Source organism: Pseudomonas sp. SJZ080 (assembly GCF_007828295.1).
Classification (GTDB): domain Bacteria; phylum Pseudomonadota; class Gammaproteobacteria; order Pseudomonadales; family Pseudomonadaceae; genus Aquipseudomonas; species Aquipseudomonas migulae_A.
In genome coordinates, this window is sequence record NZ_VIUK01000005.1 from 166,855 (window position 1) to 224,525 (window position 57,671).

At 59.2% G+C, this 57,671-nt stretch carries 52 protein-coding genes (2 of these 52 only partly in view); 30 read left to right on the forward strand and 22 right to left on the reverse strand.

What is annotated here, in order from left to right:
- The 3 genes from FBY04_RS09685 to FBY04_RS09695 form a co-directional block, all read left to right on the forward strand.
- Positions 1-2,398: the final stretch of a retention module-containing protein gene (locus FBY04_RS09685; RefSeq protein ID WP_145315094.1), read on the forward strand. 3,464 nt of this gene lie to the left of the window's left edge; 2,398 of the gene's 5,862 nt are visible here — the last part of the coding sequence; the start codon falls outside the window, past its left edge; the stop codon is at positions 2,396-2,398.
- Between the two features lie 267 nt (positions 2,399-2,665).
- A complete protein-coding gene (locus FBY04_RS09690) occupies positions 2,666-4,651 on the forward strand; it encodes a hypothetical protein (protein ID WP_145315095.1) in 1,986 nt (661 codons plus the stop codon).
- A gap of 198 nt (positions 4,652-4,849) precedes the next feature.
- A complete protein-coding gene (locus FBY04_RS09695) occupies positions 4,850-7,129 on the forward strand; it encodes an autotransporter outer membrane beta-barrel domain-containing protein (RefSeq protein WP_145315096.1) in 2,280 nt (759 codons plus the stop codon).
- A 64-nt stretch (positions 7,130-7,193) separates the two neighbouring features.
- Here the strand turns inward: FBY04_RS09695 and FBY04_RS09700 are convergent, their stop codons facing one another.
- The 3 genes from FBY04_RS09700 to FBY04_RS09710 form a co-directional block, all read right to left on the reverse strand.
- Positions 7,194-8,696, reverse strand: a complete 1,503-nt coding sequence (locus FBY04_RS09700) for a hypothetical protein (protein WP_145315097.1) — start codon at positions 8,694-8,696, stop codon at positions 7,194-7,196.
- A 163-nt stretch (positions 8,697-8,859) separates the two neighbouring features.
- Complete coding sequence (locus FBY04_RS09705; protein WP_084320508.1) at positions 8,860-9,255, reverse strand: YbaN family protein; 396 nt, start codon at positions 9,253-9,255, stop codon at positions 8,860-8,862.
- Between the two features lie 10 nt (positions 9,256-9,265).
- Positions 9,266-9,853 (reverse strand): YecA family protein, encoded by a 588-nt coding sequence (locus tag FBY04_RS09710; protein WP_010461974.1) that lies wholly within the window; start codon positions 9,851-9,853, stop codon positions 9,266-9,268.
- Between the two features lie 401 nt (positions 9,854-10,254).
- Between FBY04_RS09710 and recQ the strand changes: the two genes are divergently transcribed.
- From recQ to FBY04_RS09735, 4 genes are all read left to right on the forward strand, one after another.
- Entirely contained in the window at positions 10,255-12,381 is a 2,127-nt protein-coding gene (gene recQ / locus FBY04_RS09720) for a DNA helicase RecQ (RefSeq protein ID WP_084320509.1), read from the forward strand.
- A 131-nt stretch (positions 12,382-12,512) separates the two neighbouring features.
- Complete coding sequence (locus tag FBY04_RS09725; protein ID WP_084320510.1) at positions 12,513-12,947, forward strand: MarR family transcriptional regulator; 435 nt, start codon at positions 12,513-12,515, stop codon at positions 12,945-12,947.
- Positions 12,948-13,075: 128 nt separating this feature from the next.
- Positions 13,076-14,824 (forward strand): FimV/HubP family polar landmark protein, encoded by a 1,749-nt coding sequence (locus tag FBY04_RS09730; protein WP_145315098.1) that lies wholly within the window; start codon positions 13,076-13,078, stop codon positions 14,822-14,824.
- Between the two features lie 44 nt (positions 14,825-14,868).
- Entirely contained in the window at positions 14,869-15,156 is a 288-nt protein-coding gene (locus tag FBY04_RS09735) for a SelT/SelW/SelH family protein (RefSeq protein ID WP_084320512.1), read from the forward strand.
- On the opposite strand, the gene FBY04_RS09740 is transcribed toward FBY04_RS09735, so the two are convergent.
- Together FBY04_RS09740 and FBY04_RS09745 are read right to left on the reverse strand one after the other, a co-directional pair.
- Positions 15,150-16,043: a DMT family transporter gene (locus FBY04_RS09740; protein WP_145315099.1), complete on the reverse strand. Its 894-nt coding sequence runs from the start codon at positions 16,041-16,043 to the stop codon at positions 15,150-15,152. The two genes, FBY04_RS09735 and FBY04_RS09740, sit on opposite strands and share 7 nt — an antisense overlap.
- Positions 16,044-16,199: 156 nt before the next feature.
- Positions 16,200-16,958 carry an AraC family transcriptional regulator gene (locus tag FBY04_RS09745; RefSeq protein WP_145315100.1) on the reverse strand — a complete coding sequence of 253 codons (759 nt, stop codon included), beginning with the start codon at positions 16,956-16,958 and terminating at the stop codon, positions 16,200-16,202.
- A 135-nt stretch (positions 16,959-17,093) separates the two neighbouring features.
- Between FBY04_RS09745 and FBY04_RS09750 the strand changes: the two genes are divergently transcribed.
- Positions 17,094-17,909 carry a UDP-2,3-diacylglucosamine diphosphatase gene (locus FBY04_RS09750; RefSeq protein WP_084320514.1) on the forward strand — a complete coding sequence of 272 codons (816 nt, stop codon included), beginning with the start codon at positions 17,094-17,096 and terminating at the stop codon, positions 17,907-17,909.
- Between the two features lie 135 nt (positions 17,910-18,044).
- On the opposite strand, the gene FBY04_RS09755 is transcribed toward FBY04_RS09750, so the two are convergent.
- Both FBY04_RS09755 and FBY04_RS09760 read right to left on the reverse strand, forming a co-directional pair.
- Positions 18,045-18,635 (reverse strand): HD domain-containing protein, encoded by a 591-nt coding sequence (locus tag FBY04_RS09755; protein ID WP_145315101.1) that lies wholly within the window; start codon positions 18,633-18,635, stop codon positions 18,045-18,047.
- Positions 18,636-18,734: 99 nt separating this feature from the next.
- Positions 18,735-19,046, reverse strand: a complete 312-nt coding sequence (locus FBY04_RS09760) for a DUF962 domain-containing protein (RefSeq protein ID WP_084320516.1) — start codon at positions 19,044-19,046, stop codon at positions 18,735-18,737.
- 160 nt (positions 19,047-19,206) lie between these two features.
- Between FBY04_RS09760 and FBY04_RS09765 the strand changes: the two genes are divergently transcribed.
- Positions 19,207-20,268 (forward strand): AraC family transcriptional regulator, encoded by a 1,062-nt coding sequence (locus FBY04_RS09765; RefSeq protein ID WP_208603343.1) that lies wholly within the window; start codon positions 19,207-19,209, stop codon positions 20,266-20,268.
- Here FBY04_RS09765 and FBY04_RS09770 read toward each other — a convergent pair.
- Positions 20,225-21,679 (reverse strand): TrkH family potassium uptake protein, encoded by a 1,455-nt coding sequence (locus tag FBY04_RS09770; protein WP_145315102.1) that lies wholly within the window; start codon positions 21,677-21,679, stop codon positions 20,225-20,227. The genes FBY04_RS09765 and FBY04_RS09770 overlap by 44 nt on opposite strands.
- A 122-nt stretch (positions 21,680-21,801) precedes the next feature.
- On the opposite strand from FBY04_RS09770, the gene FBY04_RS09775 reads away from it, so the two are divergent.
- Positions 21,802-22,368 carry an NAD(P)H nitroreductase gene (locus FBY04_RS09775; RefSeq protein WP_084320519.1) on the forward strand — a complete coding sequence of 189 codons (567 nt, stop codon included), beginning with the start codon at positions 21,802-21,804 and terminating at the stop codon, positions 22,366-22,368.
- Positions 22,369-22,477: 109 nt separating this feature from the next.
- Here the strand turns inward: FBY04_RS09775 and FBY04_RS09785 are convergent, their stop codons facing one another.
- The 6 genes from FBY04_RS09785 to FBY04_RS09810 all read right to left on the reverse strand — a co-directional run bounded on the left by FBY04_RS09785 (position 22,478) and on the right by FBY04_RS09810 (position 26,896).
- Positions 22,478-23,818, reverse strand: coding sequence for a cell wall metabolism sensor histidine kinase WalK (locus FBY04_RS09785; protein ID WP_145315103.1), 1,341 nt, complete (start codon positions 23,816-23,818; stop codon positions 22,478-22,480).
- A gap of 176 nt (positions 23,819-23,994) precedes the next feature.
- Entirely contained in the window at positions 23,995-24,441 is a 447-nt protein-coding gene (locus tag FBY04_RS09790) for a Spy/CpxP family protein refolding chaperone (RefSeq protein ID WP_084320521.1), read from the reverse strand.
- 263 nt (positions 24,442-24,704) lie between these two features.
- On the reverse strand, positions 24,705-25,382 hold the full coding sequence (locus FBY04_RS09795; protein WP_145315104.1) for a response regulator transcription factor: 678 nt from the start codon (positions 25,380-25,382) through the stop codon (positions 24,705-24,707).
- Between the two features lie 7 nt (positions 25,383-25,389).
- Positions 25,390-25,788, reverse strand: a complete 399-nt coding sequence (locus FBY04_RS09800; protein WP_017337136.1) for a translation initiation factor 2 — start codon at positions 25,786-25,788, stop codon at positions 25,390-25,392.
- A 210-nt stretch (positions 25,789-25,998) separates the two neighbouring features.
- On the reverse strand, positions 25,999-26,298 hold the full coding sequence (locus FBY04_RS09805; protein WP_084320523.1) for a YciI family protein: 300 nt from the start codon (positions 26,296-26,298) through the stop codon (positions 25,999-26,001).
- A gap of 1 nt (position 26,299) precedes the next feature.
- Positions 26,300-26,896 (reverse strand): septation protein A, encoded by a 597-nt coding sequence (locus tag FBY04_RS09810; protein WP_084320524.1) that lies wholly within the window; start codon positions 26,894-26,896, stop codon positions 26,300-26,302.
- Positions 26,897-26,983: 87 nt separating this feature from the next.
- Between FBY04_RS09810 and FBY04_RS09815 the strand changes: the two genes are divergently transcribed.
- From FBY04_RS09815 to rluB, 6 genes are all read left to right on the forward strand, one after another.
- Positions 26,984-27,847, forward strand: a complete 864-nt coding sequence (locus FBY04_RS09815; RefSeq protein ID WP_084320525.1) for a PHP domain-containing protein — start codon at positions 26,984-26,986, stop codon at positions 27,845-27,847.
- A gap of 13 nt (positions 27,848-27,860) precedes the next feature.
- Entirely contained in the window at positions 27,861-28,490 is a 630-nt protein-coding gene (locus FBY04_RS09820) for an L-threonylcarbamoyladenylate synthase (protein ID WP_090473963.1), read from the forward strand.
- A complete protein-coding gene (locus tag FBY04_RS09825) occupies positions 28,491-29,312 on the forward strand; it encodes a ScpA family protein (RefSeq protein WP_084320527.1) in 822 nt (273 codons plus the stop codon).
- Between the two features lie 11 nt (positions 29,313-29,323).
- Entirely contained in the window at positions 29,324-30,298 is a 975-nt protein-coding gene (gene scpB / locus FBY04_RS09830) for an SMC-Scp complex subunit ScpB (protein ID WP_084320528.1), read from the forward strand.
- Positions 30,299-30,381: 83 nt separating this feature from the next.
- Positions 30,382-30,573: a DUF1289 domain-containing protein gene (locus FBY04_RS09835; RefSeq protein WP_145315105.1), complete on the forward strand. Its 192-nt coding sequence runs from the start codon at positions 30,382-30,384 to the stop codon at positions 30,571-30,573.
- 155 nt (positions 30,574-30,728) lie between these two features.
- On the forward strand, positions 30,729-31,997 hold the full coding sequence (rluB, locus tag FBY04_RS09840; protein ID WP_145315106.1) for a 23S rRNA pseudouridine(2605) synthase RluB: 1,269 nt from the start codon (positions 30,729-30,731) through the stop codon (positions 31,995-31,997).
- A gap of 189 nt (positions 31,998-32,186) precedes the next feature.
- Here rluB and FBY04_RS09845 read toward each other — a convergent pair whose 3' ends face one another.
- Both FBY04_RS09845 and FBY04_RS32330 read right to left on the reverse strand, forming a co-directional pair.
- Entirely contained in the window at positions 32,187-33,152 is a 966-nt protein-coding gene (locus FBY04_RS09845; RefSeq protein WP_145315107.1) for a leucyl aminopeptidase, read from the reverse strand.
- A 69-nt stretch (positions 33,153-33,221) separates the two neighbouring features.
- Positions 33,222-33,359, reverse strand: coding sequence for a hypothetical protein (locus FBY04_RS32330; protein ID WP_017337145.1), 138 nt, complete (start codon positions 33,357-33,359; stop codon positions 33,222-33,224).
- Between the two features lie 896 nt (positions 33,360-34,255).
- On the opposite strand from FBY04_RS32330, the gene FBY04_RS09850 reads away from it, so the two are divergent.
- Both FBY04_RS09850 and arfB read left to right on the forward strand, forming a co-directional pair.
- Complete coding sequence (locus tag FBY04_RS09850) at positions 34,256-35,677, forward strand: amino acid permease (protein WP_084320532.1); 1,422 nt, start codon at positions 34,256-34,258, stop codon at positions 35,675-35,677.
- Positions 35,678-35,916: 239 nt separating this feature from the next.
- Positions 35,917-36,330 carry an alternative ribosome rescue aminoacyl-tRNA hydrolase ArfB gene (gene arfB / locus FBY04_RS09855; RefSeq protein WP_003222786.1) on the forward strand — a complete coding sequence of 138 codons (414 nt, stop codon included), beginning with the start codon at positions 35,917-35,919 and terminating at the stop codon, positions 36,328-36,330.
- Here the strand turns inward: arfB and FBY04_RS09860 are convergent.
- The 6 genes from FBY04_RS09860 to phhA form a co-directional block, all read right to left on the reverse strand.
- On the reverse strand, positions 36,327-37,541 hold the full coding sequence (locus FBY04_RS09860; protein WP_084320533.1) for an MFS transporter: 1,215 nt from the start codon (positions 37,539-37,541) through the stop codon (positions 36,327-36,329). The two genes, arfB and FBY04_RS09860, sit on opposite strands and share 4 nt — an antisense overlap.
- Before the next feature lie 103 nt (positions 37,542-37,644).
- Entirely contained in the window at positions 37,645-37,827 is a 183-nt protein-coding gene (locus FBY04_RS09865) for a hypothetical protein (protein WP_145315108.1), read from the reverse strand.
- Between the two features lie 77 nt (positions 37,828-37,904).
- Positions 37,905-38,036, reverse strand: coding sequence for a hypothetical protein (locus FBY04_RS32655; RefSeq protein ID WP_017337149.1), 132 nt, complete (start codon positions 38,034-38,036; stop codon positions 37,905-37,907).
- A 194-nt stretch (positions 38,037-38,230) separates the two neighbouring features.
- Positions 38,231-39,424 carry an amino acid aminotransferase gene (locus tag FBY04_RS09870; RefSeq protein WP_084320535.1) on the reverse strand — a complete coding sequence of 398 codons (1,194 nt, stop codon included), beginning with the start codon at positions 39,422-39,424 and terminating at the stop codon, positions 38,231-38,233.
- A complete protein-coding gene (locus FBY04_RS09875; protein ID WP_084320536.1) occupies positions 39,424-39,780 on the reverse strand; it encodes a 4a-hydroxytetrahydrobiopterin dehydratase in 357 nt (118 codons plus the stop codon). The genes FBY04_RS09870 and FBY04_RS09875 overlap by 1 nt, the downstream gene beginning before the upstream one ends.
- A gap of 104 nt (positions 39,781-39,884) precedes the next feature.
- Positions 39,885-40,670 (reverse strand): phenylalanine 4-monooxygenase, encoded by a 786-nt coding sequence (gene phhA / locus FBY04_RS09880; RefSeq protein ID WP_145315109.1) that lies wholly within the window; start codon positions 40,668-40,670, stop codon positions 39,885-39,887.
- A gap of 383 nt (positions 40,671-41,053) precedes the next feature.
- Between phhA and FBY04_RS09890 the strand changes: the two genes are divergently transcribed.
- The 12 genes from FBY04_RS09890 to FBY04_RS09945 form a co-directional block, all read left to right on the forward strand.
- Positions 41,054-42,613, forward strand: coding sequence for a sigma-54-dependent transcriptional regulator (locus FBY04_RS09890; RefSeq protein ID WP_084320612.1), 1,560 nt, complete (start codon positions 41,054-41,056; stop codon positions 42,611-42,613).
- A gap of 238 nt (positions 42,614-42,851) precedes the next feature.
- Positions 42,852-43,592 (forward strand): flagellar basal body rod protein FlgF, encoded by a 741-nt coding sequence (locus FBY04_RS09895; protein ID WP_145315110.1) that lies wholly within the window; start codon positions 42,852-42,854, stop codon positions 43,590-43,592.
- 45 nt (positions 43,593-43,637) lie between these two features.
- A complete protein-coding gene (gene flgG / locus FBY04_RS09900; RefSeq protein WP_017337155.1) occupies positions 43,638-44,423 on the forward strand; it encodes a flagellar basal-body rod protein FlgG in 786 nt (261 codons plus the stop codon).
- A gap of 52 nt (positions 44,424-44,475) precedes the next feature.
- Complete coding sequence (gene flgH, locus FBY04_RS09905) at positions 44,476-45,171, forward strand: flagellar basal body L-ring protein FlgH (RefSeq protein WP_084320539.1); 696 nt, start codon at positions 44,476-44,478, stop codon at positions 45,169-45,171.
- Positions 45,172-45,213: 42 nt separating this feature from the next.
- Positions 45,214-46,287, forward strand: a complete 1,074-nt coding sequence (locus FBY04_RS09910) for a flagellar basal body P-ring protein FlgI (RefSeq protein ID WP_167362947.1) — start codon at positions 45,214-45,216, stop codon at positions 46,285-46,287.
- A gap of 11 nt (positions 46,288-46,298) precedes the next feature.
- Positions 46,299-47,588 (forward strand): flagellar assembly peptidoglycan hydrolase FlgJ, encoded by a 1,290-nt coding sequence (gene flgJ, locus FBY04_RS09915; RefSeq protein ID WP_084320541.1) that lies wholly within the window; start codon positions 46,299-46,301, stop codon positions 47,586-47,588.
- 23 nt (positions 47,589-47,611) lie between these two features.
- Positions 47,612-49,678 (forward strand): flagellar hook-associated protein FlgK, encoded by a 2,067-nt coding sequence (gene flgK / locus FBY04_RS09920; RefSeq protein ID WP_145315111.1) that lies wholly within the window; start codon positions 47,612-47,614, stop codon positions 49,676-49,678.
- 13 nt (positions 49,679-49,691) lie between these two features.
- Positions 49,692-51,290, forward strand: a complete 1,599-nt coding sequence (locus tag FBY04_RS09925; protein ID WP_145315112.1) for a flagellar hook-associated protein 3 — start codon at positions 49,692-49,694, stop codon at positions 51,288-51,290.
- A 124-nt stretch (positions 51,291-51,414) separates the two neighbouring features.
- Positions 51,415-54,993: a glycosyltransferase gene (locus FBY04_RS09930; protein ID WP_145315113.1), complete on the forward strand. Its 3,579-nt coding sequence runs from the start codon at positions 51,415-51,417 to the stop codon at positions 54,991-54,993.
- A 322-nt stretch (positions 54,994-55,315) separates the two neighbouring features.
- Entirely contained in the window at positions 55,316-56,089 is a 774-nt protein-coding gene (rfbF, locus tag FBY04_RS09935) for a glucose-1-phosphate cytidylyltransferase (RefSeq protein ID WP_145315114.1), read from the forward strand.
- Positions 56,071-57,153, forward strand: a complete 1,083-nt coding sequence (rfbG, locus tag FBY04_RS09940) for a CDP-glucose 4,6-dehydratase (protein ID WP_145315115.1) — start codon at positions 56,071-56,073, stop codon at positions 57,151-57,153. The genes rfbF and rfbG overlap by 19 nt, the downstream gene beginning before the upstream one ends.
- Positions 57,150-57,671: the 5' portion of a dTDP-4-dehydrorhamnose 3,5-epimerase family protein gene (locus FBY04_RS09945; protein ID WP_145315116.1), read on the forward strand. The gene runs 39 nt beyond the window's last position; only the first 522 of its 561 coding nucleotides appear in the window; the start codon lies at positions 57,150-57,152; its stop codon lies beyond the right edge, outside the window. The genes rfbG and FBY04_RS09945 overlap by 4 nt, the downstream gene beginning before the upstream one ends.

Below are 57,671 nucleotides of genomic sequence, written 5' to 3' on the forward strand. Positions count from 1 at the left end.
GGGCAACGCCGAATACCACAGCTACCCGAACAGTGTGAACGGCCCCGGTGCAACCGACGTGTTCACTTACACCCTGCGTGATAACGACGGTGATGAAAGCACCACCACCGTCACCATCGACGTCAACAACAGCTGTTTCAACAACCCGGTCACCCTCAACGGCCTCGACGTAGAGTGCGGCGAACTGACCGTCTACGAAAAAAACCTCACCTACGGCACCGACCCCGATGCCCCGTCCCTGACCCAGACCGGCACCTTCACCGTCAACGCGCCGGATGGTCTGCAAACCCTGACCGTGGGCGGCATCGCCGTGGTCACCGCTGGCGTGGCCGCCGGCTTCCCGCAATCGACCGGCACCTGGCACGGCAGCACGCTGACCATCACCGGTTACGACCCGGCCACCGGCGTGGTGACCTACAGCTACACCCTCAATTACGACCGAGATCACCCGAATGCCGGCGGTGCCAACAGCATCGTCGAGAACTTCGACGTCGTCGCCACCGATACGGACGGCAGCACCGCGACGGGCCAGATCAACGTCAACATCATCGATGACACGCCGAACGCCAACCCCGATGCCACGTCGGTGACGGAGGGCGGTGTCGTCAGCGGCAACGTCTTGTGGAACGACGTTGCCGGCGCCGATGGTCCCTTGGTCGGCGGTGGCGTGGTCGGCGTACGCGCCGGTTCGGACACGTCGACCCCGGTGAACGGCGGCCTCAACACTCAGATCAACGGCACTTACGGTTACCTGACCCTGGACGCCCAGGGCAACGCCGAATACCACAGCTACCCGAACAGTGTGAACGGCCCCGGCGCGACCGACGTGTTCACTTACACCCTGCGTGATAACGACGGTGATGAAAGCACCACCACCGTCACCATCGATGTCAACAACGGCTGCATCAATACGTCCAGCGACAACGACGTAACCGTCATCACCAACGTACTGTCGGGCAGCGTCGCGGTGCCGGGCGAAGCGTTGCTGGCCAACGACACCGATGCCAACGGCGACCCGCTGACCGCATCGCCCACCACCTTCAACACCGGCTGGATCGCCAAAGGCGCGGATTTCACCGGCAGCAACCAGAACTACAGTTTCACCGGCAACAACGCCCAATCCGTGACCATCGCCCGCAGCGCCTTCGTCGCCAATACCGCCGCCATGACTGCGGTGCTGGTGGTCAGCGGCGCGTTGGGCGAGGTCAAACACAACTCCACCAATGACGAGGACCGCATCACCGTCACCCTCAAACAGGGTGAAACCCTCAACCTCGACCACAACCTGGCAGCCGGTCATGTCGCCATGGAGTATTCGGTGAACGGTGGTGCGTTCATTGCCATCGGCGATGGCCAGACCATCACCGCTGCAGCGGACGGCACCTACCAGATTCACATCACCAACATCGTCAATGACGGGCCGGGCAACAGTGGCAAGGACGCGGAAAACTACCAACTGACCCTGACCGTCGACTACTCCGGTGCCCACAACACCACCCCGGACTACCACGGCACCTACACCGTCAACGACCACCACGGCGGCAGCGACAGCGCCGGCGTGACCATCACCTATCAGGACGGCCACACGCTTGCCGGCACGGCAGGCGATGACGTGCTGGTGGCGGACACCGGCGACAACGTGATCAACGCCGGCGACGGCAACGATGTGCTCACCGCCGGCGCAGGCAACAATGAACTGCACGGCGGCGCCGGCAATGACTTGCTCTACAGCGGCGCCGGCAACGACCTGCTCGATGGCGGCGACGGCATCGACACCGCGAGCTACGCCCACGCCACCGCCGGGGTCAAGGTCGACCTTAGCCTGCTCGGTGCGCAAAACACCCTGGGCGCCGGCACCGACACCCTGACGGCCATTGAAAACCTCAAGGGGTCCGACTTCGGCGACACACTCACGGGCGACAACCACAACAACATCATCACCGGCGGCCTCGGCAATGACGTGCTCAATGGGGGCGGCGGCGACGACTTGCTCATCGGCGGCCTCGGCAACGACACCCTCACCGGTGGTGCCGGCGCGGACACCTTCCAGTGGCTCAAAGGAAACAGCGGCCACGACGTGGTCACTGACTTCACCCCGGGCGCCGACAAACTCGACCTGTCGCAACTGCTGCAAGGCGAAAACGGCACTGCCGCGTCGCTGGATGACTACCTGCACTTCAAAGTCACCGGCAGCGGCGATTCACTGGTCACCAGCATCGACGTCAGCGGCATGGCCGGCGCCGCGCCGAACCAGACCATCGACCTCGCGGGCGTGAACCTGGCCAGCCATTACGGGGTGACGCCGGGAGCGGGCGGGGTGATTGCCGGCGGGGCGGATACGGCGACCATCATCAACGGCATGTTGAATGACCATTCGTTGAAGGTGGATACCGCGTGACCTGAAACCTTAAACAACAAAACCCGCCATCCCTGCGTAAGGGGGGGCGGGTTTTTTGTTGTGCGTCGTTTAAGGGGGTGTCCGACCGGCGGTAGCAAAACCTGTGATTTATGACAGTAGCCAGTCTTCCGTGGCTGCCTTTAAATCAAGACATCGAGATGGGTGAAGCACTCATCAATGTAAGGCGAGTGATGTTGGCGCTCTTCGCCTGGCATTGCGATAACTGAACGTCAGGGCAATAAAGCTCAACTTCAAAGGAGTATTAAAATGTCCAAGAAAGAAAGCTTCCCTTTTAATGGCAGAGACAGGGCGCAATACCGAGCATTTCGATCCAGCATACAACTTGCTGATCTGAATGCCCCAGTGCCGGGGGCTGCCAACCCATTTAAACCAGCCTTGGCAGCCGGTGGTCCACAATATCTTCCCTATGCTTATTTTAACAAACCGCTCGAGTTTGATATTCCGGAATTCGCTGATCAATATAATCCAACGGGGGTGATCGTCGTTATTCAAATGACAGTGGATGGGACCGTAGATGCAGATGAACATAAGTTTTACCAGGAAACCCCCATCACCATAACGCCGATTCCAATGAATCTTCACCTGGCAGCTAAAGATCAAGAAGGACTGCGAAAAGTCAGTTATACCCTGGATTTTGGTGGTAACACTGCCAAAGTAATTCCACTCGAATATAGGGTCGATAAAGTTCCGCCAAGCCTTGATAAAATAATAGAGTTGCCGCAGTCCGTGAGAGATTATGGTATAGGTCCGGAAGATTTTGAAGAGGGCAAGACAGTCTCGCTGACGTACCAGAACTATACAGGTAAAAAACTGGGTGATTTGGTTAAGTGCTTTATTGGTCCCAGTAGGAGCGTACCCACGGAAGTCGCCTCTGTCAGGGTTGATGAGGCCAATATAGGCACTCCGATGGTCTTCGCTTTAACTGCTGCGCACGTCAATGGTTTTGACGGGGAATTTGTTGTTTGGTGCGAGGGGGAAAATTATCCTGGCGTGCCAGCTACTCCGTCGGCTCTTACGAATGTCTCGGTGTTCAAAGAGCTTCGGCCCGTTGTGTTGGCACCTCTTTACGTTCCTCAAATCGTAGACGAGGATGACGATACTCTTGGGATAGAACAGCTTTTTGATCGTGTGGGTGCTGGCCTTGAAGTGCCGTATCCAAACTTTAGCACTGCGATGGATAAACTGGTCATCTCCATCGATGGGGTAGCGCAGCCAGAGCAAACGATGAACGGGTTCCCTTCCGTACGTAACCTCGATAACCAGGCTCTTCTTGCGCAGGGTCATGGGCGAAGACAAGTAGAGTTGGGGTACAGAATCAAACGCGGTAACAAGTATTTTCCAACGAATCCGATTACCAGGCTTGTATGGCTTGATGTAAGGAAACCGGCCGATCCGATTGATCCTGCTGATCCAAAATTTCTGGATCCGAGTTTGTTGGAACCATGGTTTCAGGGGCCGAAAAGCATAGTGAAGAACAGGCTGACGGCAGCCGATGAGCAAGATGGTGGGCCTGTTACAGGGTTTTTGGAGTTCCATCGTCTTTTTAAACCAGGCGACAAAGCACGGTTTGCGTTGAATAGCCGTGAATCGCCGATTGAGTGGGTTCATCCACTGGATGGCAGCGAAGATCGATCAAAGCCAATAACATTTGATCTTCCTTGGCCTTGGCTTAAAAGTTTGGCAGACGACGATACCACGCAAATTCAGGTCCTTGTCCAACATGATGTGAACTTCAATGAAGCGCACTCTCCGGTGGCGAATGGGTTTGTTCGTACTACACCAATCGAATTGGTAGTGGCTGGATTCAGGCACTTACACACAGATCCAAGGAACGGAGTCGTATGCAGTTCGCTGAGAAGGCATCCGACTCACGGTGTAGTGGGTGTTGTTCGTATTCCTGGCGATACGCGAATGACAGATATACAAGTTAAATTGACCTTCGGTGGTTACCCGACCAGTGCTGCGATTGAATCGGAACTTATTCCCGGATCTAGCGTCGAGGTGCCTTTTACCCCCAATTTAACGCAAGCTACAAACGGCTTTGATATGTATGTTCCGTATCAATATTTGCTTGCCACACGTATTGGTTATGGGCGAGCGGACTATACCGTCGTTATCGAAGAGGAAATCGTTTTTACAAAGGGCCCAGTTGTCCGGGTCAACATGAGTAGTGGGGAGGTTACGTGCGACCTGACTGATGTAACCGATCCGACAAGCTTGATCGGCAAGTGAAATTTTACTGAGGCGATCCCGTATATCCGGTGTCGAGGCGCCGGATATACGTTTTTTGTTATTGAAAACCTGTGTCTGTTTTTTCTTACGCTTTCAGAGATTAATCCTACATTTTTTTGTAGGGGGTCTCTGTATCGTCCGCAGCCCTCAGCGTTCTCCGCTTCTTTGCAGGAGACAAGAAGACGAAAGGACTGACTCATGAACTTCGACAACCCAATCTCACATAAACCTGCGACCGCAACTACGTTCAAAGTGCTGGCACTGTTGCCAGCTTTTTTTTTGGTAAGCCCTCCGGCCATGGCGGCGATCATTATCGGCGCTGGCCAAAACGAGACCATCGGTCCGGCAGACCCGCTCAGCGATTATGTGGTGGAAAATGGCGGTGTACTCAATGTCATTGGTGCAACGACCCAGAGTTTGACCATACAGGCCGGGTCGGAATTGTTCATCGATGGCGGTATTATCAGCAGCAATAGTGGCGCCCACGGAATTTTGGTGAGTGAAAGCCAGGCCACCATCCGATCGGCGACTGTTACAGCTGACACCCGGGCGCTGTGGCTCAGTCGACCCAATTCATCCACGCAAGGCTCGACTGTCACCGCCACTGACAGCACATTCCTCGGTGGTGAAATGGGGGCACTGGTCACCGGTCTGAGTACATTGACGCTGGTCAACAGCGAGCTCAGAGGCACCAATGCCGACAGCGTCGGCCTGGACAGTCGCGGCGGTGATGTGCGCGCACTGGCCGGCACGCTGATCAGCGGCGGCAAAACAGGCGTGCGGATGACCAATGACGCGAACGGCCAAGGCACCAATACGCTGTTGGTGGATGGCTCGATCATAGAAGGTCGCACCGAAGAGGCGATCCTGGTGGAAGGGGGCGTACAAGGCGCGACCATCCAGGTGCAGAACAACAGTGTTCTGCGGGCGGGTAATGGGATTCTGTTGAAGGTAAAAGGCGCCTCCACGGCGGCGATGAATGTCGGTGGTAGTGCGTTGGAAGGTAACGTGCAAGTCCTGGAGAACAGCACCGTCGACCTCTCCCTCAACGCGGCCTCGATGGTCGGGGACATCCTGCGCGAGGATGGTTCCACCGCCAATGTCTCCATGAACAATGGCTCATCGTTCACCGGTCGCTTGAACAACAGCAACCTGACGCTGAACCAGTCTAGCCTGACCATGGTCGACAACGACAGCATCGACAATTTGTCGATGAACGACGGCCTCGTCAATTTCGGTACGCCTGGCGCGCAGCGTGCGAACCGTCAACTCGACGTGGGTACGCTCGACGGCGACGGTATCATTGGCATGCAGGGCAATTTCCAGACCGGTGAAAGCGACTTGCTGAAGGCCAATACGGCCAACGGCAACTTCGAATTGGCCGTCAATGCTTCGGGCAAGGACGCGACGTCTCCTCGACAACTGACGCTGGTGCAGATCGCCAACAACAATGCAGATTTCGCGTTGTTGGGAGGCCGGGTCGATGTAGGGACATTTGAGTACGATTTAGAGAAAAGAACCAATGCCTCCGGCGAAGCGGAGTATTACCTGAACCCTACTGCCCGGCTCACTTCCGGCGCGCAAGCGGTGGCGGCCTTGTTTCAAACGGCCCTTACCGTGTCGTACGGCGAGTTGAAGTCGCTTGAAAACCGCATGAGCGAGTTGCAGGCGAACGACAAGCTTCATGGCCTGTGGGTACGGCCTTATGGCAACAAGTGGATCGTTGACGGCAGTTCGTCAGGTGTGGGTTATCGCCAACAGCAGCAGGGCTTCACCATGGGCGGCGACACCCGATTGGGTGACAGTCGATGGACTGTCGGTATGCTGGCGGGTTACAGCAAGTCCGATCTGGATCTCGCTGTCGGCACCTCGGCCGAGGTCAATAGTTTCTACTTTGGCCCCTATTTTGGCTGGCTGAATCCGGACAATGGCTACTACGTCGATGGCGCCCTGAAGTTCAACCATTTCCGCAATGAATCCAAAGTCAGGATGAGTGACGGCAAGCGTGCCGAAGGCGATTACAGCAACTCGGCGGTGAGCGCGATCGTAGAAGGCGGCCGTAATTTTGACCTTGGGGATGGCTGGTTCGCCAAACCATCTGCCCAGGTTTCCGCGGCAGTGATTCAGGGCAAGAACTATCGCCTGGACAATGACATGGAAGCCGAAGGTGACCGCACCCATTCGTTGCGGACCAAGCTGGGCGTCATGGCCGGTCGAAGCATCGATCTGGGCGACACACGGGTGCGTCCATATGGACGTGTGGCGATGGTCCATGAATTTGCTTCCAACGATAACAGCGTGCGGGTCAACGGAAACTCGATCAATAACAACCTCGCCGGCACCGGTTTTGAAGCCGGTGTCGGGATGACGGTTTTGTTGTCCGAGAAGCTGAATCTTGATGTCGGTGTCGATTACGCCAAGGGTAAAAATATCGAACAGCCTGTGGCTGCCACTTTTGGCTTGAACTATCAGTTTTAAATGCTTGAACGAAAAAAAACCGCTGTAAAAGCGGTTTTTTTTCGTTCTGTCTGTAGCTGATTTTCTAGCTTTTGGAAGGGGACCGTGCAACGACACTCCATGTGTTGGACTCAGCCTTTTCATCTAGTGTCAGGGCGCTAATTACATAGGTTTGCCCGACTGTCAGATCGTTTTGGAAAGAAACCCATTTTCCTTCATTGCTGGTGGGCTCTGTTTTTGTTTGGATAACACCATTGAGCTTGATCTTGACCGTACTGTTCGGCGTATGGAGACCTCTGGCAATAAGCCAACGCTCGTTTATATCGCCTCCATCAAGAATTACGTTCCCCGCGGCATCATAAATACGGGTGTCTGTCGGTGCCGCAGTGGCCGCTTCCACTGTAATCGTGTGCGGCCCAGCGGTGCCGCCACCTATGTATTTTGCGGTGACGGTGAAGGCGTGGGTGCCATCGTCCAAATCGCCTGTTGGATGCCTGTAGCGACCGGTTGAAGGGTCCACGGTGGCTTCATCCAGGGTTACACGATTTTTGAATACTTCAACCTTCGCTCCCGGTTCCCCTTCGCCTTCCACAAACAGGGAGGTCTCGGATGTTGTGGTGCCGTCATGAATTTCTACTCCGTTAGCGGTCGTGACTTTGTCGAGGGTTACCTGCTTTTTGATAGCTTCCACTGTAATCGTGTGCGGCCCAGCGGTGCCGCCACCTATGTATTTTGCGGTGACGGTGAAGATGTAGGTGTCATCGGTCAACTCGCCTGTTGGATGCCTGTAGCGACCGGTTGAAGGGTCCACGGTGGCTTCATCCAGGGTTACACGATTTTTGAATACTTCAACCTTCGCTCCCGGTTCCCCTTCGCCTTCCACAAACAGGGAGGTCTCGGATGTTGTGGTGCCGTCATCGACTTCTACTCCGGTAGCGGTCGTGACCTTGTCGAGGGTTACCGGCGCGATACCTTCTTCAATCACGGTGAACTTGAAAGGGGTCGACACCTTGCCATTGGCACCCTTCACCGTGATGTTGTAGGGGCCTGGGTCCAGATCTTCCAGGTTGAAAGTGCATAAACCGCAGGCATTGGTTAGTTCTGTTTTGAGTGAAGTATCGTCATTAAGCGCTTCGGCATTCTGGTTCGGGGGCGCGTTGCAGTTAATGGTGACTGATTTCGTACTGATGGTGTCGTCATCAGCAATCGGTTTTCCGTCGCTGAGTACTTCTTTGATGATCGGTGTGTCGGTTGCCACGGTAAATCTTCTGGACGGCGATGTAGGGGTGTCAGCCCATCTGCCTTCAGCGAACACGCTGTAGCAATCGAACTTCGGGGCATCGAGCAGTAACGTTTCCCAATCACCATTATTGTCGCTTGTCGCTTCACCCAGCTTTTCGTTACCGTACATTATAAACACTAAGCTGTTCCGTTCGGCGTTGATGCCGCTAGCCTTGAAGGATGTTTGGTAGGTAATTCGGTTAATGATGGTCACGCCGTTGGGATCAACGATTTTACTGATCGTTAACTGATTTTCATCAGTATCATCGGGCGTAAGCAATGAACTGTTCGAGGGGGTAACGGCCATGATCATGACTCCGGTTGGTCAAGGGGACGGAGTGATTTAAGGCCTCGAACAGTTGAGTTGGCTACTGTCAGAAATAACAGGTTTGAGTAGGTTTCCGATGAGCGGAGGGGGTGATGATGGAGGTTGAAAGAGGGCTTATCCGCTATTAATAGCGAAACGAGTTTCAGGATTTACGCAAGGTCTTCTGCCTAACGATGTAGATCGTCACCAGCACCGCACTGGTCAGCATGAAACCGCGTGCCCACGGCAAGGGCACCAGGTAGCACGACAACAGAATGCTCACCCACATCAGCCCGATAGCGTACACCTTGCCCTTGAGCGGAATGCCGTTGCCATCGAGGTAGTCGCGAATCCATGGCCCCAGCCGTGGGTGCTCCACCAGCCAGTGATAAAAGCGCGGGGAGCTGCGGGCGAAACAGGCCGCCGCCAGCAACAGGAAAGGCGTGGTGGGCAACACCGGCAGGAAAATCCCGATCACCCCCAGCGCTACGCTCAGCCAGCCGATGACCAGCAGCCCGTAACGCAACATCAGGGAGCGGTTGCCTATGGGGTTGTCCATAGGCAGAACCTTAGTGGTGACGTGGCTTGAGGATCGCCGGTTTTTCGTCTGGCGCCTGGCACAGCAGGTACAGCGCGGTCAGGGCTTCCGGGATCTGCACGATCATGTCGTCCATCAGGTTGGCGTCTTTGGCGATGTCTTCGAACTCAGGCTGTTCGTCGAACAGACCCGAACCGACCATGATCGGCAGCAGCATTTCGCTGACTTCGTCTTCGGCGGTTTCGAACCAGGCCGCTTCGCGCAGGAACACACCTTCCATGAAACCGATGCACCAGCCGCGCAGGTCGGAATCATCCGGCTCTTCGCCCAGGTCCAGGTCGCATGGCAGCTCGAACTCTTCATCGGACGCCAGCTGGCGCGCGATGTGAGCCTTGAGGGCGAGCAGGGTGGATTCGATCGCTTCACGCTCGGTGTCGTCGGCGTAATGCGGCTCTTCGGCGAAGAGGGCATCGATCCATTCACGATCCGGAACCTCTTCGGAACAGATCGAAAGCGCAGTGAGGTAGCCGTGGGCGGCCACGTAGTCCAGCGCCTCGTCATGCAGTTCATCGGCGTCGAGGAAGACTTGCAGGCGGGTTAGTTGCTCAGCGAAGGACATTAAAGGGCTACCTTGGGAATTAAACAGATGCGGGAATTCTAGGCCTTCTTGAGCACTCAGGCCAGCCGCGCGGGATATTTGCATGCCGGCAACACCACAATCTCTGTGGGAGCGGGCTTGCTCGCGAAGGCGTCGTGTCAGGCAGCATTAATATCGACTGACACTCCGCCTTCGCGAGCAAGCCCGCTCCCACAGGTTGCGCGGTGTTTGTCCTCGTGTGTCTTCTCAGTGGTGCCCTTTGCAAGGGAGGCCTCGGGTATACTCCCGCGTTTTGTGATGCCCTGCTGGCGTCGCGGCTGAAATGTGAAGCGTCATGCAATGCGCACTTACGATTTGTCAGTGCAGCCTTGTGGATCCTGAACCAGCCTTGCAGGGATGTTTCGGTGATTTTTGGAGTTTTTATGCTCGAACAGGCTCAACGCGTCCTCAAGGACATCTTCGGCTACGACAGTTTCCGTGGCCGTCAGGGTGCAATCATTGAGCGCGTGGCCAGTGGCGGCGACGCCCTGGTGCTGATGCCTACCGGTGGCGGCAAATCCCTGTGCTTCCAGGTGCCGGCGCTGTTGCGCGAAGGCCTGGCAGTGGTGGTGTCGCCGCTGATCGCGTTGATGGACGACCAGGTGGCGACCCTCGAAGAACTGGGCGTCGCGGCCGCTGCGTTGAACTCCACGCTGAGTGCCGAGCAGCAACGCGACCTCGCTGCGCGGATCAAGCGCGGTGAAGTGAAGATGCTTTATCTCGCGCCTGAGCGTCTGGTCCAGCCGCGCATGCTGGCGTTCCTGCAAAGCCTTGAAATCGCCTTGTTCGCCATCGACGAAGCGCATTGCGTGTCGCAATGGGGTCACGATTTCCGCCGCGAATACCTGCAACTGGGCCAGTTGGCGGAGCTGTTCCCCAACGTTCCGCGCATCGCCCTCACCGCGACCGCCGACAAGCGCACCCGGGAAGAAATCGTCGATCGCCTGCACCTGCAGAATGCCGAGCGCTTTCTCTCGAGCTTCGACCGCCCGAACATTTTTTACCGCATCGTGCCCAAGGAGCAGCCGCGCAAGCAGTTGCTGGCGTTCCTCGCCGAACGGCGCAGCGATGCCGGCATCGTCTATTGCCTGTCACGCAAGAAAGTCGACGAAGTGGCGGTGTTCCTCAGCGAGCAGGGCTTCCCGGCGCTGCCGTACCACGCCGGTCTGGCCAACGAAACCCGGGCCCATCACCAGAAGCGCTTCCTTAACGAGGAAGGTCTGATCATGGTCGCCACCGTGGCGTTCGGCATGGGCATCGACAAGCCCAACGTGCGCTTTGTCGCGCACCTCGATCTGCCGAAATCCCTTGAGGCTTACTACCAGGAAACCGGTCGCGGCGGCCGTGACGGTCTGCCGGCGGATGCCTGGATGGCTTATGGCCTGCAAGACGTGGTGATGCTCAAGCAGATGCTGCAGAACTCCGAAGGCGATGAGCGCCACAAGCGTCTGGAGCAGCACAAGCTCGACGCGATGCTCTCGCTCTGCGAAGAAACCCGCTGCCGGCGTCAAACGTTGCTGGCCTACTTCGACGAAGACATGCCCGAGCCGTGCGGCCACTGCGACAACTGCGTCGATGGCGTGCAGACCTGGGACGCCACCGAGCCGGCCCGTCAGGCGCTTTCGGCGATTTACCGCACCGGCCAGCGCTATGGCGTCGGCCATCTGGTGGACGTGTTGCTGGGCAAGGACAACGAAAAGGTCCGCAGCTTCGGTCATCAGCATCTGTCGGTCTACGGTGTCGGCAAGGCAATGGGCGAGAGCGAATGGCGCTCCCTGTTCCGGCAGCTGGTTGCTCGCGGTCTGGCCGACATCGATCTCGAAGGTTACGGCGGTCTGCGCCTCAGTGACACTTGCCGGCCGCTGCTCAAGGGCGAAGTGACGTTGGAACTGCGTCGCGACCTCAAGCCGCAAACCACCGCGAAAAGCAGCAAGAGCCAGGCGAGTCAACTGGTCCGTGGCGAAGAACGCGAACAGTGGGAAGCCTTGCGCGCCTTGCGTCGCAAGCTCGCCGAAGAGCACGGTGTGCCGCCTTACGTCATCTTCCCCGACTCGACGTTGCTGGAAATGCTCCGCAGCCAACCGACCTCGCTGGCGGAAATGGCCACGGTCAGCGGTGTCGGCGCACGCAAACTGGAACGTTACGGCGAGGCCTTCCTCGAAGTGCTCGGCGGCCAGGTCGAGGCGCCGAAAGTGGTGGCCGACGTGCGCCACGAGCTGATAACCCTCGCTCGGGCCGGCATGACGCCGTTACAAATCGCCGGTCAATTGCAGTGCTCGGAAAAGAATGTCTACACCATGCTCGCCGAGGCAATCGGCAAGCAGCAGTTGTCGCTGGAACAGGCGCTGGACCTGCCCGAAGACTTGATGGGCGAAGTCCAGGATGCGTTTCTCGACGGCGAGGGCGAATTGCCGCCGGTGGCGGAGATTGCTGCGCTGTTCGCCGGTCGCGTGCCGGAAGGTGTTTTGTACTGTGTTCGAGCCGCGCTGCAATCGGAATTCGAGGTCTGAGTTTCAAATTTCGGACAGGGCTGTATTGATGTAACGATTCAGTACAGAGCAAGCCTTGCCTCAAGCCAAGGGTCATGCTTAGCTGACTAATAATTAGTTTTTCTCTATTTCAGTCTAACCATGAGTGTTTTATGCCGTTAACCGATCAACACCGATTTGGCATGCAACTGGCCCAGATGTCGCGCGGCTGGCGTGCCGAACTGGACCGCCGTCTGGCCGGCCTGGGTTTGTCCCAGGCGCGCTGGCTGGTGCTGCTGCACCTGGCGCGTTTCGAGGAGGCGCCGACCCAGCGCGAACTGGCACAAAGCGTTGGCGTCGAAGGGCCGACCCTGGCCAGGCTGCTCGACAGTCTGGAAACTCAGGGCCTCGTTCAGCGTCAGGCCGTGGTGGAAGACCGCCGGGCGAAAAAAATCGTCCTCTGTGCACCGGCCCGTCCCCTGATCGAACAAATTGAAACCATTGCCACTCAACTGCGCCACGAGCTGTTTGAAGGCGTCGATGAGGCCGATTTGAAGGTCTGCATGCGTGTTCACGGGCACATTCTGGCCAACCTGGAAAAATCCTGAAGCAGAACCGGGTGTCAGCTTTTTGAGATACCCCGTTGGGCGGACTATAAAGAACTACTAGGCAATATCGTGTTCGTACCGGATGTGCGAACACGCACCGGTTGGTTCTGGTTATCTAAGGGATGCTCATGCTCGAGAGTTGGCACGTTGTACTGCGTTGGTGCGCCAGGCTGGTTCTGGCCGGTGGGGCTGTAACTTACTCGGCATTGGCGCCCGCGTTGGGCCTGGGTGAAATCACCGTGCATTCGGCGCTGAATCAACCGCTGCGTGCCGACATCGATCTGGTGGATGCTGCCGGTCTGGAGGAGGGCGACTTGTCCGTCAGTCTGGCGACCGCAGACGAATTCAGTCGCGCCGGTGTCGAGCGGGTGTTCTTTCTCAATGACCTGAAGTTCACGCCCATCCTGCGGGGCAACCGCAGCCTGATCCGGGTGAGCTCCAATAAAGTGGTCAACGAACCTTTTCTGAATTTCCTCGTGCAGCTCAATCAGCCCAACGGGCGCGTTCTACGCGAGTACACCGTGCTGATCGATCCGCCGGGCACGCCGGGGATCGTGCCGGTGGCCGACGAACCAGTCACCCGCTCACCGAACTCTCCCTACCCGAGTGTCAAACCGGCCATTGCGCCGCCCACTCAGGCCAAAAAAACGGCCCCTAAAGTTGAACCGTCCGCCGCCCCCGTCATTGATCCCGTCGCCGAGCAACTGGCCGCCAGCGTGTTGCAGAACCAGCAACTGCACAAAAACATCGATGAGCTGAACGCGAAACTTCAGGGCCAGGACGAACAGATCGCCAGCCAGAAAAAACAGATCACCGAACTGCAAACGCAATTGGCGGAGGTCCAGGTGCCCCCGGTTTTACCGGAAGTTGTTGCGCCAGCACCGGTCGCGGTACAAGAACCCGAGACGTCCAACTGGCCGATGATCATCGGGTTGCTGGCGTTGTTGGCCTTGCTGTTGCTGGGCCTGTTTGTTCGCCGCCAACGACAGCAGGTTCAGATCCTGGCTGCAGATCCTCCCGTTCTACCGTCGCGACACGAGCCGGTGCTTGATCAAACCGTGGAGCCGTTGGCGAAGCCCGCCCCGCTGAATCCCGCGCCCGATCAACATGACGAGACGCCGTCAGGGGATGTGCTGGAAGGCGTGGGCATCTACCTGGCCTATGGCCGTTTTTCCGAAGCTGCGGGTTTGTTGCGTGATGCCCTGGCGAAGGAGCCACATCGCACGGATCTGGCCGTACAGTTGCTGGAAGTCCTCGGCAAGCAAGGTGACGGGCCAGCCTATGACGCTCAGGAAAACAGCCTGCGAGATGCCGGATTTGATACTCGGCAACTTCAGGACATTCGGGCCCGCTACCCGAAACTGGACAGTGTGGTGCCAGTGGCTGCGGCGGCAGTGATCACAACATCCGTTCAATCCGAAGCAGTACCCGGCGATGAGTTCCAGTTGAACCTGGATGACCTGTCGATGGAGTCGAGCTGGGATCTGATCAGTCCCTTCGATAGCACTAAACCCACGGACAAACCACCCGAGGTCGTGGAACCCGCATTCACCTCGAATCTGCACGTGATGCCCGATGTGTTCGAGATGCCTGAAGAAACCACGTTGGGCGAACCCGAGCTTGAGTGGGTCGCCGAGCCTGAGGCTCAGGCTCTGGACGACGACTTCCTCGACGAATTCAAGGACTCGTCATTCGAACTTGAAGCGCTGAGCCTGGAACCCTCCGTGCCGGACAACGCAGGCAAACTGGAACAGGCCCAGACCTGCATTGATGACGGTGATCTGGACAGCGCCATCGAACTGCTGAACGAGTTGCTCAAGGACGGCGATGAACCCCTTAAACAAACTGCGCGGACGCTGTTGGCCGGTATTCGCTGAGCCTCTATCATGGCGACGCCCTCTGGTTCAGGAGTTCCCTCGTCATGACCGCGCACAAACCCGAAATCGTCATCACCTACTGCACGCAATGCCAATGGCTGTTGCGTGCCGCGTGGTTGGCGCAAGAACTGCTCAGTACCTTTGGCGATGACCTGGGCAAGGTGTCGCTGGTGCCTGGCACCGGTGGTGTGTTTCACATTTTCTGTGACGATGTGCAGATCTGGGAGCGCAAGGCAGACGGCGGTTTCCCTGAGGCCAAGGTGTTGAAGCAGCGGGTCCGCGATCAGATCGATCCGGACCGCGACCTCGGACACAACGACCGCACTCAGTGAGATGCCGCTTCGGCAGCGACCGTTTTCTTGCTTGAACCGCCCGAGAGCCTGCTGGACACCACAATCGCGACGATGATCAAGGCACCACCGATGAGCATGCGCAGCGTCGGGTTTTCATTGAACAGCAGCCACGCCATGGTGATGCCGTACACCGGCTCCAGCGCAAACACCACGGCGGCGGTGCGCGCCTTGATTACCGCGAGGCTGGCGACGAACAGGCTGTGAGCGACGCCGGTGCAGAACACCCCGAGCAAGGCGATCCACAGCCAGTCAATGGCGCGGACTTCGCTCAACTGCGGCACCGCCACCGGCAGCAAACACAAGGCGACCACCACGTTCTGGCACAGCGCAGCCTGTACCGGCGGAATTCTTGCGGAACTGGCGCGGTTGGTCAGGGACAGTAATGCAAACAGCAACCCGGAGCCCACCGCCCACAACAAGCCGGTGGTGGCGCCGCTGGCCAGATCGAAATCAGGCGTGACCAGCACCAGCCCGACACTCACCAGCACCACCAGCAGGATTTCATTGGCGCGAATCCGCTCACGGAAAATCAACCCTTCCAGGATCACGGTGAAGGCCGGGAAACTGGCGAAACCCAGGGTCGCGATCGCTACGCCCGCGACCTTTACCGCAATGAAAAAACTCACCCAGTGCCCGGCCAGCAACAAACCGCTGAGCAGCAGGCGGCGCCAGTCCACGGTGTGCAGTTTCTGCCAGCGTGTCTGGCTGGCGAACCGTGCGAAAACGGCCAGGGCGAGCACAGCAAAGGCAGCGCGACCGAAGACGATGACGGCAGGGGAGGCGGCGGCGAGTTTGCCGAACACACCGGTCAGGCCAAACATCAATGCACCGATATGCAGAGCGCCGAGGGCGGTACGGGGAGTCATTGCGATCCTTAACAGCAAACGAACAGAGGTGTAGGCGCTGCCGAAGGCTGCGATCTTTTGATCTTGCTTTTCGGGGATCAGATCCAAAGATCGCAGCCTTCGGCAGCGCCTGCATTGAACCGCATGAGAACAGTTATGTCTGTCGTCAGGCTCGCATCATTTGTCGCCAGCCTCGCGCCGCAATTTTCCGGGGGAGGCGCCAAACTCCCGCAACACCGCCGCTGAAAACGCACTTTGCGAGCTGTAGCCAACCCGACTGGCAATTTCGCCAACGGGCAACGCCGAATCCCGCAACAGACTCACGGCCATGTGCAAACGACGACTGCGAATGTAGTCCATCGGCGTCTGTCCGCATTCAGCGACAAACCGCGCATGCAGCCGAGCGCTGGACAACCCGGCGATGCGCGCCAGATCGGCGACTTGCAGCGGGTAGGCCGCGTGCTGATTGATGTGCGCATTCAACGCAGCGTAGGGCAGGCGCCGGCCGCCCATCACTTGCGGCCTGGCGTTGTTGAGGCTGGCCAGCAACAGCACCGCGCCTTGTTGCGCGATCAGCGGGTCGCTGACCTGACTGCCCGCCAGCCAGTTCACCAATTGGCTTTGCCCGGCGTCCAGCGGCAGTCGTCCGGCATTGTCGAGTAAACGGCGGCTGGCATCGGCGTGCTCGCCAAGCGACTGCGCCACCCATTGATCACTTGGCACGTCCAGCACCAGGCAGCGGCTGCCATTGGCGCTGCCACAGGCATGATGGAAACCGGACGGGACCACCACGAAACTCTGCTGGACCACCTGACTGCCACGCCCGTCGACCTCGAAATCCAGCGCGCCCGAGAGACCGAACACCAGTTGCGCGTGGTCGTGACTGTGGACGATCAGGTCGTGAGTGTATTGGCGCAGCGTGAGGATCGGTCTCATCGCAGGTCTCCCGAGTAAGGCTGCCAGTCTACACCGAGGTCGTTCCCGCGCGCTGTCACAGGACTGACTTGTCACTGTCATGGGCAATTAACCCCACCGGCGCAAGCTTGCAAAAACAATCGCAGAGGGTTGCCCATGACCAGCGCCGAGCTCGCCAAACCCAGTCGTAAACAACGTGTGCGGACCTTGTGGATTTCCGATGTGCATCTGGGCACCCGGGATTGCCAGGCCGAGCACTTGTCGCAGTTTCTCAAGGGCTACCATGCGGACAAGATCTACCTGGTCGGCGACATCATCGATGGCTGGAAACTGCGCAGCGGCATGTACTGGCCTCAGGCGCACACCAACGTGATTCGTCGCCTGTTGACCATGAGCAAGCGCGGCACCGAGGTGATTTATGTCACCGGCAACCACGACGAATTCCTGCGTCGTTACTCAAAGCTGATTCTGGGCAATATTCAATTGGTGGATGAAGCGGTGCACGTGACCGCCGATGGCCGCCACTTGCTGGTGATCCATGGTGACCAGTTTGACGTGATCACCCGTTATCACCGCTGGCTGGCCTTTCTCGGCGACTCGGCCTACGAATTCACCCTGACCCTCAACCGTTGGCTCAACCACTGGCGTGCCCGTTATGGCTACGGTTACTGGTCGTTGTCGGCGTACCTCAAACACAAGGTGAAAACCGCCGTCAGCTTCATCAGCGACTTCGAAGAAGCCATCGCCCACGAATGCGTCAAACGCGAATTGCACGGGGTGGTGTGCGGGCACATTCACCATGCCGAAATCCGTAAGGTTGGTGAGGTGGACTACCTCAATTGCGGGGATTGGGTGGAGTCGTGTACGGCGCTGATCGAGCATTGGGATGGTTCGATCGAGTTGTACCGGTTGGCGGATGCGCAGGCGCGGGAGGCGGAGTTGAAGGCCATTAAAATCGCAGAACCCGCATAACATTTTGGGTGTTCGAGCCGGCCTCTTCGCGAGCAAGCCCGCTCCCACATTCGACCGTGTTCTCAAGGACGACTCGGTCGAATGTGGGAGCGGGCTTGCTCGCGAATGGACCGCGAAGCAGTCCCCTGCGATCTGTCAGGCCGGCGCGTGCTCTTCCATCGCCGCCTTGTAAATCGAATGCTTGGGATGAGCGAACAACCGCTCCATCATCGGCTCGAAGAAACTCAGTGGTAGCGTCTTGTAAGCCGGATCAAACGCCGCCGCATCGTACTTCGCGCAGAACTCGATGGTCGCCTGATACTGCGGATGATCGCTGAACTGCTCGCGCAAATGCCGATCCATGCCCAAGTGATGGAAAAAGTAATACCCCTGGAAAATCCCGTGTTTCTCCACCATCCACAGATTCTCGGCGCTGACGAAGGGTTTGAGGATCGCCGCCGCAATGTCTGAATGGTTGTAGGAACCTAACGTGTCGCCGATGTCGTGAAGCAGGGCGCACACCACGTATTCTTCGTCGCGGCCATCGCGCCAGGCACGACTGGCGGTTTGCAGGGAATGGGTCAGGCGATCCACCGGGAAGCCGCCAAAATCACCCTCCAGCAGTTTCAGGTGCGCCACAATCCGTGTCGGCAATTGTCTCGCATAGGCACTGAAGTCCGCGGCGATGATCGCCCAGTCTTCCTGTGTGCCGTCCTGCATGTGGGTGAAACGGGCATTGGCATTCATCGGCTATCCTCTTGTTCTTGTCGAAAGGGATTTTTTCAGTGTAGGACCTGTGACCATCAGCGCACTGACTGCGCAGGACGCATTGCTGGCCAATTGGGCCTAGAACGGCACGCGGCCCAGAATCATGTCGCGGTACATGACGAAATCGCCGAGCAGGCTGTAAAGCGGATGTTGAAAAGTCGCAGGACGGTTCTTTTCAAAGAAGAAATGCCCGACCCAGGCGAAGCTGTAGCCGGCCAGCGGAAGGGCCAGCAGCCATAGCCAGGCTCCTTTGCCGATGCTCAGGGCCAGAATGAAAATGACCAGCGTCGTGCCGATGAAGTGCAATCGCCGACATGTACTGTTGCTGTGCTCACTCAGGTAATACGGGTAAAACTCGGCGAAGCTATTGAATCGTTTGAAGTTTTCCACGACTGCGATCTCTGTGGTTATTGTCCTGATTGCAAGTTGTTCTGCGGGTAGCTTATTTGAGTCTAGAGTGATCATTGGCATCAGCCAGTGACAATGGGCGCCACTTTAGTATCCTTCGGAAATTGGCCGTAGCATGCGGCTCACCATTTAAGTAAACGCCATGAGCGAACGAACGACTTCTGCAAGCTGGGCGATGGGGATTGTCAAAGCACTGGAGATGGACGGCCTGGATTGCCGGGTTCTGTTCAAGCAGCTGGGGCTCGACTACGCGTCACTGGACGATCCGGATGCGCGCTTCCCGCAAGATTCCATGACACGACTCTGGCAGCGTGCCGTCGAGCTGTCCGGCAACCCGGCGATCGGCCTGAACATGGGCAAGGTGGTGCGGCCGGCGTCCTTTCATGTGGCCGGTTATGCCTTGATGTCCAGCCAGACCTTGGCCGAAGGCTTTCAGCGGCTGGTGCGTTACCAGCGGATCATCGCCGAAAGCGCCGACCTGAGTTTCCGTCTGCTGGATGAGGGGTATGCGCTGATTCTGACGGTCCACGGCGACCACCTGCCGCCGACCCGACAAAGTGCCGAAGCCTCGCTGGCCTGCGCGCTCGCGTTGTGCGGCTGGCTGACCGGGCGCACCTTGCAGCCGCGCAAGGTGCTGGTGCAGGGCGAACAGCCCGTCGATCTTGAACCTTACAAACAAGCCTTCCATGCGCCGCTGGTGTTCAACGCGCCCTATGACGCGCTGATCTTCGAACGCGCCGACATGGAGGCACCGCTGCCGACCGCCAACGAGGCCATGGCGTTGTTGCATGACCGGTTTGCCGGCGAGTACCTGGCGAGGTTTTCCGAGAGCCGCGTGACCCACAAGGCGCGTCAGGTGTTGTGCCGCTTGCTGCCCCAGGGCGAACCCAAGCGCGATACCGTGGCGCAGACGCTGCACTTGTCGCAACGGACCTTGCAGCGACGCTTGCAGGAGGAGGGCACGAGTTTTCAGACATTGCTCGATGACACCCGGCGCGAACTGGCCGAGCAATACCTCGCGCAGCCCACCATGACCCTGCTGGAAATTGCCTACCTGTTGGGGTTCGCCGATCCAAGCAATTTCTTCCGCGCCTTCCGACGCTGGTTCGATGCCACCCCCGGCGAGTACCGGGTGCGGCTGATGGAAGCGCCGAATCGGCTCAGTGACGCCAGAACGCCGGAATACACAGAACAAACACCGTAATGATCTCCAGTCGGCCGAGCAGCATGCCGAACGAGAGAATCCATTTGGCGGCGTCCGGCAGTGTGGCGAAGTTGCCCGCCGGGCCGATGGTCTCGCCGAGTCCCGGCCCGACGCCCGACACGGTACTGGCCGCGCCGGTCAGGGCGGTCATCCAGTCGACGCCGAGCAGCGACAGCAGCAAGGCGATCACGCAGATGGTGATGGCGAAGAAGAACGAAAATGTCAGGATCGAACGCACGATTTCTTCGTCGAGTCGGTGGCCGTTGTACTTCTGCTTGATCACCGCGCGTGGGTGAATCAGCTGGTTAAGGTTGGCCTTGAGCAGGATATAGGCGACCTGGAAGCGGAAAATCTTGATTCCGCCCGCGGTCGATCCCGAGCAGCCGCCGACAAACCCCAGATAAAAGAACAGCATCAGCGAGAAATTGCCCCAGAGGCTGTAGTCCCCTAGTGCGAAACCGGTGGTCGTTACCACCGACGTCACGTTCAGCGCCACATGCCGCAACGCGTCCAGCCAATGCAGCTGGGTGGTCCACCAATACCAGGTGCCGAGCACCAGCCACGTCACCAGCAACATGCCGAGCAAACCTTGCACCTGCTGATCCTTGATCAGGGCCCGACGGTTGCCGCGCAAGGTCGCCACGTACAGGGTGAACGGCAGGCTGCCGAGAATCATGATGACGATCGCCACCCAGTGCACCGCCGGTTGCGTCCACTTGGCCAGGGATTGGTCGGACGTGGAGAAGCCGCCGGTGGAAATCGCCGACATCGCGTGGTTGATCGCGTCGAACGGGCTCATCCCGGCCCACCAGAACGCCAGGCTGCCGATAATGGTGATGCCGACGTAGGCCGCGACGATCAACCGCGCCACCATGTGCGAACGGGGCATGACTTTTTCGGAACGGTCCGACGACTCGGTCTGAAACAGCCGCATGCCACCAATGCGCAGCAATGGCAGAATCGCGACTGCCATGCCGATGAAGCCGATGCCGCCGATCCAGTGCAGCAGCGAGCGCCACATCAGGATGCCGGGAGACATGTCATCCAGACGATTGAGCACCGTCGCCCCGGTGGCGGTGATGCCGGACATGCTTTCGAAGAACGAGTCGGTGTAGCTGATGTGCTGGGTCAGCAGGAACGGCAGCGCGGCGAAGATGCACACCACCAGCCAGCTGCTGACGGTCAGCAGGTACATGTCTCGCGGACGCAGGTGCACGTGCTCGGGACGACCGGGAATGACCAGCGCGAGGCCGGCGACAAAGGTGATCATGCTGGCCCAGAGGAACGACGGCAGGTCGCCGGTGCGCTCGAAAACCACCAGGGTGGCCATGGGCACGACCATGGCGATCGCCAGCGTGATCAGGAAGAGGCCGATGATGAAACCAATGAGACGTAAGGTCGGCAACGCCATGAAGTCCGCTCGGGCTGAAAGTAGGAAGGGCGCCATTCTACCCGTGGGGCAGGGCATGTAAACCGGCATCCCCGTGGCACTTGCAGCTAGAATAGCCAGACATTTTTTTCAGGAGGTGGCCGATGCAGGCTCTCGACGCTTTGCTCAACCGTGTTTCCGTTCCACGACTGGTCGACCCGGCCCCCACCGCCGAGCAGCGCGAAGTGCTGTTTGCCGCCGCGATGCGTGCGCCGGACCACGGCCACTTGCAGCCTTGGCGCTTCCTGACCGTCGAAGGCGCAGCGCGTGAGCAGATGGGCGAGTTGTTGGCCGAAGCTGCGAAACTGCAGGACAGCGATGTGTCCGAAGCCGCGCTGGATAAAGCGCGCAACGGCCCGCTGCGTGCACCGCTGGTGGTCGTGGTGATCGCGCGTTTGCAGGATCACGTCAAATACCCGAAGTCCGAGCAACTGCTGGCGGCTGGTTGCGCGGCGCACGGGATTTTGCTGGCGGCGTATGCGCAAGGCATTGGTGCGGTGTGGCGCACCGGTGATCTGGCTTATTCGGCGCATGTGGCCAAAGGGTTGGGTCTGGCGGAGGGGGAAGAGGTGATTGCGTTTCTTTACCTGGGAACGCCGCAGAAAGAGCCGCGTGTTGCGGAAAAAGCAGACCTCACCGAGTTCGTCAGCGCCTGGCCCGGCAAGGCCTGACACCACGGATCAAATGTGGGAGCGGGCTTGCTCGCGAAGGCGGTGTGTCAGCCGACACCATCGTTGTATGACACACCGCCTTCGCGAGCAAGCCCGCTCCCACAGGTGATTACGGTTGGGCGATGATTCCGGGCACCAACGGCAATTCAAGGCTGGCGATGAATCCGCCCTCCGGATGATTGGCCAGAACCAGACTTCCGCCATGCCGCTCCGCCGCCCGGCGCGCAATCGCCAATCCCAGACCATGCCCCGCCGCCGTTTGCCCCGGCGCTCGATAGAACGGCTCGCCCAGCTGATTCAAATGCTCGGCGTCGACACCGGGCCCATGATCCCTGACGCTGACCACAATCCGCTCACCCTGGCGCACCGCCTGCATCTCGATCGACTGACCCACCGGGTTAAAGCGCTGAGCGTTGCGCAGCAGGTTATCCACGGCGCGCTCAATCATCGTCGGCCAGCCTTTCAGGTTCAATTGCGGTTCGGCGTCGAGGCGAACGTTCTGCTCTGGCGAACTCAACTGCGCATCCTTTTGCAGCGTGTTGAGCAGTGCATTCAGATCGACGTCTTCAGCACTGGCGTTGTCGGCATCGACCCGCGCGAGCACCAGGATCTCGCTGATCAGCGCTTCGAGCCGGTCGCACTCGCGGGTCAGACGCGGCGAGAGTTTTTCCCGCTCTTCGGGGCTGGCCCGTTCCGCCAGTGCCAGCGCAATGCGCAGCCTGGCGAGAGGCGAACGCAATTCGTGGGACACATCGCGCAGCAGTTGCCGCTGACTGCCGATCAGGCTCTGCAGGCGTGCGCCCATGCGGTTGAAGTCGTTGGCCAGCACGCCGAACTCGTCGCGACGGTTGGCCAGTTTCACCAGGCTGTTCTGCTGGTACGTGGTTTGCCCCAGATCATGCACCGCGCCGCGCAGGCGGCTGAGCGGGCGGGTAATGGACAGGGTCACGAACAGGCTGAACAGGGTCAGCACCACCAGCGAGATACCCAGCGCACTCAAGGGCCAGAGCAGGCTTTCGCGGTGCCACGCGTCCAGTTCCGGGTGCGGAATGCGGTAGATCAGCAGGTAGGTGTCGCCCGTTTTGGCGCTGGTGTATTCATCGGTCAGACGACGCCACGGCAGGCGTCGATCATCGTTGTTCTGTCGCGCTTCGAAGGCCGCTGCGCGACGAGGGAAGGTGCCGCGGACGACGGGGTCACCGCTCTCGTTAAGCACCTGAACGTCGATGTGATACTGGCGTTTGCGCTGTTCCAGAATGTCCTGGGCGGCTTCTTCGCCTTGTGCTTCGTAGGTTTGCGTCCATTGTTCGGCGAGGGTGTTGAGGCCCGGGTGGCGGCTGAGAATCCACGCATCCTGGTTGAGCATGTGCCCGAGCAGAATGGAAAGCCCCGCAACCAGAGCGATGGCCAGCCAGAAGCTGGCCAGGATACGCCAGAACAATGAGCGCACAGAAAATCCTCAAACAAACACAGATCCTAATGTAGGAGCGAGCTTGCTCGCGAAAAACGCATGGACGACGCGTGCTGTCTGATGTGCGCGTTATCGTTGACGTTTTTCGCGAGCAAGCTCGCTCCTACAGTTTCCAGACCCAACGGTGGTTAGCCGTTGGGTCCAGGGTCAGCGCATTATTGCGCTTTTTGCGGTTGTTGCGCTTTCCAGGCCTTGAACTCGGCCCATTCGGCACGGCGCTCAGCCTGTTTTTTCTGGATCTCGTCGAATTGCTTCTGTTGATCCGGTTTCAGCAGGGCGCGTACATCAGCCTCGGCTTTCTTGTGGTTGGCGGCCATTTCATCCTTCATGGCTTTCTGGTCCGCTGGCGAGAGTTTTTCCAGGTACTTGTCGACCACTTGCTTACGCTGGTGCATCTGCTCGCCCATGATCTTGCGGATCTGCTCGCGCTGTTCGCGGCTAAGGTCCAGTTGGCTGTACGGGCCTTTGCCGTGCATGCCGTGCATTTGACCGCCGTGGCGCGAGCCGTCCATCGGACCCATCGGGCCGGCACCTTCAGGCATGGCCATGGCAACGGTCGGCAGGGCGGCAGCGAACATCAGAGCGATAAGAGTCTTGCGCATGGTGAATCTCCTTGTCTCGTTCCCGGTACGTTCCGGATGAGTTCAGATTACGGAGATCAAGGTCAGCGGCGGTCAGCGAAGCGTAAAGCTTGGGTAAAGAAGAGTTTCGACCTTCCTGACAAACACAGGGGGTGTAGGAACCTCCTGGTGAAGGATTTGAGCCTTGTGCTGTCCTTCGGGCCGCTATCGCCAGCAAGCCGCCTCCTACAGGTTCGGTGTCGTGTCTTGTAGGAGCCGGCTTGCTGGCGATCCTGACGACGCGGTCAGAGGCTGTAGTAATAACCGCGGCTGCGCAGGGCGACGATGCGCGGACGGCCGTCGGGGTGGGGGCCGATCTTTTTGCGCAGGTTGCTGACGTGCATGTCCAGGCTGCGGTCGTACAGGGTCAGTTTGCGGCCGAGGGCTATTTGCGCCAGTTCCTGTTTGTCCAGCGGTTCGCCAGGTTGCTTGAGCAAGGCTTCGAGCAAGCGGCTTTCGGACACGGTGAGGGTGAATTCCTGTTCGTCGATGCTGACCACGCCGCGCACCGGGCTGAAACACAGGTCGCCCAGTTCGAGCTGGCTGGACACCGCGGTCGGATGACTGCGGCGCAAGACAGCGCGCAGGCGGGCGGTCAGTTCCCGCGGGTCGCACGGTTTGGCCAGGTAATCGTCGGCGCCCAGTTCCAGGCCGAGGATGCGGTCCAGCGGCTCGCCGCGGGCCGAGAGCATCAGCACCGGCAAGTCCGGGTGATCGCTGCGCAATTGCTTGAGCAGTTCAAGACCGCTGCCGTCCGGCAGCATCACGTCCAGCACCACGGCGGCCGGAGAGGTTTCGGCCAACGCGCGACGGGCGCTCTGGCCGTCGTGGCAGGCACGGACCTGGAAGCCTTCCTGGCTCAGCCAACTGATCAGCAGCTCGCACAGCTCCTGATCATCATCAATTAATAACAGCTCGCTCATGACTCACTCAATTTAGCCATTGTCGACGTTTTCGACTTGCACCACTGGCGAAGATACCGCAGAGCAGGGCCAATAGCGCTACTCCCGCGCCGATCACGAACCATTGCTGCTGGTCTGTGAGAAAACGCGGCAGCGGACTGCTGGCCTGGGCTTCCTTGAGTTGCAGCTTCAGACGCTGGTTCTCCTGGCGCAACCGGCTCAGCTGAGCACTTTCACGTTCGGCATCGGCATTTTGCAGTTGTTTGCTCAGTTCTTCTCGTTGCTGTTCGCTCACCTTCAAGCGCTGCTGCAACTCGGTGATCTGGCTGCCGGCGCTCAAGGACAGCGGCGTTGCGCTTTCTTCACCGTGGGCAGGCGCCACGATCGACAACGTGACCAACATCAGACACAACGGACCTTTGCGCATCGGAGCTCCTGATTCCAATCGATTATTGGGCAGGTTGTCGGCAGGCAAACGAGAATAATGAGCGATTGAGAGCGCGATGAACCAAGAAGGTTCATCGCGTGGGAAGGGAAGTGCCCTGTTTCGTCAATACGTACTTCTTTTGACGAGTGGCGGTTGTCGTCAGGCAAGGCGCCGCGACGAGTCATAGCCCGCTATGGCGAGGAGCGGGCACTAAGGCAGGACTTGCTTGAACGGCTTGACCGAAACGTTGGCGTAGACGCCTGCGGCGATGTACGGATCAGCGTCGGCCCAGGCCTGGGCGGCGCTCAGGGAATCGAATTCGGCGACGATCAGGCTGCCGGTGAAACCCGCAGCACCCGGGTCATTGCTGTCGACCGCCGGGTTTGGGCCGGCCAGTACGATACGACCTTCGCCCTTGAGCACTTGCAGGCGCTCAAGGTGTGCAGGCCGCGCGGCCAGGCGGGCTTCCAGGGAGTTGGCGACGTCTGTGGCAACGATTGCGTAAAGCATGTCAGTCCTCGGTTTTTGGCGTGGTGGTATCGGCGTCGTGCAGGTGACGGGACAGATAAATACCCTGGGCGACCAGGAACAGCAGCGTCATGCCCAGGCTGCCGAAGACTTTGAAGTCGACCCAGTATTCCTGGAACGTGAACGCGACGAACAGGTTGGCGGCACCGCAAAACAGGAAGAAGGCGATCCAGGCGATGTTCAGGCGCGTCCAGACCAGGTCCGGCAGGGTCAGTGCGTGGCCCATGATGCGCTTGATCAGCAGCTGGTCACCGATGAAGTGACTGCCGATGAACGCCAGCGCAAACAGCCAGTTGACCACCGGGGCTTTCCATTTCAGGAAGGTCTCGCTGTGGAACGCCAGGGTCAGGCTGCCGAAGACCAGGCAGGCGATGAGGGTCAGCCATTGGCTCTTTTCCAGCTTGCGCTGCTTGATGAAAAGCGTGCCGTAGACGACCAGGGAGCTGATGATCAGCATTGCGGTGGCGCTGTAGATGCCACCGACAGTCAGTTGATGACCGCCAATGTCAACGACCCGTGGGTCGATCTTGAACACAATGAAAAACAGCAGGAGCGGGATGAAATCGATGAATTGTTTCACAGTGGCAGCCAGAAGCAGGATGTGGCGGCATAATAACAAACATATGGGCGCACGATAGCGCCAGCTGATTTGAGGTTACACATCCCCGTGAATGTTGATTTGCACTGCCATAGCACTGCCTCCGATGGCGCTCTCGCGCCTGCTGTCCTGGTGGCGCGTGCGTTCGAGAAAGGCGTGCGAGTCCTGGCCTTGACCGATCACGACACCCTCGAAGGTCTCGACGAGGCCCGCGGTGCCGCGACCGCGCTGGGGATGCAACTGGTCAATGGCGTCGAATTATCCTGCACCTGGGGTGGCGCGACCATCCATGTGTTGGGTTACGGATTTGATGAAAACGCAACGCCGTTGGTCGATGCCATCGCCAGATTGCACGATGGCCGCTGGTTACGGTCCGAAGAAATAAGCCGCAAGTTGGCGTTGAAGGGCATGCCGGGCGCGCTGGAAGGTGCTCGGGCCATTCAGCAGGAACTGGGCGACAGCGGCAACGCGCCGGCCCGTCCGCACTTCGCCGACTGGATGGTGCGCGAAGGTTTCGTCAAGGATCGCGCCGAAGCGTTCCGTAAATGGCTGGGCGCCGGCAAGCTGGGAGACGTCAAGCAACACTGGCCGACCCTGGAAGAAACCGTCGAAACCCTGCGTGCGGCCAAAGCCTGGGTGAGCCTGGCGCATCCCTGGCACTACGAATTCACTCGCAGCAAGCGTCGCCGCCTGATTGCCGACTATATTCAAGCAGGCGGCCATGCGATCGAAGTGGTCAATGGCCATCAGCCCGCCGAGCAGGTGGGCAGCCTCGCGATTCTTGCCCGCGAGTTCGGTCTGCTGGTCAGCGCCGGCAGTGATTTTCATGGCCCTGGAGGCTGGTCCGAGATCGGTGAATACCGCCCGCTCCCGGAGGATCTGCCACCACTGTGGTGTCGATTCAAACATGACCCAATTATTGCCGCCGTCTGAACAGGTAGAGAATGTGAGTCAATTTTTCCAGATTCATCCGGAAAACCCGCAAGCGCGCCTGATCAAACAGGCTGTCGAGATCATTCGCAGCGGCGGGGTGGTGATTTATCCCACAGACTCGTCCTACGCCATTGGTTGCCAGATCGGCGACAAGAATGCCGTGGAGCGTGTGCGCCGGTTGCGTCAACTGGATGAGAAGCACAACTTCGCGCTGATTTGCAGCGACCTGTCGCAACTGGGGCTGTTTGCCAAGATCGACACCGGTACCTTCCGCCTGCTTAAAGCTCACTTGCCGGGGCCTTACACCTTCATTCTCAACGCCACCCGTGAAGTCCCGCGGCTGTTGTTGCACCCGAAAAAGCGCACCATCGGCCTGCGCGTGCCCAGCCATCCGATAGCCCTGGCGCTGCTGGAAGAACTCGGCGAGCCGCTGATGAGCGTGACGCTGATCATGCCCGGCGACACCGATCCGCTGACCGATCCGTACGAAATGCGCCAGTTGCTCGAGCATCAGGTCGACCTGATCATCGACGGCGGTTTCGGCGGCATCAAGGCGTCCACCGTGATCAACCTCGCCGACGGCGAGCCGGAAGTGATCCGCGTTGGTTGCGGCGACCCGACGCCGTTCATGGCCGAGGCATAGATGTCTGCAGTAGAACCCGTTGTCGACAGTCAGGCCGGCGCCCAGCAAGAGCTGCCTTTCGCCATGGTCTATGGCCAGGCGGTTCTGGAAATGCCGCTGGACCTGTACATTCCGCCGGATGCGCTCGAAGTGTTTCTCGAGGCTTTCGAAGGCCCGCTCGACCTGCTGCTGTACCTGATCCGCAAACAGAACATCAACATCCTCGACATCCCGGTGGCGGAAATCACCCGCCAGTACATGGGGTATGTGGAGTTGATGCAGTCGGTGCGCCTGGAACTGGCCGCCGAGTATCTGGTGATGGCCGCGATGCTGGCCGAGATCAAGTCGCGAATGCTGTTGCCCCGCGCCGAAACCATCGAAGACGAAGAAGACGACCCGCGCGCCGAGTTGATCCGCCGCCTGCAGGAATACGAACGCTTCAAGGCGGCGGCCGAAGGCATCGATGGCCTGAGCCGCGTTGGCCGTGACGTGGTAGTGCCCAAGCTCGATGCCCCGGAAGCGCGGGCGCGCAAGCTGCTGCCGGACGTGAGCCTGGAAGAGTTGTTGATGTCCATGGCCGAGGTGCTGCGCCGTGGCGATATGTTCGAAAGTCACCAGGTCAGCCGCGAGGCTCTGTCCACCCGCGAGCGTATGAGTGACGTGCTGGAACGGCTCAAGGGCGGCGGTTTCGTGCCGTTCGTCGAACTGTTCACGGCCGAAGAAGGGCGCCTGGGTGTCGTGGTGACCTTTATGGCGATCCTCGAACTGGTCAAGGAATCTTTGGTCGAGCTGGTGCAGAATGAGCCGTTCGCGGCGATCCACGTGCGAGCCAGAGCCGAGTAACGAGTTGAATCATGAACCTGACTGAACCCCGCGAGCTGGCGCCACTGCTTGAAGCCTTTCTGTTGGCCTCGGGAAAACCGCAATCGCTTGAACGCCTGTTCGAACTCTTCGAAGAGGGCGAGCGCCCCGAGCCGCCAGTCTTCAAGAAAGCCCTGACGATTCTCGCCAAGTCCTGCGACGGTCGTGCCTTCGAGCTGAAGGAAGTCGCCTCTGGGTATCGCCTGCAGATCCGCGAAAAGTTCTCGCCGTGGGTAGGACGTTTGTGGGAAGAGCGCCCGCAGCGTTATTCCCGTGCCATGCTCGAAACCATGGCACTGATCGCCTATCGCCAGCCGATCACCCGGGGCGAGATCGAAGATGTGCGCGGCGTGGCGGTGAACAGTCACATCGTCAAGACACTGCTTGAGCGTGAGTGGATTCGCATCGTTGGTTACCGTGATGTGCCGGGTAAGCCGGCGATGTTTGCGACGACCAAGGCGTTTCTCGATCACTTCAACCTGAAAAACCTCGACGATTTGCCGCCGCTCGCCGAGCTGCGTGAGCTGGAGCCTGACCCGGTGCTCGACTTCGACGACGCGCCGGTGCCGGCCGGCTTGCAAGAACTGGCGGATGCCAGCGCCGAGCCGGAAGAGCCGAAGGAAGAAACCAGTTTCCATACGCTGTTGCTGGAACTGGACACGATGGAGGAGGGGCTGAAGACCGACTTCGATGACATTCTGCGCGATAGCGCGGTGACGGAGTCCGAAGAGGTGCTGGAGCTGCCGGAACCGGAAATCGAAGTTGAACCTCATGTCGAGCCAGAAGCCCCAGTCGAAGAAGAGCTTGAGGATGATGTGCTTGGCGTCGCCGAGGCGCGGGAGAAACTCCTGGCCGCTGTCGCCGCTCTGGAGCCACACAACCCCGAGCCTGAATTGACCGACGAAGAGGCCGAAGCCAAGGCACTTGCCGAAGCGATCGAGGCCGAACGCCGCGAATTCGAAGACTGACCGCACATTCTGTGGACACTGAGACCCCCTGTAGACGCCAGCAAGCCGGCTCCTACAGGGGGTTGTGTGGATTGGAGTATTTGATGAGCTCAACCCAAGACCCCTGCATCAGTGTCTGCAAATTCACCGATGACATCTGCCTTGGCTGCGGCCGCAGCAAGCGCGAGATCAAGTCCTGGAAGAGGCTCGACAAGGCCGACAAACGCACTGTCCTCGCTGAAGCTTCGCTGCGCCTGATCAAACTCGGTGCCACCGGTCGGCGGAAATCCCGGTAAATGGCCATTCATCAGCTAGTCTCTGATGCGCGAACGCTCCCATGAGCGTATGATTCGCGACCCTTCGGCGATCCCTTCGCCCGAGTACAAGCTTTCAACTCTTCAGGACCCTCACTTCAGAGCAGCCTGAACAGACCACACCGGGAGGTGCCCAGATGAGTATCAACGACCAGAAAGACGACCAGGAAATCGGCCCAGCAGGCGAAAAACTGCAGAAAGTCCTCGCCCGTATCGGCGTCGGTTCGCGCCGTGACGTAGAAGCCTGGATCAGCCACGGCCGCATCAAGGTCAACGGCAAAGACGCCACCCTTGGCCTGCGCGTCGACCTGCATGACGCCATCACCATCGATGGCAAGGTGATCAAGCGCGAAGAAGCCGCCGAGTCGGTACGCCGCGTGATCATGTACAACAAACCCGACGGTGAAATCTGCACCCGTGACGACCCTGAAGGCCGTCCGACCGTGTTCGACAAGATGCCGCGCCCGAAAGAAGGCCGCTGGATCAACATCGGTCGCCTGGACATCAACACCACCGGTTTGCTGATGTTCACCACCGACGGTGAGCTGGCCAACCGCCTGATGCACCCGTCCTACGAAATGGACCGTGAATACGCGGTACGTGTACGTGGTGAAGTCGATGACGAGATGATCGAGCGCTTGAAAGCAGGCGTCGTCCTCGAAGACGGCCCGGCGAGGTTCACCGATATCAAGCAGGCGCCAGGCGGCGAAGGTTTCAACCACTGGTACCACTGCGTGGTGATGGAAGGTCGTAACCGCGAAGTCCGTCGTCTGTGGGAATCCCAGGGCCTGGTGGTCAGTCGCCTGAAGCGCGTGCGTTTTGGTCCGGTGTTCCTCAACTCCGACCTGCCGATGGGCCGCTGGCGCGAAATGAGCCAGTACGAAGTCGACATTCTGAGTGCTGAAGTTGGCTTGACTCCGGTCGCCATGCCGCAGATGAACGCCAAGAGCAAAGACAAGCTCGAGCGTATGCAGCGCAAGTCGTCCCGTCCGGTCGGCAAGACCGAACGCGTGCGCACGCTGCGTCCAGCGACGGGTGCCCCGGCAGCCGGTCCGCGTCCCGCACGTGAGCCGCAGATCGAAGGTGAGCGTCCGTCGCGCAAGCCGGTTGCTCCGCGTGCCGATGGCGAGCGCGGTCCACGCACGCCGCGTCCGGCCAACGGTCGCACCGAGCGTGGCGAAGGTCGTGGTGCGCCAAGCGGCGGTCGTAGCGATCGCGGTGCTCCAGCAGGTCGCGGTACGCCAGTGGCGGATCGTCCGTCCGACACCAAGCGACCGGCCAAACCGGCGCCGAAGAAACGCCCGGGCATCGTCCTGGTCGACAAGGATGCACCATCGGGCAAGCGCCGCGGTGCACCAGCCGGTTCCGGCCAGCGTCCGGGCTTTGGTCGTCGCAAGCCTGAGTAATCGGTAAGCGCCACATAAAAACGCCATCCCTCGGGTTGGCGTTTTTTTTTGCGTTCGACTTGAGCTTTATAGGGTTTTCTAGCCAGTCATCGCGGGCAAGCCCGCTCCCACAGTGGATTGCATTCGTCTGGGGGAACTCGGTCACCTGTGGGAGCGGGCTTGCCCGCGATGACGTCAGTAGCAGTCAGGCTAGAACACGAACCGCCCATCAAACACCGGCTCATCATCCAGCGCCAACACGCCGCTGGAGAAAATCAGATCCAGATGATGGCTACCCTTTGCACCACCACCCAACCCCAGATGGAGCCCGCAATGGCGTTCCTCGAATCCCGCGTTGCGCGCATACAACGCCTTGACCCCTTCGTTGGTGCCAATTCCCAGTTCCTCGATCCGCCGATTCGACGGATTGGCGTCCAGGTACTTGTTGAAATCGTGTTCCAGCCCCGGCACTTCAGTGGCAATTCTGCTGATGGTCGAGTTCTCGATCCACAACTCCAGCGGTGATTCCAATACGCCGTACTTGCGCGCAAACGGAATAGTGCTGAGGAATGTTCCCATGAACTTCACCCGACCATTAATGGCTTCGCTGTGGGTGGCAATTTCACCGGGCGCCAGATCAAAGTTGCCGACACCATTGATGTCGGTCCACTTCTTGATACTGCTCAACGGTGTTTCAAACCAGGAGCCGTGATCATCCTTGAAACTTAATGTTGTTGCGTGGGACATGCGCTGGATCAAATGGCTGTTCAACCCGGCAATGCGTTGCGGGGTAACACTGAACGTGTCGTAGAAGTAATCGCCGTAATCCTTGAACAGCAGCGACTTCTTCCAGGTTTCGGCCATCACGCCTTGTAGGGCACGGACAAATTCCGGGCCGTCGGGGCGTGGATTCGGCAGGGTGGAAGAGTCGTAGAAGAAAATGTACAGATCACTGTTGGCTATGGCCTGGGCCAGACAATCCGTGGGTTCCAGGTCCAGTCGCATCGCGCTGAAATGGAATGGCTGGCTGTCGGATGCCTGTTCGGCAATGGCCCCGGTCAGTGCTGCGTAATCAGCGGTGTGGCCCAGCAAGACCTTCGCCGAATGGAGGCCGGCAAGGGCCGGGTGATGTTCGAGGTAGTAAAGGAAATGCGAAATGGCGCGTGGCTTATCCATGTAGTCCTCCCTGACAAACCGAGCAGATGTGGCAGGCACAACCGGCTGGACTGTGCCTGCCGGGATGACTTACAGAGGCCACATCGCCGTGCCGAACGGAACAACCGCGTCGGCTTGCATCATTTCAACGGCGGCTTCATGGGTCGGTGCTTCAAACCAATCGTCCAGTTGCAGTTCAGTTTCCAAGTCTTTTTCCATTGCTTGCATGGTGAATCTCCTAGATGACTTTTGAGTAAGAACAACTTGCCAGTCGATGCGGCTCGGCAAGTCGCTGAAAACCTAGTTCAGCGGTTTTTGAAACGCAAAAAAATAATTAAATAAGATTTAATTGAACTTCCGGCTCTGTTTTATAAATAGAGATTTATTAATAGAAAACAAAAAACTAAGTAGATCTTTTCCTTAGGAAGCTTCCTATCGTCAATTTGCAGTCGTCCTACAGTTCTTTCTGATTTGGCAAATTTTCGTTACGGAGTGTAAAGAAATGCTTACGAAATCGCGCGCTGAATCCCTTGGATTCGCGTCTGCAGGAGAGGTGTAAGGAAAACCTGCCGCCAGCCAGTCGATCGAGCCCGGCACAGAGGCTCTGGCGCGCTTGTTTCCGCGGCGCGGGAAGGGTGAGATGCGCCCCATGCCTGTCGTGCAGGTGCATAACAAGAAGGAGGCGCAATGTACGCCGTGACTTATCTCCATCTCTTCCCGTGGGACGGTTTTTCCAGCGTCCACGTCTATGACCCGCAAAGGTCTGACTCACGCTTTGCAGCCGCCCGGGACCCCCGAGGCGGACACAGGCAATCCCGGCAACCGACACGCTGATCCAGCGGGTCTGGCAGCAGGGGGTTAGCGGTGTACAATGCGCCGCGTTTTACCTGTGACCTCCTGCGCAGCTGCGCAAACCTCAAGGCTACCCGCCTTGTTCACTCCGTCGCGTCACGAGCGTGTCGGGTTCGATTTCGTCACAGATAAAAACAAACAGGTGACGCATGACCGTTGTAAATACGCTGAACTCCTGGTGCCTGCGCTGGGGTTTGATCGGCGCTGCTTAAAGTTGCAACCGAGCAGCAACGTCTACTGAACATCATCAAACCTTGCGTGAGACCCTTTTCATGAGTGGACAAACCTCGCATTCAGGCGAGCTGAAACGCGGCCTGAAGAATCGTCATATTCAACTGATCGCCCTCGGTGGCGCGATTGGTACCGGCCTTTTCCTCGGCTCGGCCGGTGTATTGAAATCCGCTGGCCCGTCGATGATCCTCGGCTACGCCATCTGCGGCTTCATTGCCTTCATGATCATGCGCCAGCTCGGCGAAATGATCGTCGAGGAGCCCGTCGCCGGTTCCTTCAGCCACTTTGCGCACAAATACTGGGGTGGTTTCGCCGGTTTCCTGTCGGGCTGGAACTGCTGGATTCTGTACATTCTAGTGGGCATGTCTGAGCTGACCGCGGTCGGCAAATACATCCATTACTGGGCGCCGGAGATCCCGACCTGGGTCTCGGCAGCCGGTTTCTTCGTGCTGATCAATCTGATCAACCTGGCCAACGTCAAAGTCTTCGGTGAGGCCGAGTTCTGGTTCGCGATCATCAAGGTCGTGGCGATCGTCGGCATGATTGCCCTGGGCAGCTACTTGCTGGTCAGTGGGCACGGCGGCCCGGAAGCGTCGGTCACCAACCTGTGGTCCCACGGCGGTTTCTTCCCGAATGGTGTCAGCGGTCTGGTGATGGCCATGGCGATCATCATGTTCAGTTTCGGTGGCCTGGAAATGCTCGGTTTCACCGCGGCTGAGGCGGACAAGCCGAAGACCGTGATCCCGAAAGCGATCAATCAGGTGATCTACCGGATCCTGATTTTCTACATCGGCGCGCTGGTCATTCTGCTGTCGCTGACGCCATGGGACAGCCTGCTGGCAACCCTGAACGCGTCCGGTGATTCCTACAGCGGCAGCCCGTTCGTGCAAGTGTTCTCGATGCTCGGGAGCAACACCGCGGCGCACATCCTCAACTTCGTGGTCCTGACCGCGGCGCTGTCGGTGTACAACAGCGGCACCTATTGCAACAGCCGCATGCTGCTGGGCATGGCCGAGCAGGGCGATGCGCCGAAAGCCCTGGCGAAGATCGACAAGCGCGGCGTGCCGGTGCGTTCGATCCTGGCGTCGGCTGCCGTGACGTTGATCGCCGTGCTGCTGAACTACCTGGTCCCGCAAAATGCGCTGGAACTGTTGATGTCGCTGGTGGTGGCTACCCTGGTGATCAACTGGGCGATGATCAGCTATTCGCACTTCAAGTTCCGCCAGCACATGAACAAGACCAGCCAGACGCCGCTGTTCAAAGCCCTGTGGTACCCGTACGGGAACTACATCTGCCTGGCGTTCGTGGTGTTCATCCTCGGCGTGATGCTGTTGATCCCGGGCATTCAGGTTTCGGTGTACGCGATTCCGGTGTGGGTTGCGTTCATGTGGGTTTGCTACGGCATCAAGAACAAGCGCAGTGCGCAGCACGGCTTGCAGGCTGCAAGTTCTGCCGTGAAATAACGCAGAACGCAGAAACAACAAACCCGGCCATATGCCGGGTTTTTTGTGAGCGTTTAAAAGATTTTGGACTTGCACTGACCCCTGTGGGAGCGGGCTGGCTCGCGATAGCGGTCTGTCAGGCGATGTTGATGTTGCTGATCCACCGCTTTCGCGAGCCAGCCCGCTCCCACAGTTGATCTTAGGCGTGCCGGGAATCTCATTCGCGGTATCCTGACCACCCTGAACCCGGACGTTTTTCCATGCTGGTGATTTCCAACAACGTGCATCTGCCAGATGCCGAGATCGAGTTGACGGCCATTCGCGCCCAGGGCGCCGGTGGGCAGAACGTCAACAAGGTCTCCAGCGCCGTGCACCTGCGCTTCGACATTCCGGCCTCGTCCTTGCCCGAGTTCTACAAGGAGCGGCTGCTGGCGCTGCGCGACAGTCGCATCACCAGCGACGGCGTGTTGATCATCAAGGCCCAGCAATACCGCACGCAGGAAGCCAATCGTGCCGATGCGCTCGAGCGGTTGACCGAGTTGATCCTCAGCGCCACCAAGGTCGAAAAGAAACGTCGCCCGACCAAACCGACCCTCGGCTCGAAAAAGCGTCGGCTCGAATCCAAGACCAAGCGTGGCAGCATCAAGGCCGGACGCGGCAAAGTGGATTTCTAGCGAGCGTTTCGTTCTTCACGATACTTTTCATTGAGGTGCTTGGGCGCCTGTCGGTACAAGTAAACACTCAATGCCAAACCGCTCAGAGCGGCGAGGGCGGCAAACAGGAAGATCGAAGCAAAACCAAAGCCCGCCGCAATCGCACCGGCCAGTGGTCCGGTAATCCCCAGCGACAAATCGATGAACAGCGAATAAGCGCCGACCGCCGCACCACGGCTGGAGGCGGGCACCAGGTTGACCGCTTCCACGCCCAACGCCGGGAACACCAGCGAAAATCCAAAGCCACTCAGTGCCGCACCCGCCAGTGCCCAATGGGCATCGGGCGCCAGCCACAACAGCAACAGCCCCAGGGTTTCCACCGACAGGCAGGCAATCGCCACGCGGAAACCGCCGAGACGGTTGATCAGGTTGCCGAACAGCAGTCGCGCACCGATGAAGCTGGCGCCGAACAGGCTCAGACACAGCACGGCGTTGTCCCAGTGTTGCGTGGCGTAATACAGCGTGATGAAGGTCGCGATGGTGCCGAAACCGATGGAGCCCAACGCCAGACCGCAACCATGCGGCAGTACCCGGCCGAGCACATGCATGAACGGCAAACGTTCACCGACCACAATAGGCGCAGCGGTCTTCGGCCAGGCCAGCGCCAGGCCCAGCACGGCCAGCAACACGATGCTGACGCCCATGCTCCACAAACCTAACTGGCTCACCAAAAACACACCCAGCGGTGCGCCGACGGCCAGGGCGCCATAGCTGGCGATGCCGTTCCAGGAGATCACTTTCGCCGTGTTCGCCGCACCGACCCGGCCGATGCCCCAGCCAATCGAACCGGAACCCACCAGGCTTTCCGCGCTGCCAAGCACCAGACGACCGATCAGCAGGCTGATCAGACTCAACATCGGCAGGCTCTGGGTCCAGGCTGAAACCAGCATGAACACACCGCTCAAACCGCACCCGGCAAGGCCATACATCACCGCCAGTTTGCTGCCCTTGTTATCGATGATTTTCCCGGCGTATGGACGGCTGAGCAGAGTGGCCAGGTATTGCACGCTGATCACCAGCCCCGCGATCACCGCGCCGAAGCCGAGTTCGCTGTGGACGTAGCCCGGCAACACGGCCAGGGGAATGCCGATATTGAGGTAGCCGATAAAGGTAAAGAGGACGATGGAAACGACTTGCAGCGTGACCGCCAGGGGGCGCTGGTTTTCAGACATGGGTAAAGGTCCACGGGAAAGCAGGATAGATAGGCTGCTTATGATAGCGGCGCGAGAGGCCGCGGGCGTGGAAAAGTAAAACTATTTGCCGGATGGGGGGGGGTCAGGGCTTGGTGGGAGCGACCAGTTGCGTGGTGACCAGGGCGGCCAACGCATTTTCTTCGCTGCCGAATCGGGCAAGCAGCACGGCTTGTTTCTCGGGGGACAGGCGATTCCAGATATCGATCATTTTCTCGGCGGTGCCGATCAGAACGCTGGCCTGGGTCTCACTGAAGTCATCGGTCATAGTGTGCAACTCAAGGGTTCAGGCGGTGTGGAAAGCGCATGTTAGCGCTTTCCACACGGTCTGGCATTGCAGGTGTTTCAGTCTTCGCTGTCGGCCTGGCGGCGTTCAGTGGCTTCTTTCGGCTCGGGCTGTTGGGCACCGGCTTGCTGCGGGGTTGTCTGCTCAGTTTCGTGCAGGCTTGGGAAGGGGAGATTAGGGATCTCGTGCATGTTTCGCGCTCCTCGCAAAGTCTGTTGATAGATCTGGTAGATCCGCGCTTTTAAAAAGCCTGGGCAGGATACAGCAGCAGAAATGACAAATAGACTTTTATATCCATTTGTTGCGACGGATGGGATTGTCTAGACAGGTCTGGAAGAGGGGGGACCGCTAAACAAATGTGGGAGCGGTCTTGCAGCGCTTTGGGTTATTTGCAGACTTCAGCGATTGCATTGGCCAGCAGATCCAGACGCGTCGCATCAATCCCCGCCACGTTCGCCCGACCGGTGCCGACCATGTAGACGCTGTGATGATCACGCAGCTGTTTAACCTGATCCGGCGTCAGGCCGGTGTAGGAAAACATCCCGCGTTGCACACCAATATGCGCAAAACGCTCACGCAAGCCATGCGGTTCCAGCGCTTCAACCAGACCGCTGCGCAGTTGCGCGATACGCAAGCGCATGGCCTCCACTTCGTCGGCCCAGAGGCTTTTCAGTTCCGGATCGCCGAGAATCGTCGCTACCACGGCCGCGCCATGATCCGGCGGCGTCGACCACAGGTTGCGGGCGATGTTGGCCAGTTGACTGCGAACATCCACCAGCTTCTCAGCCGTCTTCGCACAGACAATCAGCGCCCCCGTGCGGTCCCGGTACAGACCGAAGTTCTTCGAGCAGGAACTGGTGATCAGCATTTCCGGCAACGCATCAGCGAACAATCGGGTCGACCACGCATCCTGTTCCAGTCCATCGCCGAAGCCTTGATAGGCGAAGTCGATCAGTGGCACCAGATCACGATCACGCACTACGTCCAGCACGCGACGCCAGTCGTCATGGGACAGGTCGAACCCGGTCGGGTTGTGGCAGCAGGCGTGCAACAAAACCACATCGCCCTTTGGCGCCTCATTGAGCACCGCCAGCATCGCTTCAACATCGAGGCGGTTATCGCTGCCGACATAAGGGTAATGATTAACCTTGACCCCGGCCGTGGCGAAAATGGTTTCGTGAATCGGCCAGGTCGGGTTGCTCAGCCACACGCCGCGCCCCGGCAGGCACTGGGCGATGAAGTCCGCGCTCAAGCGCAACGCACCGGTACCGCCCGGCGTCTGGGTGACGCCGGCCCGTTGTTCGGCGATCAGCGCAGAATCGGCGCCGAGCACCAATTCATTGATGACTTTGCCGAACGCCGGTTCGCCGTGACCGCCGATGTAGGTCTTGGTGTTCTGGCGATCCACCAGGCGCTGCTCGGCGAGCTTCACGGCCTGGGGAATCGGCGTCAGGCCGAAGGCATCCTTGTAGACGCCCACGCCAAGGTCGAATTTGCGCGGGTTCGGGTCCTGCGCATAAGCCTCCATCAGGCCGAGAATCGGGTCGCCGGGTACTCGACCTATGGCGTCGAAATGCATTATTTGCGGCCCTCGGCGTCCTTGGCCACTTCGTCAGTGCGTGCGGCCATGATGAAATCGTTGCGGTGCAGGCCCTTGATGGAGTGGCTCCACCAGGTCACGGTGACTTTGCCCCATTCGGTCAGCAGGCCCGGGTGGTGACCTTCGGCCTCGGAGATTTCCCCGACCGCGTTGGTGAACGCCAGCGCGTGCTTGAAGTTCTTGAACAGGAAAACCTTTTCCAGCTGCATGATGCCGTCGCGAACTTCGATGTTCCAGTCAGGGATCTGCTTGATCAGGATCGGCAGTTCTTCGTCGCTGACCTGAGGGGCGTCGGCGCGGCAGGCTTCGCAATGGGCTTGGTTCAATGTGGACATGATGTGTTCCTGAAATCGAATTATTGGAAATCGGCCGTCAGTGTCACCACGCTAAACCAAAGCGTCGGTTCCTGACAGGCTCACTTGATTCTAAAAGCTGCGGATCACGCAGCTTTCGGCGGAAACTTCGGTGCGTGCAAGCCCAACTGCATGCCTTGCTTGACCATGCCCATGATGTCTTCATGGGCCAGGTCGAACAGGCGCTTGAGGTTCGGCAGGACAAAGTACAGCGGTTGCAGAATGTCGATGCGATACGGCGTACGCATGCATTCCAGCGGATCGAACGTTTGATGTTCAGGTTCGTCCGACAGGCAGTAAACGGTTTCTTTCGGCGAGGAGAGAATGCCGCCGCCGTAAATGCGCTGGCCTTCGGGTGTATCCACCAGGCCGAACTCGATGGTCATCCAGTACAGACGCGCCAGGTACACGCGTTCTTCCTTGGAAGCCTGTAGGCCAAGTTTGCCGTAGGTGTGGGTGAATTCAGCGAACCAGGGGTTGGTCAGCAGCGGGCAGTGGCCAAAGATCTCATGGAAAATGTCCGGCTCTTGCAGGTAATCCAGCTCTTCGCGGGTACGAATAAACGTCGCCACCGGGAACTGCTTGTTCGCCAGCAATTCGAAAAAGGTCTGGAAGGGAATCAGTGCGGGAACCCGGGCAACTTGCCAGCCGGTGGTTTCACCGAGGACTTTGTTGATTTCACCGAGTTGAGGAATGCGGTCGTGGGGCAGACCGAGTTTTTCGATACCGTCCAGGTATTCCTGGCACGCACGCCCTTCGATCACTTTCAGTTGGCGTGTGATCAGCGTGTTCCACACCGCGTGTTCTTCGGCGGGGTAGTCGATAAAACCTTGCGCATCGGGCTCGCGAGCCACGTATTGCGTCTGCTTCATGCTGCTCTCCTGCTAGGGGATTTCGTTCTTGTTATGTCCTGCTATGGACTCAGAAATACCTCAGGAATTGCGATGTTGCAGCACGTGAAAGCCGTGGTGCGTAGGAAAATTCGTTGGTTTTCGTAAAGTTTTCGTTACGCAAAGGCTGCTGTGGCGCTGCGCTTGAGATTTCCGGGTTTGAAAAGGCTCACAGGTGTCACATAATCTTGACGACTATCTGAGCGCACCAACAGAAAAATACCCTGTGGGAGCGGGCTTGCTCGCGAAAGCGGTGGGTCAGTCACCATCAATATTGCCTGACTCACCGCTTTCGCGAGCAAGCCCGCTCCCACAGGTTGATGCCGGGCATAAACCTCATTCACCGCTTTTTTTCGGGCCTTTTTATGCGTATCAAAGTCCACTGCCAGAACCGCATCGGCATCCTGCGTGACATTCTCAACTTGCTGGTCGAGTACGGGATCAACGTCGCCCGTGGTGAAGTGGGTGGGGAGCATGGCAACGCGATCTACCTGCATTGCCCGAATCTGATCAATATTCAGTTCCAGGCACTGCGTCCTAAATTCGAGTCGATTGCCGGTGTCTTTGGCGTCAAGCGGGTAGGGCTGATGCCCAGCGAGCGTCGGCACATGGAACTCAATGCCTTGCTCGGCGCCCTGGAGTTTCCGGTGTTGTCGATCGACATGGGCGGTTCGATCGTCGCAGCCAACCGTGCGGCGGCGCAGTTGCTCGGGGTGCGAGTCGATGAGGTGCCGGGGATTCCGTTGTCGCGTTACGCCGAGGACTTCGATTTACCGGAGTTGGTGCGTGCCAACAAGTCGCGGATCAACGGGCTGCGGGTCAAGGTCAAGGGCGACGTGTTTCTGGCCGACATCGCGCCGCTGCAATCGGAGCATGACGACAGTGAGGCCATGGCCGGCGCGGTGTTGACGCTGCACCGTGCCGATCGGGTTGGGGAGCGCATCTATAACGTGCGCAAACAGGAACTGCGCGGGTTCGACAGCATCTTCCAGAGTTCGAAAGTGATGGCTGCCGTGGTGCGTGAAGCCCGGCGCATGGCGCCGCTGGATGCGCCGCTATTGATAGAAGGTGAAACCGGCACCGGTAAAGAGTTGTTGGCGCGAGCCTGTCACCTGGCCAGTCCGCGCGGACAATCGCCGTTGATGGCGCTCAACTGCGCCGGTCTGCCGGAGTCGATGGCCGAGACCGAATTGTTCGGCTACGGCCCCGGCGCATTCGAGGGGGCACGGGCCGAGGGCAAGCTCGGGCTGCTGGAGCTGACGGCGGGGGGGACGCTGTTCCTAGATGGCGTCGGGGAAATGAGCCCGCGCTTGCAGGTGAAATTGCTGCGCTTCCTGCAGGACGGTTGCTTCCGTCGAGTCGGCAGTGATGAAGAGGTTTATCTGGATGTGCGAGTGATCTGCGCAACGCAGGTTGATCTGTCGGAACTGTGCGCCCGGGGTGAGTTCCGCCAGGATTTGTATCACCGCTTGAACGTGCTTTCGCTGCATATCCCGCCGCTGCGTGAATGCCTGGATGGTTTGACGCCACTGGTGGAGCACTTCCTCGATCAGGCCAGCCGACAGATTGGTTGCCCGCTGCCGAAACTGGCGCCGGCGGCCATGGAGCGGCTCAGTCATTATCATTGGCCGGGCAATGTCAGGCAGCTGGAAAACGTGCTGTTCCAAGCGGTTTCGTTGTGCGAGGGCGGGACGGTCAAGGCTGAGCATATTCGCCTGCCAGACTACGGCGTGCGTCAGCCGCTTGGCGATTTCTCCCTCGAAGGCGGGCTGGATGCGATAGTCGGGCGCTTTGAAAAAGCGGTGCTGGAGCGTTTGTATTCGGAGCATCCGAGCAGTCGGCAACTGGGCAAGCGGTTGGGGGTTTCGCATACCACCATTGCCAACAAGTTGCGTGAGTATGAGGTGGGGAAAGACAACACCTGACCCTGTGGCGAGCGGGCTTTTGTGGCGAGGGGTTGACCTCCAGGGCTGGCTGTTGCCGCGAAGCGGCATAACACCGCCGGTTTTTCGTCTTTCGACACAATCCCCCCAATCCCCTCTGACCCCTCAAGTCCTTTGTTTGCCGGGCCCCGCGCCGCCAGAAAAAAGTTGGTCTGCAAATTGCTTATGGCTCAGCAGTACAGCGGTGGGCGGCAAACGTCCGGCATGCAGAGGAAAGAGTGTGGACAAGTACCTTTATGTGGCAATGACCGGCGCCAGCCAGAATGCACTGGCGCAGAAGGCTCATGCGAACAACCTGGCGAACATCTCCACCAACGGTTTCCAGAAAGACCTGGAGCAGGCGCGTTCGATGCCGGTGTTCGGTGACAGCTTTCCGGCGCGTGCTTTTGCCATGTCCGAACGTCCGGCCACCGACTTCTCTTCGGGCGCTCTGGTGGAAACCGGTCGCGACCTCGACGTCGCGGTGCAGGGCAATGGCTGGATCGCCGTGCAGAACCCGGATGGTGGCGAAAGCTACGTGCGCACCGGCAGCCTGAACATTGACGCGCTTGGCGTATTGCGCGCCGGCAACGGTATGCCGGTGTTGGGCAATGGCGGGCCGATCTCCGTGCCACCCGAGCAGCAGATCGAAGTCGGCGAAGACGGCACCGTCAGCATCCGTGCGATGGGCGAAGGTCCCCGCGTGATGGCGGAAGTCGACCGCATCAAGTTGGTCAATCCGGATTTCAAGAACATGACCAAAGGCCTGGACGGTTCGATCCACACCAAGGACGGCAAGCCGGCGCAAGCCGATGCCAACGTCAAACTGGTGTCCGGGTTCCTTGAGTCGAGCAACGTCAATGCCGTGGAAGAGATGACTTCTGTACTGGCCCTGGCCAAGCAGTTCGAATTGCACATCAAGATGATGAGCACCGCCAAAGACGACGACCAGGCCATGGCTCGGGTCTTGCAGATCAGCTAATTATCAGAACGTCGCGCCGTAAAACAGGCGCACGAGGAGAATCGAATGCTTCCGGCTCTATGGGTTGCCAAAACAGGTCTGTCCGCCCAGGACACCAACCTGACCACCATTTCCAACAACCTGGCCAACGTGTCGACCACGGGCTTCAAACGTGATCGTGCCGAGTTCCAGGACTTGCTGTACCAGATCAAACGCCAGCCAGGCGCCCAGTCGACCCAGGACAGCGAACTGCCGTCGGGCCTGCAACTGGGTACCGGTGTGCGCATCGTCGGCACCCAGAAAAACTTCAACGCCGGCAGCCTGCAAACCACCGAGCAGCCGTTGGACATGGCCATCGACGGTCGCGGTTTCTTCCAGATCCTGCAACCGGACGGCACCACGTCCTACACCCGTGACGGCACCTTCCACCTCGATTCCAACGGCCAGATCGTGAACGCCAGCGGTTTCGCCCTGGAGCCAGCCATTGTCATCCCGAACGATGCGCAGACCTTCACGGTCGGTCGCGACGGCACCGTGTCCATCACCATTGCCGGTAACCCGGCGTCCCAGGTGATCGGCAACCTGCAAACCGCCGACTTCATCAACCCGGCCGGCCTGCAAGCGGTAGGTAACAACCTGTTCCTGGAAACCGCTGCCAGCGGTGCGCCGCAAGTCGGTACGCCAGGCCTGGCCGGTTTCGGCACCACGCTGCAGAACACCCTGGAAACCTCCAACGTCAGCACCGTTGAAGAGATGGTCAACATGATCACCACTCAGCGCGCCTACGAGATGAACTCCAAGGTGATCTCCACCGCCGACCAGATGCTCTCGTTCGTAACGCAGAATCTGTAATCAAGTCTATGAGGCGACCCTGAGGTCGCCTGCAACACCGTGAGGTAGGGTCATGAATCGCTTTGTATCTGTTCTGGCACTGAGTGCGGTCGCCGCGCTGGCGGGGTGCGTCGGCCCGACGCCCAAGCCCAATGATCCTTACTACGCCCCGGTGTTGCCGCGTACGCCGTTGCCGGCTGCCGCGAATAACGGCTCGATCTACCAAGCCGGTTTTGAACAGAACCTGTACAGCGACCGCAAGGCGTTCCGGGTCGGTGACATCATCACCATCACCCTGAACGAGAAGACCCAGGCCAGCAAGAACGCCAACTCGCAAATAGGCAAGAACAGCAAGGCAAGCATCGGTCTGTCCTCGCTGTTCGGCACAGTGCCCAACACGAATAACCCGCTCAGCGACGGTGATCTGACGCTGGATGCCGGCTACAGCGGCGACCGCGCCACCAAGGGCGACAGCAAGGCCGGGCAGGGCAACAGCCTGACCGGTTCGATCACCGTGACCGTCGCCGACGTGTTGCCCAACGGCATCATCGCCGTGCGCGGCGAGAAGTGGATGACCCTCAATACCGGTGATGAACTGGTACGGATTGCCGGCCTGGTCCGGGCCGACGACATCGCCACCGACAACACGGTTTCGTCGACCCGCATTGCCGATGCACGCATTACCTACTCGGGCACCGGTTCGTTTGCCGATGCGAGTCAGCCAGGCTGGTTCGACCGTTTCTTCCTCAGCCCGCTGTTCCCTTTCTAGGTGGCTACGTTGAATTTCAGAAGTCTCATCGTTGCGGCCTTGATGTTGTCGGCAGCCTTCAACGCTCAAGCCGAGCGGCTGAAGGACATCGCCAGTATTTCCGGCGTGCGTTCCAACCAATTGATCGGCTACGGCCTGGTGGTCGGGCTTAACGGCACCGGTGACCAGACGACGCAAACTCCGTTCACCCTGCAGACCTTCAACAACATGCTCTCGCAGTTCGGCATCAAGGTGCCGGCCGGTTCGGGCAACGTGCAGTTGAAGAACGTCGCGGCGGTATCGATCAGTGCCGACTTGCCGGCTTTCGCCAAACCCGGTCAGCAAGTGGACATCACCGTTTCTTCCATCGGTAACTCCAAGAGCCTGCGAGGCGGCACCCTGCTGCTGACGCCGCTCAAGGGTATCGATGGCAACGTGTACGCGGTCGCCCAGGGTAACCTGGTGGTCGGCGGTTTCGATGCTGAAGGTCGCGACGGGTCGAAGATCACCGTCAACGTTCCATCGGCCGGTCGCATCCCCGGTGGTGCATCGGTGGAGCGTTCGGTGCCGAGCGGTTTCAACCAGGGCAACAGCCTGACCCTGAACCTCAACCGTTCCGACTTCACCACCGCCAAGCGCATCGTCGACAAGATCAACGACATGCTCGGCCCTGGCGTCGCACAGGCCATCGACGGTGGTTCGATTCGCGTCACGGCGCCGCTGGACCCAAGCCAGCGGGTCGACTACCTGTCGATCCTCGAAAACCTCGAAGTCGATCCAGGCCAGGCGGTGGCGAAAGTCATCATCAATTCGCGTACCGGCACCATCGTCATCGGCCAGAACGTCAAGGTTTCGCCAGCCGCCGTGACTCACGGCAGCCTGACCGTGACCATCACCGAAGACCCGATCGTCAGCCAGCCCGGCCCTCTGTCCAATGGTCAGACAGCGGTCGTGCCGCGCTCGCGGGTCAATGCACAACAGGAAGCCAAACCGATGTTCAAGTTCGGTCCGGGCACCACGCTCGACGAGATCGTGCGTGCGGTGAACCAGGTCGGCGCGGCACCGGGTGACTTGATGGCCATCCTCGAAGCACTGAAGCAGGCCGGCGCATTGCAAGCCGATCTGATCGTGATCTGAGGACGGCGAACATGGATATGCGCAAGGGCGGTCTGGGTGTCAGCAGCAACGATTCGGGTTCCTATTCGGACCTGAACCGGCTGAACCAGCTCAAGGTAGGTGACAAGAACAGTGACGGGAACATGCGCAAAGTGGCGCAGGAGTTCGAGTCGCTGTTCCTCGGTGAAATGCTCAAGTCCATGCGCAAGGCTACCGACACCCTGGGTGAGGACAATCCGCTCAACACCCCGGCGGCCAAGCAGTACCAGGAAATGTACGACCAGCAACTGGCCGTTTCCATGTCCCGCCAAGGTGGTGGTATTGGTCTGGCGGACGTGCTGATGCGTCAGATGTCGAAGAACAAACCGATGGCGCCGGGCGAAGCAGCTGCCGCATCGGCGGCCAAGCAGGCGGCCGCGAAAGCCGCCGTGGAAACGCCGATAGCCGCCGGGACGGTTGCCGTCAACGGGCCGTTGTCCCGCCTCAATGGCGAGCGTCCGTTGTGGGCGTCGCGCTCGCTCCGTACACCGCCGGCAACAGGCGACGGCACGCATCGCAATGACATGGAATTGATCAATCAGCGGCGTCTGGCATTGCCGCCGAAACTGGCTGACCGCTTGCTGGCAGGCCTGGTGCCTTCGGCGACGACTGCGGCCGCGACGGTCAACAAGACGCCATTGCCGGAGCGCACCACGCTTACCGGTTCAGGCCCGTTGTACAACGGTGATTGGCTGGCGAATGCGCAGGCAGCATCGAACGGCGGGTTGCAGATTCATGGTCGTGCCATGGCTCAGATCCCCCTGGCGCCCGCGAAGAAAGCCTTCAGTTCCGCCGATGAATTCGTCAACACCATGCTGCCGATGGCCAAGGAAGCCGCCGAGCGCATCGGGGTCGATCCGCGTTACCTCGTGGCCCAGGCGGCGCTGGAAACCGGTTGGGGCAAATCGGTCATGCGGGCACAGGATGGCAGCAGCAGCCACAACCTGTTCGGCATCAAGGCCAGCAGCAACTGGCAGGGCAATTCGGCGCGCGCGATCACCAGCGAATTCAGGAATGGCGCGATGGTCAAGGAGACGGCCGAGTTCCGTTCCTACGACTCCTACAAGGACAGCTTTCATGACCTTGTGACTTTGCTGCAGACCAACAATCGCTATCAAGATGTCGTGAAGTCGGCCGATAACCCAGAACAGTTTGTACGCGAGTTGCAAAAGGCCGGTTACGCAACCGACCCGGACTACGCAAGCAAGATTTCGCAGATAGCCAAGCAGATGACGAGTTACCAGAACTACGCTGCGGCGGGCGTTTCCACCACGCCTTTATAGGCACAAGGATTAAGGTCTGAACCATGAGTTTGCTCAATATCGGGATGTCGGGTCTGGCCGCTGGCCAATCCTCGTTGATGACCACCGGCAACAACATTGCCAACGTCGACACCGCCGGGTACTCACGCCAGCAAACAGTGCAGGGCACCAAGGCCTCGCAGCATTTCGGCAACGTGTACATCGGCACCGGCACGACGCTGGCCGATGTGCGTCGCGTGTACAACAGCTACCTCGATGCGCAGTTGCAGACCACCACTTCGCTCAACAGCGATTCGGCCGCCTACCTGAATCAGGTCACGCCGCTGGACAAATTACTCTCCGACACCAGCACCGGCCTGAACGGCGCACTGACCAAGTTTTTTGCCTCGGTGCAGAACGTCAACGCCAAGCCGGGTGACGATGCGTCCCGCCAGTTGCTGCTCAGCGATGCCCAGGCCTTGAGCAACCGTTTCAACTCGGTCTCCACACAGCTGAACCAGCAGAATGCCAACATCAACGGCAACCTGACGAACATGGCAGATCAGGTTAACAAGCTGGCCGCTACCGTGGCGCAGTTGAACCAGAAGATCTCCGAGGTTTCCAGCTCCGGCGGCATGCCGAACGACCTGCTCGACGCGCGTAACGAAACCGTGCGCCAACTGTCGACCTTCACCGGTGCGCAAGTGGTGGAGCGTGAAGGCAGCCTCGACATTTACCTGGGCAGCGGCCAGCCGCTGGTCATCGGCAACACGACCAGCAAACTCGAGACGGTACCAAGCAAGGAAGATCCGGGCCGTCTGGCGCTGCAACTCAATCGCGGCTCGAGCACCATCGACATCACGTCGATCATGACCGGCGGTGAAATCGGCGGTCTGCTGCGTTATCGCAGCACCGTGCTGGACCCGGCCATGAACGAACTGGGGCGTGTGGCGCTGGTTGTCGCCGATCAGATGAACAGCCTTCAGGCCCAGGGCATCGACAAGAACGGTGCCTTCGGTTCGAACCTGTTCACCAACATCAATTCGGCCAAGCTGGTCTCTGAACGCAGTGTCGCCGCCACCAGCAACGTGGGCGCTGGCAACTTTGATGTGAGCATCAAGGACTCTGGCAAGCTGACCATCAACGATTACAAGGTCACGTTCACCACGGCCACCGACTACACCGTTCAGCGCCTGCCGGACAACACGCCGATGGGCAGCTTCAGCACCGCACCGCCGGCAACGGCACCGGTCTTCGACGGCATCGAGCTGAAATTCAACGCGGCTTCCGCCTCGGCGGGCGACACCTTCAAGATCACCCCTACCCGCGATGCGGCGGCAAACATCAAGACCGAGATGACCGACTCCAAGCGTCTGGCCATCGCGGCACCCCTGGGCGCGGCTATTGCAGCGAGCGGCAGTGGTAGTGGCACCCTGACGATTCCGGCCAGCGGTCAACCGACCCTGACCACCAAGTTCGATATCTACGACGCGGCGACCACCACCGCGATGCAGAACGGCCTGAAAAACTCCACGCCGACCAAGGTAGTGTTTGGTGCTGTGTCTGCCGACGGCACCAGCCAGACCTACCAGTTTCTGGATGCCAAGGGTGGGGTGATCAGCGCTGGCACCATCAAGCCAGGTGAGACCAACACCCTGAACCTGAGCATTCCGCTCACGGATGCCACGGGTACGCCGATCCCGCCTGCGCCTGCCACTCAGTACACCGCGAGCTTCAACATGACCTTCGCCGGTGCCCCGAGCAGCGGCGCGGCAATCAACGTCTCGCTCACCCAGCCGGGCAGCCTGGACAACCGTAACGGCACCGCACTGGCCGGCTTGCAGACCGCGCAGACCGTGGACACCGGCTCGGCCAGCAAAGGTATTTCCCTGAACGACGCTTACGGCAAACTGGTCGAAGGCGTTGGCTCCAAGGCCGCACAGGGCAAGCTCGACAGCGCGGCGACCGACGCCATCCTGGCGAATGCCAAGGGTGCGCGCGACTCGCTCTCGGGTGTCGACCTCGATGAGGAAACCGGCAACCTGGTCAAGTATCAGCAGTACTACACCGCGTCTTCGCAGATCATCAAGGCTGCGCAGGAAATCTTCAGCACACTGATCAACAGTCTTTAAGGAGTCGTAGCCCATGCGCATTTCTACCGCCCAGTTTTACGAGTCCTCGGCTGCGAACTACCAGAAGAACTTCGCCAACGTGGTCAAGAGCAGCGAAGAGGCGAGCAGCCCGGTTCGCGTCAACACGGCCGCCGATGATCCGGTCGGCGCTTCGCGTCTGCTGCAATTGGGTCAGCAGGCTTCGATGCTCGATCAGTTCTCGAACAACATGACGACGATCAAGGCCACGCTTGGCCAGACTGAAGCGGTGATGACCAGCATCGGCAACGTGCTGCAACGCGCCAAGGAACTGGCCCTGGGTGCCGGTAACGCCGGCTATACCGATGCCGACCGCCAGGCCAACGCTTCGGAGCTCAGCCAGATCGAAGAGCAGCTGTTGAGCCTGATGAACACCAAGGACGAAAACGGCAAGTACATTTTCTCCGGCTCCAAGGGCGACACCGTTCCGTTCACGCGCAACACCGACGGTACCTACAGCTATAACGGTGATCAGGTCACGCTGGACCTGCCGATTGGCGATACCCAGTCGATGGCCACCAACAGCACCGGTTGGGCCGTGTTCCAGCAGGCGATCAATACCAGTCGCACGCAGACCACCATGAGCTCGCCTCCGCCGGCCGTCGATGGCGGTCGTGTGTCGCTTTCCAATGGTCAGGTGAATTCGGACGTGACCTACAACGCCAAATTCCGTGGTGGCGAGCCCTACACCGTGAATATCCTCAGCCCGACGCAACTGGAAATCCGCGATTCGCTGGGTAACGACGTCACGTCCGAGGCTACTGGCAATGGTGTGTTCAGTTCCAGCAGTGGTGCAGCCACACAGACGATCAATTTCCGTGGCGTTGATCTGAAGTTGAACATCAACATGAAATCAGGTGATGTTCCGGCGACCGTGTTTCCGGCGCCCCCGTCCCCCAATGCCTACAGCTTCACCCTGGCGGCCAAGCCGGACAGCTTCAATGCGTCTCGCGCGCCAGGCAACGTGTCGACGGATGTGGTCACCAACACGTCAATCACCAACAGCGCCGCCTACCATGCCAGCTTTCCGGAAGGCGGGGCGATTCTCAAGTTCACCAGTCCTACCGCTTTCGAGTTGTATGCCGCGCCTCTGACGGCGAACAGCAAGCCGGTTTCCAATGGCGTTCTGGCGGGCAACGTCGCCACCGCATCGGGTGTCGCCTTTACGCTCAGCGGGACGCCGACGATGACTGCCGGTGACCAGTTCTCTGTCGTGGTCAACACGCACCAGACGCAAAACATTCTGGACACCGTCAGTCAGTTGAAAACCGCGTTGTCGACGCCGACCAACAACGATCCGCTGGCCATTCAAAAGCTGAATGAGGCCATTGGTTCGGGTGTTGGTAACCTGGCCAGCGGCATGGACCAGTTGACCTCCGGGATCAGTTCCGTGGGTGGTCGCGGTGCATCGTTGGCGACCCAGACCGAAATCAACCAGAGCCTGGTGCTGGCCAACACTCAGACCCAGGGGTCGATCCGTGATTCGGACCCGGCTACGGTGATGACCCGCCTGACCTTGCAGCAAACCATGCTGCAGGCCTCGCAATTGGCGTTCAGCAAAATCGCTCAGTTGGGGCTGTTCAACAAAGTCTGAGTCGAGGCCTTCGCGCTATTGGCGCGAGGGTTGAGGCACCGAGTGCAAACCGTCTTTTTTCAGCGGTTCAGGGCTGCTCCACTCGTTCCAGAGTGAGCGCCCGCCGCTCGAGAGTTACCCCGCCGTGAATCCAGCTCCTCTTGTCAGCATCGCCATTCCCGCCTACAACGCGCTGTACTTTCAGGCCGCGCTGCAAAGTGCTCTGAATCAGACTTATGCGCCGCTTGAAGTGATTGTCTGTGACGACAGCAACAGCGATGAAATCCATGACCTGGTCCAGGCCTGCACGGTGCCGCAAGGCTTGACGCTGCGCTATGTGCGCAATGATCGCCACTTGGGGTTCAAGGGTAACCTGATCGCCTGCGCCGAGCAGGCAGCTGGGGAGTACCTCAAGTTTCTCTGTGATGACGATCAATTGCTGCCTGAGTGTATTGCCCGTCAAGTGCAGGGTTTCATCGATCATGACGATGTCAACCTGGTGATTGCCCAGCGTCAGTATTGCGACGGCGATTACCTGTTGCTTCCCGAGCGTCTGGAGAACACCAGCTTTGCCTCGGGGGATACGCTGTTCAAGGGCGAAGACTTGCTGGATGTGCTGGAAGGCACGGCTGTCAACTTTCTCAGCAATCTGAGTGGCGCCCTGATGCGCACCCATCAGGTGCTGGAGTATTTGCCAGCCTTGACCCAAATCGGTGAAGGGTTTGTCGCCCGACTCGATTTCGCCTTGTTTGTGTGTCTGTTGCGTCGCGGCAATCTGGCGGTAATCGGGCAGGTGCTCAGCTTCGAGCGCTTGCACACGGCGCGCATGAGCAATCAACGGGAGGTTCAGCAGGCCATAGCGGTCGAGCTTGGCTGGCTGACCCAAATGCTTGCGTTGCGCAGCGGCGAGCCGGCACCTGCGCCGGGGCATGTTCGCTACATCGATCTGGCCAGCGCCGCCCTCGGTGAGCCATATGCCTGGGAGGAAATGCCCCTGAGCCGTTCATTGGGCTTTTCCGCGACCTTGATACGTTCGCGGGTAGGTGAAAACTGTGACAGCTTCGCTGATGTGTACCAGCAATGGCTGGCGTGTCGCACCCTGAACCCTGCCCAGCAGCGCCTGTTGCCCGCGCGCCTTGCTTCGTGGCCATCGCGCCCGCGCATTGTGCCGGTGGTGATTGATGTTGATGCCGACGATGCAGCGCTGGGCGTCACGCTGGAGAGCATCGATCGGCAGGTTTATGCCGCCGAAACGGTGCTGGTGCTTAGCGGTGATAGTCGTGCCAGTGCCCTTGCCGGTAACGTGATTCGTGTGACCCTGCAAGACGACGGGTTTGAGCAGCTCAATGTCCTTCTGATGCAAATGGACGGTGCGGACTGGTTCTATCTCTTGCGGGCGGGTGATCGCCTGAATGAACTGGCTTTGCTGCTTTTGGCCGAGCGCATGGTCGAGAGTGCTGGCGCGCTGTGCATTTACAGCGATGAAGGTGGTCTGCGCAACGAGTTGTCGGTGGAGCCGATCTTCAAATCCGATTTCAACCTTGACCTGTTGCGCAGTTATCCCTACATCGGGCGGACATTGGCGATTCAGCGTCAGTGCTTTATGGATGTCGGTGGATTCAACCCGGATTTCACCGAACTCAGTCCTCATGATCTGGTTTGGCGGCTCGTTGAAAGCCATGGAGCGCATGTCGTGGAGCATGTCGCCCAAGTGCTGGTCGAGTCCTCGTTCGGCCTGTCGCAATGGCTCGCATTGCCGCAAGTGATCGAGCAAAACCCCCGTGTACTGACCGCGCACCTTGATCGTATCGGTGCGGCACACGGAGTCCGGCAGGGTAATGTGCCACTGATCAATCGAATTGATTACCACCATGGCATTCAGCCGCTGGTGTCGATTGTTGTGGTGATGCGGGATCGGCTCGGTCCGCTTCAGCGTTGCATCGAAAGTGTACTGGAGCACACAGCCTATGCTCACTACGAATTGTTGATCATCGACAATGCCAGCACCTCGATCGAGGCGCGGGACTGGCTGGCCGCGATGTCGCAAATGGGCGGCGAAAAACTGCGCGTGCTTCACTGCGATTCTCCCGATAACCCGGCGGCGGCGCAGAATTTCGCGGCGGCTCAGGCCCGCGGCGAATATGTGCTGTTGCTCAACCCGGATTGTGTAATCGTCAATCGCGACTGGCTTGGCGAACTGCTGAATCATGGATTGCGTCCGGAAGTGGGTGTTGTCGGCGGCCGAATGGTCAGCCCTCAGGGACGTATCGAAGGTTCGGCGCTGGTACTGGGGATGCGCGGCCCTGTCGGCGTGCCTTGGCGCGGGGAGGCGGTGACCACCCCGGGTTACATGCAGCGCCAGCAGGCGGTGCAGAACCTGAGCGCGGTGAGCACCGAATGCCTGCTGATCCGCAAGCAGGTTTTCGATGATCTTCAGGGCTTTGACGAGCAGGCCTTTTCCCACATGCTCAACGGCCCGGATTTCTGTCTGCGTGTCAGGCAGAAGGGGTATCTGGTGGTCTGGACGCCGTATGCCGAATCGGTACGCGTGGCTGCCGAGACGGAGAATGGGCCGGTAGCGTCAACGCTGGTGGCTGAGCACAAGTGTTTTTATCAGCGCTGGCTGTCGATCATTGCCAGAGATCCGGCGTACAACGTCAATCTGAGCCTCAATACCAACAATTTCAGTCTTGAGCCGGGTTTCAAGAACGATTGGAATCCTTTCGCCCGGCACATGCTGCCGCGGGTTCTGGCGATACCGATCAACGAGACCGCCGTAGGCCATTACCGCGTCACCCAGCCGTTTCTGGAGCTGGAAGCCGCGGGTCAAGTGCTCGGTAACCTTTCTTTCCATACACCCTCGGACATTGAGCTGGAGCGCCAGTCGCCCGACGTCATCATCCTGCAGGGGCGCTACAGTGAGAGCGCGGTGAATGAAGTGGAGCGGGTCAGGAACAGCTCCAAGGCTTTCCGGATCTTCGAGCTCGATGACTATGTCATCGATGTGCCCAAGAAAAATGCTCATGTGCGCAAGACCATCGTTGGTGTCGAACAAATCGTGCGGCGTGCGATCGGGTTGTGTGATCGAGTGGTGGTGTCTACCCAACCGCTGGCTGATGCACTCATAGGCATGCATGACGATATTCGCGTGGTGCCGAACATGCTCGCTCCGCATCTGTGGACCGGTCTGAGCAGCCTGCGACGTACGTCCCGCAAGCCAAGGGTCGGTTGGGGGGGAGGGACCAGTCATGATGGGGATCTGGCGATCATTGCCGATGTCGTTCGCCTGCTGGCGGATGAAGTTGAATGGGTATTTTTCGGCATGTGCCCGCCAGCACTCAAGCCTTACGTACATGAATTCCATCCGGCTGTCGGCCTGCAGGCTTACCCCGCCAAACTGGCCAGCCTGAACCTCGATCTGGCATTGGCGCCGTTGGAGTTTCATATCTTCAACGACTGCAAGAGCAACTTGCGTCTGCTGGAGTACGGTGCCTGCGGTTATCCGGTGATTTGCACGGACACCGAGGCCTATCGCGGTTATCTGCCGTGTACCAAGGTGGTGAGCAACAGCACCGAGGAATGGCTTGAGGCGATCCGTATGCACCTGGCCGATCCGGACGCGAGTTATCGCATGGGTGATGCGCTGCGCGAGGAAGTGTTGCGTGATTACATGTTGCGAGGTAACAACCTGAATTACTGGGCTGAGGCTTGGTTGCCGAACTGATCCAAGGGTTCTATTGCGATCGCGGCGGGCGTGGTTTTTGATGGTGTACATATCCGTTACCGCAGAAACGGATATGTACTTAACCCCAACCCCCGCCAATAAACAAATCAGGCCTCCAACGCCCGACGTTTCCCATCTCAGCACCTGCCCACCACGTTGAAAGAGCTGGCGCGTTTCCTGCAAGCCCCCCCGATATCGCCATAAAACGAGCACTTCCGGTGAATCCAGAAGCGCCCTGACCGGCATTGAAGGTTTTATCCAGAAGGCCTGCAAAAGCTTGATACAGCTTGGCTGAGCCCTGTGACGAACAAGAGGGGAGACGATGAAGGCAGTTATTTTGGCGGGTGGTCTGGGCACGCGCATCAGTGAGGAGTCGCACCTCAAACCCAAGCCAATGATTGAAATCGGCGGCAAGCCAATTCTCTGGCACATCATGAAGCAGTACTCCGCTCACGGGATCCATGATTTCGTGATTTGCCTGGGCTACAAGGGCTACGCGATCAAGGACTTCTTCGCCAACTACTTCCTGCATACCTCCGACGTCACGTTCGACATGTGCAACAACCGCATGGACGTTCACCAGAACTACAGCGAGCCATGGCGTGTCACGCTCATCGATACCGGCGAAGACACCATGACCGGAGGCCGCTTGCGCCGAGCCAGCCGCTACCTGGAAAACGAAGACGCGTTCTGTTTCACCTATGGCGACGGGGTGTCCGATCTAAACATCGGCGCACTGGTGGATTTCCATTTGTCCCACGGCAAGCTCGCCACGGTCACGGCGGTCCAGCCGCCCGGCCGTTACGGTGCCCTGGAGCGCGACGGTGACCTGGTCCGCGGTTTTACCGAAAAGCCGCGCGGAGACGGAGGCTGGATCAATGGTGGTTTTTTTGTGTTGTCGCCCAAGGTGCTGCCGCTGATTACTGCCGACGAGACAGTCTGGGAATCCGAACCTTTGACCGGCCTGGCCAGCAGTGGTCAATTGGCCGCCTACCAGCACGACGGTTTCTGGCATCCGATGGACACCCTGCGTGACAAAAACCACCTGGAGCAGTTGTGGCAGAGCGGGGAGGCCCCATGGAAGCAATGGGACTGAGCCCGGAGTTCTGGCGCGGCAAGCGGGTTTTGCTGACGGGCCACACCGGTTTCAAAGGCAGTTGGCTGACCCTGTGGCTGCAAAGCCTGGGGGCTGAGGTCAGCGGATTTTCCTTGGACCCGTCGACCGAGCCGAGCCTGTTCGAACTGGCGCGTGTTCACGAAGGCATCAACGATCAGCGCGGCGACCTGCGTGACCTGGGCGCCTTGCTCGAATTGATCACCGACACCCAACCGGAAATCGTCTTGCACCTGGCGGCGCAACCGCTGGTGCGCGAAGGCTATCGCGATCCGTTGGGGACTTACTCCAGCAACGTCATGGGCACCCTGAATCTGCTCGAAGCGATCCGCCAGGTCGGCGGCGTTCGCGCTTGTGTACTGGTGACCACCGACAAGGTCTACGCCAATCAGGAATGGCTGTGGCCATATCGTGAAAATGAAGCCTTGGGCGGTCACGACCCCTACAGCAGCAGCAAGGCGTGTTGCGAGTTGCTCGCGCAGTCCTACGCCGCGTCGTTCTTCCCGGCACAACGTTTTGCCGAACACGGCCTGGCACTGGCCACGGCACGGGCCGGCAATGTGCTGGGCGGTGGAGACTTTGCCCCGGAACGCTTGATACCCGATGTGCTCAAGGCCTGGTCGGCGGATGAACCGGTGACCTTGCGTTACCCGCAGGCGGTCCGCCCGTGGCAACACGCGTTGGAGCCGCTGGCCGGTTACCTGCAACTGGCTGCCAGTCTTTACGACAAAGGCATCGAATTCGCCGGTGCGTGGAATTTCGGTCCGAGCGAAGCGGACATGTGCAGCGTCGGCGAAGTGGTCGAACTGCTCGCCAACCGTTGGCCTCAAGCGCGCGGATTGCGCATCGAACCGAGTGACTTGCATGAGGCTGGCCTGTTGCGCCTGGACAGCAGCCGCGCCCGTCAACTGTTGAGCTGGCAACCGCGCTGGTCGTTACAGCAATGCTTGACCCAGACCCTCGATTGGCATCTGGCCTGGCAAAACGGCGATGACATGCGTGCCATCACGTTGAGTCAGTTGAACCTGTACCGAGGCGCGCTGTGAGCGAATTTTTGTTGAAGGCGCTGCCACTGGAGGGGTTGTTCAGCGTGCAGCACAAACGCTTCGAGGACGATCGCGGGCACTTCGCCCGGTTGTTCTGTGAAGGCAGCCTGAGCACTTTCGGCCAGGCGTTTCATATCCGCCAGATCAATCACTCTTGCACGCGTGAGCGGGGCAGTGTGCGTGGCTTGCATTACCAGAACGCCAACGCACCGGAAGCCAAGCTGATCACCTGTCTGCGCGGTGAAGTCTGGGATGTGGCGGTGGATCTGCGCCCCGACTCCGAGACGTTCCTGCACTGGCACGCCGAACACCTTCGGGCCGGAGACGGTCGCAGCCTGTTGATTCCGGCCGGGTTCGCCCACGGCTTTCAGACCCTGACCGACGACGCCGAATTGCTCTACTTGCACAGCGCCGATTACACGCCTGCTCATGAAGATGGTTTGAGTGTCAATGATCCACGGCTGGCGATTGCCTGGCCGTTGCCTGTCAATAATCTGTCGGCCAGGGACGCCAGCCAT

Bases quoted from the DNA above. Each gene is read 5' to 3' on its own strand.
- FBY04_RS09690 (WP_145315095.1), top strand. From the start codon at position 2,666: ATGTCCAAGAAAGAAAGCTTCCCTTTTAATGGCAGAGACAGGGCGCAA.
- FBY04_RS09695 (WP_145315096.1), top strand. From the start codon at position 4,850: ATGAACTTCGACAACCCAATCTCACATAAACCTGCGACCGCAACTACG.
- FBY04_RS09700 (WP_145315097.1), bottom strand. From the start codon at position 8,696: ATGGCCGTTACCCCCTCGAACAGTTCATTGCTTACGCCCGATGATACT.
- FBY04_RS09705 (WP_084320508.1), bottom strand. From the start codon at position 9,255: ATGGACAACCCCATAGGCAACCGCTCCCTGATGTTGCGTTACGGGCTG.
- FBY04_RS09710 (WP_010461974.1), bottom strand. From the start codon at position 9,853: ATGTCCTTCGCTGAGCAACTAACCCGCCTGCAAGTCTTCCTCGACGCC.
- recQ (WP_084320509.1), top strand. From the start codon at position 10,255: ATGCTCGAACAGGCTCAACGCGTCCTCAAGGACATCTTCGGCTACGAC.
- FBY04_RS09725 (WP_084320510.1), top strand. From the start codon at position 12,513: ATGCCGTTAACCGATCAACACCGATTTGGCATGCAACTGGCCCAGATG.
- FBY04_RS09730 (WP_145315098.1), top strand. From the start codon at position 13,076: ATGCTCGAGAGTTGGCACGTTGTACTGCGTTGGTGCGCCAGGCTGGTT.
- FBY04_RS09735 (WP_084320512.1), top strand. From the start codon at position 14,869: ATGACCGCGCACAAACCCGAAATCGTCATCACCTACTGCACGCAATGC.
- FBY04_RS09740 (WP_145315099.1), bottom strand. From the start codon at position 16,043: ATGACTCCCCGTACCGCCCTCGGCGCTCTGCATATCGGTGCATTGATG.
- FBY04_RS09745 (WP_145315100.1), bottom strand. From the start codon at position 16,958: ATGAGACCGATCCTCACGCTGCGCCAATACACTCACGACCTGATCGTC.
- FBY04_RS09750 (WP_084320514.1), top strand. From the start codon at position 17,094: ATGACCAGCGCCGAGCTCGCCAAACCCAGTCGTAAACAACGTGTGCGG.
- FBY04_RS09755 (WP_145315101.1), bottom strand. From the start codon at position 18,635: ATGAATGCCAATGCCCGTTTCACCCACATGCAGGACGGCACACAGGAA.
- FBY04_RS09765 (WP_208603343.1), top strand. From the start codon at position 19,207: ATGAGCGAACGAACGACTTCTGCAAGCTGGGCGATGGGGATTGTCAAA.
- FBY04_RS09770 (WP_145315102.1), bottom strand. From the start codon at position 21,679: ATGGCGTTGCCGACCTTACGTCTCATTGGTTTCATCATCGGCCTCTTC.
- FBY04_RS09775 (WP_084320519.1), top strand. From the start codon at position 21,802: ATGCAGGCTCTCGACGCTTTGCTCAACCGTGTTTCCGTTCCACGACTG.
- FBY04_RS09790 (WP_084320521.1), bottom strand. From the start codon at position 24,441: ATGCGCAAGACTCTTATCGCTCTGATGTTCGCTGCCGCCCTGCCGACC.
- FBY04_RS09795 (WP_145315104.1), bottom strand. From the start codon at position 25,382: ATGAGCGAGCTGTTATTAATTGATGATGATCAGGAGCTGTGCGAGCTG.
- FBY04_RS09800 (WP_017337136.1), bottom strand. From the start codon at position 25,788: ATGCGCAAAGGTCCGTTGTGTCTGATGTTGGTCACGTTGTCGATCGTG.
- FBY04_RS09805 (WP_084320523.1), bottom strand. From the start codon at position 26,298: ATGCTTTACGCAATCGTTGCCACAGACGTCGCCAACTCCCTGGAAGCC.
- FBY04_RS09825 (WP_084320527.1), top strand. From the start codon at position 28,491: ATGTCTGCAGTAGAACCCGTTGTCGACAGTCAGGCCGGCGCCCAGCAA.
- scpB (WP_084320528.1), top strand. From the start codon at position 29,324: ATGAACCTGACTGAACCCCGCGAGCTGGCGCCACTGCTTGAAGCCTTT.
- FBY04_RS09835 (WP_145315105.1), top strand. From the start codon at position 30,382: ATGAGCTCAACCCAAGACCCCTGCATCAGTGTCTGCAAATTCACCGAT.
- rluB (WP_145315106.1), top strand. From the start codon at position 30,729: ATGAGTATCAACGACCAGAAAGACGACCAGGAAATCGGCCCAGCAGGC.
- FBY04_RS09845 (WP_145315107.1), bottom strand. From the start codon at position 33,152: ATGGATAAGCCACGCGCCATTTCGCATTTCCTTTACTACCTCGAACAT.
- FBY04_RS32330 (WP_017337145.1), bottom strand. From the start codon at position 33,359: ATGCAAGCAATGGAAAAAGACTTGGAAACTGAACTGCAACTGGACGAT.
- FBY04_RS09850 (WP_084320532.1), top strand. From the start codon at position 34,256: ATGAGTGGACAAACCTCGCATTCAGGCGAGCTGAAACGCGGCCTGAAG.
- arfB (WP_003222786.1), top strand. From the start codon at position 35,917: ATGCTGGTGATTTCCAACAACGTGCATCTGCCAGATGCCGAGATCGAG.
- FBY04_RS09860 (WP_084320533.1), bottom strand. From the start codon at position 37,541: ATGTCTGAAAACCAGCGCCCCCTGGCGGTCACGCTGCAAGTCGTTTCC.
- FBY04_RS09865 (WP_145315108.1), bottom strand. From the start codon at position 37,827: ATGACCGATGACTTCAGTGAGACCCAGGCCAGCGTTCTGATCGGCACC.
- FBY04_RS32655 (WP_017337149.1), bottom strand. From the start codon at position 38,036: ATGCACGAGATCCCTAATCTCCCCTTCCCAAGCCTGCACGAAACTGAG.
- FBY04_RS09870 (WP_084320535.1), bottom strand. From the start codon at position 39,424: ATGCATTTCGACGCCATAGGTCGAGTACCCGGCGACCCGATTCTCGGC.
- FBY04_RS09875 (WP_084320536.1), bottom strand. From the start codon at position 39,780: ATGTCCACATTGAACCAAGCCCATTGCGAAGCCTGCCGCGCCGACGCC.
- phhA (WP_145315109.1), bottom strand. From the start codon at position 40,670: ATGAAGCAGACGCAATACGTGGCTCGCGAGCCCGATGCGCAAGGTTTT.
- FBY04_RS09890 (WP_084320612.1), top strand. From the start codon at position 41,054: ATGCGTATCAAAGTCCACTGCCAGAACCGCATCGGCATCCTGCGTGAC.
- flgG (WP_017337155.1), top strand. From the start codon at position 43,638: ATGCTTCCGGCTCTATGGGTTGCCAAAACAGGTCTGTCCGCCCAGGAC.
- flgH (WP_084320539.1), top strand. From the start codon at position 44,476: ATGAATCGCTTTGTATCTGTTCTGGCACTGAGTGCGGTCGCCGCGCTG.
- FBY04_RS09910 (WP_167362947.1), top strand. From the start codon at position 45,214: ATGTTGTCGGCAGCCTTCAACGCTCAAGCCGAGCGGCTGAAGGACATC.
- flgJ (WP_084320541.1), top strand. From the start codon at position 46,299: ATGGATATGCGCAAGGGCGGTCTGGGTGTCAGCAGCAACGATTCGGGT.
- flgK (WP_145315111.1), top strand. From the start codon at position 47,612: ATGAGTTTGCTCAATATCGGGATGTCGGGTCTGGCCGCTGGCCAATCC.
- FBY04_RS09925 (WP_145315112.1), top strand. From the start codon at position 49,692: ATGCGCATTTCTACCGCCCAGTTTTACGAGTCCTCGGCTGCGAACTAC.
- rfbF (WP_145315114.1), top strand. From the start codon at position 55,316: ATGAAGGCAGTTATTTTGGCGGGTGGTCTGGGCACGCGCATCAGTGAG.
- rfbG (WP_145315115.1), top strand. From the start codon at position 56,071: ATGGAAGCAATGGGACTGAGCCCGGAGTTCTGGCGCGGCAAGCGGGTT.